Source organism: Aureibaculum luteum (genome assembly GCF_003449015.1).
Taxonomy (GTDB): domain Bacteria; phylum Bacteroidota; class Bacteroidia; order Flavobacteriales; family Flavobacteriaceae; genus Aureibaculum; species Aureibaculum luteum.
Map to the genome: position 1 here is coordinate 57672 of NZ_QRGD01000001.1, position 57671 is coordinate 115342.

General features: G+C 31.9%; 54 protein-coding genes (2 of these 54 cut by a window edge). 24 read left to right on the plus strand and 30 right to left on the minus strand.

The annotated features are described in order from the left end of the window. A protein-coding gene (locus D3P13_RS00300; RefSeq protein WP_117879302.1) for a YceI family protein crosses the window boundary here: on the minus strand, positions 1 to 104 show its start. 601 nt of this gene lie to the left of the window's left edge; 104 of the gene's 705 nt are visible here — the first part of the coding sequence; the start codon lies at positions 102 to 104; the stop codon falls past the left edge of the window. A 124-nt stretch (positions 105 to 228) separates the two neighbouring features. Between D3P13_RS00300 and D3P13_RS00305 the strand changes: the two genes are divergently transcribed. The 3 genes from D3P13_RS00305 to D3P13_RS00315 are packed head-to-tail and all read left to right on the plus strand — an operon-like array spanning position 229 to position 2826. Next, positions 229 to 864 carry a DUF4159 domain-containing protein gene (locus tag D3P13_RS00305; RefSeq protein ID WP_117879303.1) on the plus strand — a complete coding sequence of 212 codons (636 nt, stop codon included), beginning with the start codon at positions 229 to 231 and terminating at the stop codon, positions 862 to 864. Further along, positions 848 to 1783 (plus strand): bile acid:sodium symporter family protein, encoded by a 936-nt coding sequence (locus tag D3P13_RS00310; RefSeq protein WP_117879304.1) that lies wholly within the window; start codon positions 848 to 850, stop codon positions 1781 to 1783. The genes D3P13_RS00305 and D3P13_RS00310 overlap by 17 nt, the downstream gene beginning before the upstream one ends. A 2-nt stretch (positions 1784 to 1785) precedes the next feature. Beyond that, positions 1786 to 2826 (plus strand): lysophospholipid acyltransferase family protein, encoded by a 1041-nt coding sequence (locus D3P13_RS00315; protein WP_157972787.1) that lies wholly within the window; start codon positions 1786 to 1788, stop codon positions 2824 to 2826. A gap of 37 nt (positions 2827 to 2863) precedes the next feature. Here the strand turns inward: D3P13_RS00315 and D3P13_RS00320 are convergent, their stop codons facing one another. From D3P13_RS00320 to D3P13_RS00340, 5 genes are all read right to left on the minus strand, one after another. Then, positions 2864 to 5788 (minus strand): glycoside hydrolase family 3 N-terminal domain-containing protein, encoded by a 2925-nt coding sequence (locus tag D3P13_RS00320; protein ID WP_117879306.1) that lies wholly within the window; start codon positions 5786 to 5788, stop codon positions 2864 to 2866. Between the two features lie 31 nt (positions 5789 to 5819). Next, complete coding sequence (locus D3P13_RS00325; protein ID WP_117879307.1) at positions 5820 to 6308, minus strand: ABC transporter ATPase; 489 nt, start codon at positions 6306 to 6308, stop codon at positions 5820 to 5822. 11 nt (positions 6309 to 6319) lie between these two features. Continuing rightward, positions 6320 to 7093: a 3'-5' exonuclease gene (locus tag D3P13_RS00330; protein WP_117879308.1), complete on the minus strand. Its 774-nt coding sequence runs from the start codon at positions 7091 to 7093 to the stop codon at positions 6320 to 6322. Between the two features lie 413 nt (positions 7094 to 7506). Continuing rightward, positions 7507 to 8847, minus strand: coding sequence for a dihydrolipoamide acetyltransferase family protein (locus D3P13_RS00335; protein WP_117879309.1), 1341 nt, complete (start codon positions 8845 to 8847; stop codon positions 7507 to 7509). 145 nt (positions 8848 to 8992) lie between these two features. Further along, positions 8993 to 9409 carry a hypothetical protein gene (locus tag D3P13_RS00340; RefSeq protein WP_117879310.1) on the minus strand — a complete coding sequence of 139 codons (417 nt, stop codon included), beginning with the start codon at positions 9407 to 9409 and terminating at the stop codon, positions 8993 to 8995. Positions 9410 to 9605: 196 nt separating this feature from the next. Between D3P13_RS00340 and D3P13_RS00345 the strand changes: the two genes are divergently transcribed. Then, positions 9606 to 12242, plus strand: a complete 2637-nt coding sequence (locus D3P13_RS00345) for a DEAD/DEAH box helicase family protein (RefSeq protein ID WP_117880216.1) — start codon at positions 9606 to 9608, stop codon at positions 12240 to 12242. On the opposite strand, the gene hemF is transcribed toward D3P13_RS00345, so the two are convergent. The 10 genes from hemF to hemA form a co-directional block, all read right to left on the minus strand. Further along, positions 12243 to 13145 carry an oxygen-dependent coproporphyrinogen oxidase gene (gene hemF, locus D3P13_RS00350; RefSeq protein WP_117879311.1) on the minus strand — a complete coding sequence of 301 codons (903 nt, stop codon included), beginning with the start codon at positions 13143 to 13145 and terminating at the stop codon, positions 12243 to 12245. Between the two features lie 55 nt (positions 13146 to 13200). Then, positions 13201 to 13755, minus strand: coding sequence for a GNAT family N-acetyltransferase (locus D3P13_RS00355; protein WP_117879312.1), 555 nt, complete (start codon positions 13753 to 13755; stop codon positions 13201 to 13203). Next, positions 13755 to 14531: an EI24 domain-containing protein gene (locus tag D3P13_RS00360; protein ID WP_117879313.1), complete on the minus strand. Its 777-nt coding sequence runs from the start codon at positions 14529 to 14531 to the stop codon at positions 13755 to 13757. Before D3P13_RS00360 ends, D3P13_RS00355 begins: the two co-directional genes overlap by 1 nt. A 24-nt stretch (positions 14532 to 14555) precedes the next feature. Beyond that, positions 14556 to 15053 (minus strand): DUF6973 domain-containing protein, encoded by a 498-nt coding sequence (locus D3P13_RS00365; protein ID WP_117879314.1) that lies wholly within the window; start codon positions 15051 to 15053, stop codon positions 14556 to 14558. After that, positions 15046 to 16077, minus strand: a complete 1032-nt coding sequence (hemE, locus tag D3P13_RS00370) for a uroporphyrinogen decarboxylase (RefSeq protein WP_117879315.1) — start codon at positions 16075 to 16077, stop codon at positions 15046 to 15048. The genes D3P13_RS00365 and hemE overlap by 8 nt, the downstream gene beginning before the upstream one ends. Before the next feature lie 24 nt (positions 16078 to 16101). After that, on the minus strand, positions 16102 to 17397 hold the full coding sequence (gene hemL, locus D3P13_RS00375) for a glutamate-1-semialdehyde 2,1-aminomutase (protein WP_117879316.1): 1296 nt from the start codon (positions 17395 to 17397) through the stop codon (positions 16102 to 16104). 99 nt (positions 17398 to 17496) lie between these two features. Further along, positions 17497 to 18168: a toxin-antitoxin system YwqK family antitoxin gene (locus D3P13_RS00380; RefSeq protein ID WP_117879317.1), complete on the minus strand. Its 672-nt coding sequence runs from the start codon at positions 18166 to 18168 to the stop codon at positions 17497 to 17499. Between the two features lie 3 nt (positions 18169 to 18171). Beyond that, positions 18172 to 19134 carry a porphobilinogen synthase gene (gene hemB / locus D3P13_RS00385; protein WP_117879318.1) on the minus strand — a complete coding sequence of 321 codons (963 nt, stop codon included), beginning with the start codon at positions 19132 to 19134 and terminating at the stop codon, positions 18172 to 18174. 77 nt (positions 19135 to 19211) lie between these two features. Further along, on the minus strand, positions 19212 to 20795 hold the full coding sequence (gene hemC, locus D3P13_RS00390; protein ID WP_117879319.1) for a hydroxymethylbilane synthase: 1584 nt from the start codon (positions 20793 to 20795) through the stop codon (positions 19212 to 19214). Between the two features lie 2 nt (positions 20796 to 20797). Further along, positions 20798 to 22045, minus strand: a complete 1248-nt coding sequence (gene hemA / locus D3P13_RS00395; protein ID WP_117879320.1) for a glutamyl-tRNA reductase — start codon at positions 22043 to 22045, stop codon at positions 20798 to 20800. Positions 22046 to 22235: 190 nt separating this feature from the next. Between hemA and D3P13_RS00400 the strand changes: the two genes are divergently transcribed. Both D3P13_RS00400 and D3P13_RS00405 read left to right on the plus strand, forming a co-directional pair. Continuing rightward, positions 22236 to 23132, plus strand: a complete 897-nt coding sequence (locus tag D3P13_RS00400; RefSeq protein ID WP_117879321.1) for a helix-turn-helix transcriptional regulator — start codon at positions 22236 to 22238, stop codon at positions 23130 to 23132. After that, complete coding sequence (locus tag D3P13_RS00405; RefSeq protein WP_117879322.1) at positions 23133 to 23633, plus strand: TrmH family RNA methyltransferase; 501 nt, start codon at positions 23133 to 23135, stop codon at positions 23631 to 23633. A 90-nt stretch (positions 23634 to 23723) separates the two neighbouring features. Here D3P13_RS00405 and D3P13_RS00410 read toward each other — a convergent pair whose 3' ends face one another. After that, positions 23724 to 27224 (minus strand): TraB/GumN family protein, encoded by a 3501-nt coding sequence (locus tag D3P13_RS00410; protein ID WP_232829106.1) that lies wholly within the window; start codon positions 27222 to 27224, stop codon positions 23724 to 23726. A gap of 224 nt (positions 27225 to 27448) precedes the next feature. Here D3P13_RS00410 and hemH point away from each other — a divergent pair, with 224 nt between their 5' ends. Then, positions 27449 to 28480: a ferrochelatase gene (gene hemH, locus D3P13_RS00415; protein WP_117879324.1), complete on the plus strand. Its 1032-nt coding sequence runs from the start codon at positions 27449 to 27451 to the stop codon at positions 28478 to 28480. Positions 28481 to 28642: 162 nt separating this feature from the next. Beyond that, positions 28643 to 29194 carry a CopD family protein gene (locus D3P13_RS00420; protein WP_117879325.1) on the plus strand — a complete coding sequence of 184 codons (552 nt, stop codon included), beginning with the start codon at positions 28643 to 28645 and terminating at the stop codon, positions 29192 to 29194. Positions 29195 to 29196: 2 nt separating this feature from the next. Here the strand turns inward: D3P13_RS00420 and D3P13_RS21840 are convergent, their stop codons facing one another. Then, the gene (locus D3P13_RS21840) at positions 29197 to 29352 is read right to left on the minus strand and encodes a hypothetical protein (RefSeq protein ID WP_157972789.1); all 156 of its coding nucleotides are present in this window, start codon (positions 29350 to 29352) and stop codon (positions 29197 to 29199) included. Between the two features lie 115 nt (positions 29353 to 29467). Then, positions 29468 to 30085 (minus strand): recombination mediator RecR, encoded by a 618-nt coding sequence (recR, locus tag D3P13_RS00425; RefSeq protein ID WP_117879326.1) that lies wholly within the window; start codon positions 30083 to 30085, stop codon positions 29468 to 29470. 103 nt (positions 30086 to 30188) lie between these two features. Between recR and D3P13_RS00430 the strand changes: the two genes are divergently transcribed. From D3P13_RS00430 to D3P13_RS00445, 4 genes are all read left to right on the plus strand, one after another. Beyond that, positions 30189 to 31724, plus strand: a complete 1536-nt coding sequence (locus tag D3P13_RS00430) for a sodium:solute symporter (protein WP_117879327.1) — start codon at positions 30189 to 30191, stop codon at positions 31722 to 31724. 9 nt (positions 31725 to 31733) lie between these two features. Then, complete coding sequence (pdxH, locus tag D3P13_RS00435; protein WP_117879328.1) at positions 31734 to 32381, plus strand: pyridoxamine 5'-phosphate oxidase; 648 nt, start codon at positions 31734 to 31736, stop codon at positions 32379 to 32381. A 98-nt stretch (positions 32382 to 32479) separates the two neighbouring features. Next, positions 32480 to 32968 (plus strand): SixA phosphatase family protein, encoded by a 489-nt coding sequence (locus tag D3P13_RS00440; protein ID WP_117879329.1) that lies wholly within the window; start codon positions 32480 to 32482, stop codon positions 32966 to 32968. An 8-nt stretch (positions 32969 to 32976) separates the two neighbouring features. After that, entirely contained in the window at positions 32977 to 33870 is an 894-nt protein-coding gene (locus D3P13_RS00445) for a Ppx/GppA phosphatase family protein (protein ID WP_117879330.1), read from the plus strand. Positions 33871 to 33876: 6 nt separating this feature from the next. Here D3P13_RS00445 and D3P13_RS00450 read toward each other — a convergent pair whose 3' ends face one another. Further along, positions 33877 to 34665 (minus strand): sulfite exporter TauE/SafE family protein, encoded by a 789-nt coding sequence (locus D3P13_RS00450; protein WP_117879331.1) that lies wholly within the window; start codon positions 34663 to 34665, stop codon positions 33877 to 33879. Positions 34666 to 34733: 68 nt separating this feature from the next. On the opposite strand from D3P13_RS00450, the gene D3P13_RS00455 reads away from it, so the two are divergent. The 5 genes from D3P13_RS00455 (at position 34734) to D3P13_RS00475 (ending at position 39665) form a co-directional block, all read left to right on the plus strand. After that, positions 34734 to 34982, plus strand: coding sequence for a DUF4212 domain-containing protein (locus D3P13_RS00455; RefSeq protein WP_117879332.1), 249 nt, complete (start codon positions 34734 to 34736; stop codon positions 34980 to 34982). A 72-nt stretch (positions 34983 to 35054) separates the two neighbouring features. After that, the gene (locus D3P13_RS00460) at positions 35055 to 36743 is read left to right on the plus strand and encodes a sodium:solute symporter family protein (protein WP_117879333.1); all 1689 of its coding nucleotides are present in this window, start codon (positions 35055 to 35057) and stop codon (positions 36741 to 36743) included. Between the two features lie 9 nt (positions 36744 to 36752). Beyond that, positions 36753 to 37265, plus strand: coding sequence for an energy transducer TonB (locus tag D3P13_RS00465; RefSeq protein WP_117879334.1), 513 nt, complete (start codon positions 36753 to 36755; stop codon positions 37263 to 37265). Between the two features lie 15 nt (positions 37266 to 37280). Beyond that, positions 37281 to 39188, plus strand: coding sequence for an acetate--CoA ligase (acs, locus tag D3P13_RS00470; RefSeq protein WP_117879335.1), 1908 nt, complete (start codon positions 37281 to 37283; stop codon positions 39186 to 39188). Between the two features lie 105 nt (positions 39189 to 39293). After that, a complete protein-coding gene (locus D3P13_RS00475; RefSeq protein ID WP_117879336.1) occupies positions 39294 to 39665 on the plus strand; it encodes a hypothetical protein in 372 nt (123 codons plus the stop codon). 80 nt (positions 39666 to 39745) lie between these two features. Here the strand turns inward: D3P13_RS00475 and mscL are convergent, their stop codons facing one another. Next, positions 39746 to 40186 (minus strand): large conductance mechanosensitive channel protein MscL, encoded by a 441-nt coding sequence (gene mscL, locus D3P13_RS00480; protein WP_117879337.1) that lies wholly within the window; start codon positions 40184 to 40186, stop codon positions 39746 to 39748. A 288-nt stretch (positions 40187 to 40474) separates the two neighbouring features. Here mscL and D3P13_RS00485 point away from each other — a divergent pair, with 288 nt between their 5' ends. The 6 genes from D3P13_RS00485 (at position 40475) to D3P13_RS00510 (ending at position 44857) form a co-directional block, all read left to right on the plus strand. Continuing rightward, on the plus strand, positions 40475 to 41029 hold the full coding sequence (locus D3P13_RS00485) for an RNA polymerase sigma factor (RefSeq protein ID WP_117879338.1): 555 nt from the start codon (positions 40475 to 40477) through the stop codon (positions 41027 to 41029). 26 nt (positions 41030 to 41055) lie between these two features. Then, entirely contained in the window at positions 41056 to 41559 is a 504-nt protein-coding gene (locus D3P13_RS00490; protein WP_117879339.1) for a hypothetical protein, read from the plus strand. A gap of 89 nt (positions 41560 to 41648) precedes the next feature. Continuing rightward, the gene (locus tag D3P13_RS00495) at positions 41649 to 42185 is read left to right on the plus strand and encodes a hypothetical protein (RefSeq protein ID WP_117879340.1); all 537 of its coding nucleotides are present in this window, start codon (positions 41649 to 41651) and stop codon (positions 42183 to 42185) included. Between the two features lie 9 nt (positions 42186 to 42194). Next, positions 42195 to 43097 (plus strand): hypothetical protein, encoded by a 903-nt coding sequence (locus D3P13_RS00500; RefSeq protein WP_117879341.1) that lies wholly within the window; start codon positions 42195 to 42197, stop codon positions 43095 to 43097. A 107-nt stretch (positions 43098 to 43204) separates the two neighbouring features. Then, positions 43205 to 43714, plus strand: coding sequence for a DUF3124 domain-containing protein (locus tag D3P13_RS00505; protein ID WP_117879342.1), 510 nt, complete (start codon positions 43205 to 43207; stop codon positions 43712 to 43714). Positions 43715 to 43771: 57 nt separating this feature from the next. Further along, positions 43772 to 44857: an amidohydrolase family protein gene (locus tag D3P13_RS00510; RefSeq protein ID WP_117879343.1), complete on the plus strand. Its 1086-nt coding sequence runs from the start codon at positions 43772 to 43774 to the stop codon at positions 44855 to 44857. Between the two features lie 15 nt (positions 44858 to 44872). Here the strand turns inward: D3P13_RS00510 and D3P13_RS00515 are convergent, their stop codons facing one another. From D3P13_RS00515 to D3P13_RS00530, 4 genes are all read right to left on the minus strand, one after another. After that, the gene (locus D3P13_RS00515; RefSeq protein WP_117879344.1) at positions 44873 to 45361 is read right to left on the minus strand and encodes an AAA family ATPase; all 489 of its coding nucleotides are present in this window, start codon (positions 45359 to 45361) and stop codon (positions 44873 to 44875) included. Positions 45362 to 45407: 46 nt separating this feature from the next. Beyond that, positions 45408 to 46067 (minus strand): hypothetical protein, encoded by a 660-nt coding sequence (locus D3P13_RS00520; RefSeq protein ID WP_117879345.1) that lies wholly within the window; start codon positions 46065 to 46067, stop codon positions 45408 to 45410. Between the two features lie 140 nt (positions 46068 to 46207). Next, positions 46208 to 46885 carry an NAD(P)H-binding protein gene (locus D3P13_RS00525; RefSeq protein WP_117879346.1) on the minus strand — a complete coding sequence of 226 codons (678 nt, stop codon included), beginning with the start codon at positions 46883 to 46885 and terminating at the stop codon, positions 46208 to 46210. Positions 46886 to 47042: 157 nt separating this feature from the next. Then, positions 47043 to 49757: a phosphoenolpyruvate carboxylase gene (locus D3P13_RS00530; protein WP_117879347.1), complete on the minus strand. Its 2715-nt coding sequence runs from the start codon at positions 49755 to 49757 to the stop codon at positions 47043 to 47045. Between the two features lie 442 nt (positions 49758 to 50199). Between D3P13_RS00530 and ppdK the strand changes: the two genes are divergently transcribed. Next, entirely contained in the window at positions 50200 to 52929 is a 2730-nt protein-coding gene (gene ppdK / locus D3P13_RS00535) for a pyruvate, phosphate dikinase (protein ID WP_117879348.1), read from the plus strand. 316 nt (positions 52930 to 53245) lie between these two features. Here ppdK and D3P13_RS00540 read toward each other — a convergent pair whose 3' ends face one another. From D3P13_RS00540 to D3P13_RS00560, 5 genes are all read right to left on the minus strand, one after another. After that, complete coding sequence (locus D3P13_RS00540) at positions 53246 to 55042, minus strand: AMP-dependent synthetase/ligase (protein ID WP_117879349.1); 1797 nt, start codon at positions 55040 to 55042, stop codon at positions 53246 to 53248. A 410-nt stretch (positions 55043 to 55452) separates the two neighbouring features. Next, the gene (locus D3P13_RS00545; RefSeq protein WP_117879350.1) at positions 55453 to 55881 is read right to left on the minus strand and encodes a hypothetical protein; all 429 of its coding nucleotides are present in this window, start codon (positions 55879 to 55881) and stop codon (positions 55453 to 55455) included. Between the two features lie 117 nt (positions 55882 to 55998). Next, on the minus strand, positions 55999 to 56478 hold the full coding sequence (locus tag D3P13_RS00550; protein WP_117879351.1) for a DinB family protein: 480 nt from the start codon (positions 56476 to 56478) through the stop codon (positions 55999 to 56001). A 184-nt stretch (positions 56479 to 56662) separates the two neighbouring features. Next, entirely contained in the window at positions 56663 to 57196 is a 534-nt protein-coding gene (locus D3P13_RS00555) for an alpha/beta hydrolase (RefSeq protein ID WP_117879352.1), read from the minus strand. A 248-nt stretch (positions 57197 to 57444) separates the two neighbouring features. Continuing rightward, on the minus strand, positions 57445 to 57671 hold the final stretch of the coding sequence (locus D3P13_RS00560; protein ID WP_117879353.1) for a DUF4136 domain-containing protein. 325 nt of this gene lie beyond the right edge of the window; 227 of the gene's 552 nt are visible here — the last part of the coding sequence; its start codon lies off the right edge, out of view; the stop codon is at positions 57445 to 57447.

The window sequence follows — 57671 nt, forward strand, 5'->3', positions numbered from 1 at the left end:
GCCAATCCTATAAATAGAACTGTAGCAACTTTAAAAATTTGATTTTTACTCATAAATTTTCTATTTCTTTTGTGGAAATCGTGATTTTTCTTTGAAAAGTTCATTTTATTTTAGTTTAAAAATTTTGAAGTGCAAAAATACAAAAGTTACCACAATAAACAATATTCCCTTATTAACACTGAGTTAAGTAAAAAATTAATAGATTTGTAACTACACGTTTCGTAATTTATGCTTAGATTTTTATTTATACTCCTATTTTTAAATGCTTCTGTCTATGCACAAGAAGTTGGAATTCTAAAATATAAAGGAGGAGGAGATTGGTATGCAAACCCTACGGCGGTGCCTAATTTAATAAAGTTCAGCAACGAAAATATAAAAACAATTATTACTGAAAAGCCTGAATCAGTAGAAACCAATAGTATTGATATTTTTAACTACCCCATTCTATTTATGACGGGTCATGGCAATGTCTTTTTTGACGATAGTGATATTGAAAATTTAAGAAAATACTTGACTTCTGGCGGCTTTTTACACATTTCTGATAATTATGGATTGGATAAATACATCAGGACCGAACTAGAAAAATTATTTCCCAAATCTAAATTACAAGAAATCCCATATACCCATCCCATTTATAATCAAACGTATAAGTTTAAAAGTTTACCTAAAATCCATGAACATGACGGTAAACCTGCACAAGGTTTTGGTTTATTTATAGAGGGAAGGTTAGTTCTTTTTTACGATTACGAAAGTGATTTAAGTGATGGCTGGGAAGATGAAGCCGTACACAACAACCCAGCACCAGTACGAAAAAAAGCTCTGCAAATGGGTGCAAATATTATTGAATATGTTTTTAAACATTAACATCAATGAACATGTTGACAAAGTTCAAATAAACTTTGATAGTGGTGGACTTTGGGTACTGAATATTACCTTAGCCATTATTATGTATGGTGTTGCTTTAGGAATTACAATTGATGATTTTAAACGGTTATTTAAAAATCCGAAAATTGTATTAGTTGGTATTTTTAGCCAATTTGTGTTGTTCCCTTTAATAACATTTATTTTAGTTTATTTTATAAACCCTACACCTAGTATTGCATTAGGAATGATTATGGTTGCTGCCTGTCCTGGTGGTAATATCTCTAATTTCATGACGCAATTAGCGGGTGGTAATGCAGCATTATCCGTTAGTTTAACAGCATTTGCTACTTTAGTAGCCGTATTAATGACACCCATTAACTTATCCTTTTGGGGCAATCTATACGAACCTACTTCTCAAATATTAAGAACTGTTCAATTAGATCCGTTTACACTTGCAAAATTAGTTACCTTAATTTTAGGAGTACCCCTAATTTTAGGGATGTTAACTCGCAAATACTACAAGAATTTAGCTTTTAAACTGGCAAAAATATTAAGACCAGTTTCTATTATTATATTCTTAATTTTTATAATAATTGCATTCTCACAAAATCTTGATGTATTTTCTGAATTCATACATTACGTGTTTTTTATTGTCATTTTTCATAACATTATGGGGTATCTTGGTGGATTCTATTTCGCTAAAGCGATGCGTCTCAATTATTTTGATCAAAAAACATTGGCCATAGAAACAGGTATTCAAAATTCAGGTTTAGGTTTGTTATTATATTTTAATTTCTTTAACGATCTTGGCTTAGGCGGAATGGCTCTTTGCATTGCCTTTTGGGGTATTTGGGATATAGCTTCTGGACTGGGACTTGCCTATTATTGGTCATTAAAAACAACTAAAATAACCACGTGATTTTGAAACGAATTTGGTATCAATTAGTTAAGGTTTCTATAAGTACAGGGCTTTTCTTTTACTACAAAAAAATAGTAGTAAAAGGCAAAAGTAATATCCCCAGAAAAGGAGCTGTCTTAATGGTTTCCAATCACAAAAACGCATTGATAGACCCCCTACTCATAGCAACCACTTCACCAAGAGATATTCATTTTTTAACTAGAGCCAGTGCATTTAAAATTGGTCTTGTTAAGTGGATTTTATCTACTGTAAATATGCTACCTATTTATCGGTTAAGAGATGGTAAACAAGCATTAGCCAAAAACGAAGCTATTTTTAACTATTGCTTTGATCTTTTTAATAAACGAAGATCATTATTAATATTTCCAGAAGGTACACATGACATTAGACGGTGGGTTAGACCATTAAGTAAAGGATTTACAAGAATTGCCTTTGGTGTTTTTGAAAAGCACCCTGACGTTCAATTATTTATTATTCCTGTAGGACTTAATTATACCAATGCTGACAAATTCGGAGAAAGTGTTTCTATATATTATGGAAAACCCGTGCTAGCTAATGATTTTTATGACCAAAATGATTTTAACGGTTCTGCTCAAAAATTAAAAGATGTTGTTAGTGAAAAAATGAAGGAATTGACAACACATATTGAAATTGAAAATTATGTTGAAACATTAGAAAAATTAGGTGACCTCGATTTTTTACAGCCCGAACTTGTTAATAATCAAATATTTTATTCCGATTTTAAAAACCAAAGGAGTAAAGAAAATTTAGATGATAAAAATCCCTCTGTTTTTTGGAAAGGATTAAAAGGTCTGGTTACTTTAAACAGTTTTTTCCCAATGTTAATTTACAAAGCCATCGAACCTAAAATATTAGAACCTGAATTTGTAAGTAGTACAAAGTTCGCTATAGGTATCACAGCGTTTCCAATATTTTATAGTTTACAAACTTTATTGATTAATCATTTTTTTGGTAACGAAGTTGCCTTACTATATCTAGGAATAAGTATTTTATTAGTTTTACTATTGGCTAAAACAAAATAAAGATTGCAAAAAAGGTACTTTTCAAATAGTATTAAAACTAATCTCCATCCACAATAGCATCTTGTATAATTTGTTGAGCTATGGTTCTAATATTATGCTTTACCAAACCTGAATTACTTGCAGTTGGATACACTCTATTTGATAAAAACACAAATACAAGCTCGCTTTCAGGATCTGCCCAAGTATAGGTACCTGTATAACCACTATGCCCAAAACTTTTTGAAGAAACACAACCACAAGAAGCTTTCTCTTTTGGGTTTATTTGAGGTTTATCAAAACCTAAACCTCTACGTACGTTATTTTTTGAATAGTATCTTTTGTTAAACATTCTCAGTGTTTCTGCCTTAAAATATCGCTTACCTCCATAGTAGCCTTCTTGCATATACATTTGCATCATTTTGGCAACATCATTAGAGTTAGAAAACAAACCTGCATTACCATTAACACCACCAAACATTGCTGCACCTTGATCATGCACATAACCACGTAATAACTGATTTCTAAAATACAAGTCACGTTCAGTAGGTACTATTATTTTTTCAGAAAATTTATTTAATGGATTATAAGTTAATGTAGTTGCACCTAAAGGTTTATAAAAAAAGTTATCATCCAATATATCCATCGTTTGATTGTATTCTTTTGTGAAATAATCATTAAATAGATAAAAAACGAGCCCACTATATTTATAACGTTTTCTTGTCAATAAAGGAGCATCCGCAATTGCCTGATACATACTATCTTTATAATCTGATCTTAGATACAGTTTATTGGCAACTTTAATAGAAAAATCATTTGACCGTGAATGTCTATAAAACTTATCAGACGGTTTTTTAGTAGCACTATCCATCGTTTTTAGATAATAAGGTATCCAAGATTTTAAACGACCATAATGTGACAAGGCTTCCTTTATACTAATATCCTTTTTATCTGTATTATTTAAAATTGGAAATAATTTAGCAAGTGGTGTTTCTAAATTAAACCTACCCTCCTCTTCCGCTTTCATAATTAGTGGCAAACCTCCTAAAATTTTAGTGATTGATGCCAAATCATATAAATGGGTATTCTGAACTCTGGTTTCTTGCTTATCTGTGTGGTACCCAAAACTTTTTCTGTAGACTACCTTCCCTTTTCTTGCAACCAACACCTGCATACCCGGAGCCATCTTGTCTTTAACAACTTCTTGGGCTAAAGAATCTATACGTTCCAATTTTTTAGTATCCATACCTACACTTTCAGGCACACCATATGATAATCTATATAAGTTACTTGAGTTTATACCAGAGCCCACTGCAAAATCATTATGAATAGAAACAGGTAAACGCCCTTTTGCACTTAACGCACCAAAAATTTGCTGTGCAGATATATCTTGAGAAATAATACTATTTTGATAAGAAACAAAAACACTCTCAATATTGGTAAACGTCTTTATATCTAGTAAACTATATGCACTTGCAAAAACATCTAAAATAACACGGTTATTTCTTGCAATTTCTTGTAACCAAACCAATTCTTTATTACTGAATTTAAAACCTTTCCAAGGACTTTCGTTAGACTTATGATAACCAATAATTACCAAGTTATACTCTTTTAATTTTTTGATAACATCATTTAGATTTTTACCAGAAACTACATCTACTTGTGTATAATCATTTAATCTGTTAATAAATGTAGTATTATCAGCATCGCCTAACTTAACGTATGCTATTTTGGCTTCTGCCAAATCTTTTACAGGAAACAAGTCCAGTTCATTCTTTAATAATGTAGTTGCATTTTCTACCAATTTATAATGTAAAACTTCAGCATCTTGTCCATTTAAATCTTCATTTAAATTTTTCAACTCAATCGGTTTATAATTATTTAAACCTGCCCAATATTTGGCTTTTAAAATCTTTTTAACAGATTCGTCCAAGCGTTTAGTTGTTATCACACTATCAGTAACCGCTTTTTTTAATTTTGCAATTGATTCAGGTATATCTAAAGGCATCAATAAAATATCGTTACCTGCTTTTATAACCTCTAGGTTAATTTCAGCCGGACTAGAGAAATTTGCAGCACCTTTCATATTTAAGGCATCCGTAAAAATTAAGCCTTTAAATCCCATTTTTTCTTTCAACAAATCAGTTACAATATTTTTGGATAAAGAGGAAGGTAATGCCGTATTTGGTTCATATTCTGGTACACTTAAATGTGCAACCATAATACTGGCCAAACCGTTTTTAAACAATTCTCTGTAAGGATATAATTCTACAGAATCTAATCTTTGTCTTGAAAATGGTATTGTAGGTAATGTCAAATGTGAATCTGCATCTGTATCTCCATGACCAGGAAAATGCTTTGCATTAGCCAATACATTCTGGCTTTGCATTCCTTTCGTAAAGGCAACAGCTTTTGAAGCTACATTTCTAGGATCTTCACCAAAAGAACGGTTACCGATTATCGGATTAGCAGGATTTATATTTACATCAACTACTGGTGCAAAATTAACATGAATACCCAATCGGCTATGATGTTTACCTAACATTTCACCAAATTCTTCTATTAAACTTTCATCTTGAATAGCCCCTAAAGTCATATTCCAAGGAAAACGATAGGTATTATCGAGTCGCATATCTAATCCCCATTCTCCATCAAAACCTAGCATTAAAGGAATTTTCGATATTTTCTGAAAATTATTGGTCATTTTCGCCTCTTTTTCAGGAGTACCCTGAAAAAATACCAATCCACCAATATGGTATTTATTTATCAATTCAGTAACATCAGCTTCATGTTGAGCATCTCGGTTAGAATATGCTGGTATCATAAAAAGTTGACCAATCTTTTCGTCAATGGTCATTGATTTCATAATACTATCTACCCAAATATTTTGCCCATAGGTATCCTTTTTATCTAAAGGACTTTCTTCTTGAGCATTCATAAAAGTAATAAAAAAAACAAAAATTAAAGGGAGAATTCTGGTATTCATAAAAGCGTAATATATTTTATATTCAAATTATTTAAGAGACTAAAAATTTGGCATGCCAGCTTTTGCTTGCTTCAACTTCCCAAGCAGATGCCAAATCTGCTTTAGAATTAATCATATTATTAAAAACAATAGTATTGGCATTTATTTTATTTTCGGTAACATATTTCTTAAAATCATTTAAGCCAACAGTATTAATATTAGTGCCATCTTTAAAAGAAACTTTCATTTTATTTAACAAATCAACATCGAAAGCCTTTTCAATTTCTTTAATGATATGTACTGAACTGTCTATTGAACAGCCTGATACTTCATTTACGTTTTCATCAACAGCCAAAATGATAAATTGATTGTATTCAATTTTAAAAGAGGCTGATAAATCATCACCATGGCGTTTCCAATTATTGACAAAATTTCTCAAGTACTCTGAAATTTGATCAACTTCTGATTGATTTAGTGTTCTATCTGCTTGATAAACCCAAACTCTGGAAGAGTCTGCCAACATATCAAATTCTATAAACATGGTTTTATTTATTATAATTTATTATTCAAACTGCGTAATTTAATACCCGTCAATACTTTTTTTGTGTAGAGCGGAAAATCAGCATTTTGAATCCAAGAATAATACCCCTTATCTTTTGCTAACACCTCTGCTACTTTTTTACCTTTATATTTACCAAAGGTGAAAATTTCTTCATCTTTATCATTAAACATAATAAAACCTGCGAAGTCAGCTCTTTTATTATGTGTAGAAAATTCATGTAAAAATTTTACATCATTTTCTAAATCGTCATACTTGTCTAATTGTGCCTTTAAAATCTCATATGTTGCATTAGTATCTGCCTCCGCCGAATGAGCATTTTCCAAGTCTTTATCACAATAATAGCTATAGGCAGCACTTAAGGTACGTTGTTCTTTTTTATGATAAATAACTTGTACATCAATCCCTACTCTATTATTCATATCAAAATCTATACCGACACGCAAAAATTCTTCAGCTAATAACGGAATATCGAATCGGTTTGAGTTAAAACCAGCCAAATCACACCCATCAATCAATTGATTAATTTCTTTAGATAATTCTGCAAAAGTAGGCTCTGTCACTACTTTTTCATTGGTAATACCATGAATAGCAACCACCTCAGCAGGAATTTCCATTTCAGGGTTTACCAACCATGTTTTACTTTCTTTATTACCATTTGGATACACTTTTAATATTGAAATTTCAACAATACGGTCTTTAGCTATATTGATTCCTGTTGTTTCAAGATCAAAAAATACAATAGGTTTTTTAAGTTTTAATTCCATAATTGTTATTAAAAATATTTTGGCGTTGGGTTTGTAAATTTTATGAATTACCAAAGATACAATTTGTAACAAGAAATCATATTATTTAACATTTTGATTTGAGGAATAATTTTATCAAAAATGTTAATTAGAGTATCCTGACTAGAGACTACGGAATTATTACGATTTGTATCGACATTAGTTTTTTCATAAGAACAAGTCATTCCTGATGCATCACAAGAATAAGTGAAACACTCGCCTATGGCACTAGAAAATAAAACTTTATTTAGTTCTCACTCAATACTAGAGACAAAAAAGGAGAATTGAATGTAATAAGCTACTCCTTTTAATTATTTGATGAAATGAAAGTATTATTTAACCAAAAAAAATGCTGAGCATAAAACTCAGCATTTATATATTTTATATATCCTTTTTTAGAACTCCCTATTCGTATCAAAACCTTCTAAATACTCAGCAACTCGTTGTATAAACATTCCACCTAACGCTCCATTCACAACCCTATGGTCATAAGAATGTGAAAGGAACATTTTATGGCGAATACCAATAAAATCACCTTCTGGAGTTTCAATAACGGCAGGTACCTTACGTATAGCACCCAAAGCTAATATTGCCACTTGCGGCTGATTGATAATAGGCGTACCCATAACACTACCAAAACTACCTACGTTAGTAACCGTATAGGTACCTCCTTGTGTATCGTCTGGCTTTAACTTACCCGTTCTAGCCCGTAAAGCTAAATCATTTACCGCTTTGGTCATGCCCATTAAATTCAACTGGTCGGCATTTTTAATTACAGGCACAATCAAGTTGCCATCTGCCAAGGCAGCAGCCATACCTAAATTAATATTTTTCTTTTTAATTACGCGATCACCATCAACCGAAATATTAATCATCGGAAAATCCTTTATGGTTTTGGCAATGGCTTCCATAAAAATAGGTGTAAAGGTTATTTTTTCACCTTCTCTTTTTTGAAAACTATCTTTTACCTTGTTACGCCAGTTTACAATTTTAGTAACATCAACTTCAATGAATGACTGTACATGTGCTGAAGTCTGCACAGAATTTACCATGTGCTGAGCAACCAATTTACCCATTCTGGACATTTCTATAATTTCATCTTGTCCGTTAACAGAAACTGGAGCGGCAGGTGTTGCTGGTTTTTGAGATTGAACTGGTGTAGTAAATGTACCCGTTTTTGTTTCACCACCATTTATAGGAGTATTTCCTCTATTTTCTATATAGGCAAGAATATCATCTTTAGTAACTCGATTATCTTTACCGGTTCCAACAATGGATTCTAATTCCGTCATTGAAATATTTTCTTTTTTAGCTATTGTTTTCACCAAAGGTGAATAGAATTTACCGCTTGGAGAATCTCCAATCACAACAACAGCTTCTTTTACTGCTGTTACTTCGGCAATAGAATTTTCAATAGCTTTAACTTCCTGAGGTTCTTTAGTCCTCACTTCAGGTGCTGTTGTTGTCACAGCAACATCTTCTGTTGCTCCATTTCCTGAAATTTCAATAATTGCAAGTGTTTCTCCTACTTTTACAACAGCATCAACATCATATAACCTTTCAATTAAAACACCTTCAACTTCACTTGGCACTTCAGAATCTACTTTATCTGTTGCAATCTCAACAATTGCTTCATCTAGCTCAATAGTATCACCTACTTCCTTTAACCATGATGTAATTGTTGCTTCAGCAACACTTTCGCCCATTTTAGGCAATTTAAGTTCAAATTTAGCCATCTAGTAAACAAATTTTAGAGTCCTGCAAAGGTATAAAAAATAAGAGGCAAAGTTACTAATTCGAAACTTAATACTAAATCATCACATAAAAAAAAGACCGTCTCAGCAATTGCCAAGACGGTCCATAAATATGTTTAAATGCTAATTATTGCATCATCTTTTTTGTAAGTTCTTGAAGTTCTGTTCCTTTCTTAGTCATATAAGCAGTAAGCTTCTCAGCATCAGCACCAGTAATTTTACCAGATACCTCTTGAGCTTTAGTAGCTAAATCTTGACCTTTTTTACCTAAGTCAGCAAAAGCAGTCATGTCTTTACTCTCTACAGCTTTTTTATAGTCTGCTATATAAGACTCATAACTGTCAACATAAGCTTGTACATCTGAATCGCTAAAACTAGGTACTCCATCAGTTGATTCAACAGTAGCAGTTTCTTCTACTTTTTCATCAGTTGTTGCAGTTTCTTCTGTTTTAGTTTCTTCTGTAGCATCAGATTTTGGTGTCTCTTTACAAGATGTTAATACTAATGCTGCAATCATTGTTAAGCTTAAAAATACTCTTTTCATAATTTAATGGTTTTTGTTTATTAGTTGAGACAAATCTAAATACAATTCTAATTTTAGAAACACCTGAATTAAGGGGTATTTACTTTTTTCAAGATTTATAATACAAAAATTGCTTTATTACTGCCAAATTAAGTCAATAAAACGCATTCGCTTTTCAATTATTGTGATAGATTTGAAAACTTTTAAAACTAACCCCTTGCAAACCAATCTTTTTAAAGATTTACGTTTCATATTTCCATGGAGAAATTATCAAGAAAATTTTTTAACTAATTTTTCTACTCATATTTCCGATGACCATTTTCATGTTATTGCTCCACCCGGATCTGGCAAAACAGTACTGGGATTAGAAATCGTAAAAAGAATTGGCAAAAAGACCTTAGTACTTACACCTACATTAACGATAAGAAATCAATGGGAAGATAGATTGCAACACTTTTTTACAAAAGATAAAAAATTCAAAGCGGTCTCATTCAATATTAAATCACTCTCTGAAATCACATTCTCCACCTATCAATCATTACATAGTTTTTATAAAACCTTTGAAAATAAAGAAGATTATTTTACCTATTTTAAAACCAATGGTATTGAAACTATTGTATTAGACGAGGCTCATCATTTAAAAAACGCATGGTGGAAATGTCTTTATGATTTAAAGCAGAGCTCATTATATACTATTGTGGCACTTACAGCAACTCCACCTTACGATAGTGATCGATCAGAAATTACTAAATACTTCCAACTGTGCGGTGAAATAGATGACGAAATTGCAACTCCTGATTTAGTGAAAGAGCAAAATTTATGCCCCCATCAAGACTATGTCTATCTATCTAAGCCTAGTGATATAGAGATTAATTACATAGTTAATTTCCGAAAGGAAATTGCTGCATTTATCGATGAATTAAAGAAAGACGACACTTTTAAAGTGTTTTTACAAAACCATCGCTTTTATAAAGAGCCATCTAGCTGTATTGATGAATTGTATAGCAACCCCGAATTCTTTTCAGCAATTATTATTTTCCTAAAATCTACTAGAGAAATTATCCCCTTCGAAAAAATTCAAATATTAGGTTTTGAAAAAGAAACAGATGTTGAAATTCCTCCTCTTACAAATGATTGGGTTGAATTATTATTACAAAACATTTTAGATGATCGATTAAACCTACTTGATTACGAAGCTTATCTTTTAACTATTGAAAAAAAACTTAAAAAATTAAATATCCTTGACAATAATAAAGTAAATTTTATAGGTAACAACCGCATTTACAAATCTCTATTTAGCAGCCCAAGTAAATTAAAAAGTATTGTAAAGATTATTGATCACGAATACCAACATCTTGGTGATAATTTACAAAGTGTAATACTTACAGATTACATACGAAATGAGTTCTTAAATACATCTGAAGATGTTATTAAAAATATAAATAAACTCGGTGTTGTTCCTATTTTTCAAAACTTAAGAATCGCTATTGACAACAAAAATATACTTGCTGTTTTATCAGGAAGTTTAGTGGTTATTCATGCGAATTTATTAGCAGAATTTTATTTGTATGAAAACGAAGATGATTATACAATAAAGCCGCTGGAGTGCGATGCAGAATATGTAATCATTTCTGGAAAAACAAGTTCAAAGAATCATTTGGTAGCAGCTATTACCAATTTATTTGAAAAGGGAAAAATAAAAATACTTGTAGGCACAAAGTCATTACTTGGAGAAGGTTGGGATGCTCCAGCAATTAACACCTTAGTATTGGCTTCTTTTGTAGGTTCGTTCGTAACCTCAAATCAAATGCGGGGGCGAGCAATTCGATCGCAAATTGGAAACCCTTCAAAAACAGGTAATATTTGGCATTTAGCGTGTATAGATCCAACCATTAAAGATGGAGGTAGAGATTTAGAAATACTAAAACGAAGGTTTGATGCTTTTTTAGGGATCTCAAATACAGAAGAAAACTATATTTCAAATGGTTTTGAGCGTTTGGCTCTACCTAAAGACATTACGCTAGAAAATGTTGATTCCATAAACAACAATACCTTAGAAATTGCAAGTAAACGTGAAGATATTTCTAAAAAATGGAAAGCTGCCATTTTTAAAGGGAATAAATTAGGCAGAGAAATTAAGCGATATTTTCGAGGTAAAAAGCCTTTTCCAAAACAAAAGAAAATCTATTTTAACGATGCCGTAAAATACACCTTTGTAGAACTTACTATTACACTCTCCTTTTTCTTGCCTGAGTTTTTATTAAAAAATTTACATTTACTTATGAGTAAAGGCATACTCTATTTTATGTATACTATTCTCGCCTTTTTAGGACTCAATTTTGGACAAAAAACTTATAAGGCTATAAAGTTGTACTTACAATATGGCTTGATACATAAGGACATAGAAAAAATGGCAAATGCTATTATTGACACCTTATATGAATTACAACATTTTACCACAGACAAATCAAATATTAAAATAATTACAGATTTATTACAACAAGGAGATGTTACTTGCTCAATACAAGGTGCAAACCAGATAGAAAGCTCTTTGTTTATCAATGCCTTGAACGAAATGTTACAACCTATTGAAAACCCACGTTATGTAATTGTTAAAGATGTATGGTATCGTAAGAAATTAGATATTCAAAATTACTTTCCAGTACCAAAGCTTTTTGGCGACAAAAAGGAACGTTGTGAAATTTTCTTAAAACATTGGAGTGATCAAATGGGTAAGTCTAACGTCTTTTACACAAGACATTTAGAAGGTCGAAAAATGCTTGTTAAAGCAAGATTATTTCATATCAGTGGTGCTATAAAAGAGGTGACTAAAAAATCAGTAATCTGGAAGTAATTAAACCCACTCTTTAGGATGTTGCAATACGCTGAGTACTTTGGCTTCATCACTATCTTTTTCAGGAATATGATTATACACCCATTGCACATGAGGTGGCAAACTCATTAAAATACTCTCTATACGTCCATTCGTTTTTAGTCCGAACAGCGTACCTTTATCATGCACTAAATTGAACTCAACATAACGACCACGTCGAATTTCTTGCCAATTTCGTTGTGCCTTTGTAAACGGTAATTCTTTTCGTCTTTCTACTATAGGCACGTAAGCTTCTAAAAAACTATCTCCAACCTCAGTTACAAAATTATACCAGTTTTGCATGGACATTTCCTCCGTTTTTTTACAATAATCGAAAAATAAACCTCCAATACCCCTAGCCTCATTACGATGTGTATTGTAAAAATACTCATCACAACGTTTTTTATATTTCGGATAGAAATCAGCGTTATGGGTATCACATGCTGTTTTACATACTTGATGAAAATGTGTGGCATCTTCTTCAAATAAATAGTATGGAGTTAAATCTTGCCCACCACCAAACCAAGAATCGACAATTTCACCGTCTTTATTATACATTTCAAAATAACGCCAGTTAGCATGTACCGTTGGCACAAAAGGGTTATTAGGATGCAATACTAGACTTAATCCACATGCAAAAAAATTAGCTTCTTCTACCCCAAAATGCTGTTGCATTGTTTTGGGTAATTCGCCATGGACAGCTGAAATATTAACCCCTCCTTTTTCAAAAACGTTACCACTTTCTATGACTCTTGTTCTACCACCACCACCTTCTGGTCTACTCCATAGGTCTTCTTTGAACATAGCCTTTCCATCTACTTCTTCAAGCTTAGAAGTTATGGTATCTTGCAACTTCTGTATGTAATTGTAAAACTTATCTTTCATATCCTTTATTCTAAACAAACTTATATCAACTTATTGCTATTTCTATTCGTTGATATTATTTATTTTTTACAAAATGCCCAATATAGGCTTCATATAACTCCATATCTAAAGGCTGTTCACCCACAGGAGTAAATTCATTTTCAAGTGTTCTAACCCAGTTAAATTCACATTTTTCAGCCACTTTAACACTTGCTAAATTGTCTTTATGTGAAATAATCTGCATGGTTTCTAATCCTAAGGTTGTAAATGCATAATTTAATAATACTTTAACCGCTTTTGATGTTAATCCCTGACCTTCATTAGCATAACCTATACAATACGCAAACTCTCCTTGTTTCTTCTCCCAATCTAATTCTTTAATCCCTACTATACCAACTAGTTCACGACTTCCTGAATTCTTTAGGGTAAAAATAAATTCTTGTTTATGCTCAAATTCCTTCACCTTTTTTTCAACATACAATTGAGATAGTGTCGGATTCAAGTTCTGAGCTAATGTACTTGGAAAGTAACGTTTTAAACGTTCTGAATTGGATACTACTAAATCGCAAATTTTCCATGCATCTCCACTATGAATCTTGCTAACTTCAAAACCATCAAATTGTGCAATCATTAAAACGGAGTTTTATTATTTAAAATAAAATTATTTTCATTTATTCGAGCTACAGTTCCTATAGAAGCGGCTGTAACCGAAAAAGGTAACACCAAAACAACTCCTATAACAGGAATCATCAAAAACAACATAAATACAATACCATTACCTAGAGCCAAGCCTTTGTTTTGCTTCACAAAAATAAGACTTTCTTTATACTTAAAATGACGCTCTAATGTATAATCCATATTTCCAAAACCAGCATAATAAGCCTGAATTAAAAATAGCAATACTGCAGTAAAAATATTGATAACCGGAATAAAACTCAATAGTAAAATAGGAATAGTAAATACCAGTTCTTTACCTAGATTTCTAACATTTATTCTAACACCTCTCCATAACTGGTTACTAAAAGTTGTTTCTCTATGGTGATGAATTTCTGATAATGGCACCCCTAAAAGATGAGCTTCAATTTTCTCTGAAACGGGACTCATAAATGGTGCAGATAATGCCATGATAATGTGTTTATACAAAATCAATCCAAGAACGGCAATTGACAACCCTCCTATAAAACTACTTATCGTAGTAAAAGTTTGCTTGCCCCACTCCCATCTCCATATTTTGGCTATATAGTAACCAATGTTATCTGATAAACTATAGGCTAAAAACCCGATAATCAATGCTGTAAAAATGCTTATTATTATAGGGATGAAGAAATATTTCCAAAGTTTTAATTTAGAAATTAAACCGAAAGATTGGGTATACGCCTGAATGCTATTAAAAATATTCTTTATCATTTACAGCATAATTACTTGTCAAAATCAATCCTCTAGCTTTTCTATATACACCAAATCATTACTGTATTTTTTAATATCTTCTACAGAATAAATCATTTTTGCTTCAGCTACTTTTTCAATTAAAACATCAATAAATTGCTGTGTATTTCTCTCATCATTCTGAATAAATATTTTTCTACCTACGTGATTATTGTGAGAATCCATTTCTTTCTCTAAGGGTTCATTGGGTGAAAATTCTTCGTGCCAATCAGTCACCTGTTGAGCAAAACGAATAGCTCTTCTAGTATTACCTCTCCATCTAGAGCATTTTTTTGCAATTAAAATATTCCAAAGTGCATGTCTAAAAGCATTGGTCACATTATTTTTATGATGTAATTTACCATACAATTCATCAGAAATTTTTACGGTTTGATACGTTGCTAATAATGCGGGGCCAAAACTTAAGGGATGCCTAATAAATAAAAGAATAAATGACCATGCATTTCCTTTATTTACTAATTTGATAAACTCTAACTTATCCATTAAATTGATATTCTTTAACCGCATCAATAAATGCTTTTGCATTATCTAGCGGAATATTGGGTAAAATTCCGTGCCCTAAATTTACAATATATTTATCTTTACCAAAATCATTTATCATTTGATGTACCATTTTTTTTATGGTTGCAGGTGGTGACAATAATCTTGACGGATCAAAATTACCTTGAAGTGTAACTTTTCCTCCAGATAAGTAACGGGCATTTTGTGGAGTAATGGTCCAATCAACACCTATGGCACTTACATTTGATTTCGCCATTTCGCCTAAAGCAAACCAACAGCCTTTACCAAATGCTATAACTGGAGCATCATCTTTTAAGGCCTCAATGATTTGATTGATATATTGCCAAGAAAATTCTTGATAATCTACAGGAGATAACATTCCTCCCCACGAATCAAAAATCTGAACCACATCGACACCTGCCTTCACTTTTGCCTTTAGGTAAGCAATGGTTGTATCTGTAATTTTTTGTAATAATTGATGTGCGGCTAATGGTTGTGTAAAACAAAATGCTTTGGCTTTATCAAAGTTTTTACTTCCTTGACCTTGCACTACATAACACAAGATTGTCCATGGAGAACCTGCAAAACCAATTAATGGAATATCATTATTCAACAACTCTTTTGTTGCTTTTATGGCCTGCATTACGTAATCTAACTCCACATTTACATCAGGTACAATTACCTCATCTACGCCTTTTTGATCTCTTACCGGGTTCGGTAAATAAGGCCCAAAATTGGGTCTCATTTCTACCTCAATATTCATGGCTTGTGGAATTACCAAAATATCTGAAAATAAAATAGCAGCATCCATTCCATAACGTCTAATAGGCTGCACTGTAATTTCACTTGCTAATTCAGGTGTACGGCAACGTGTAAAGAAGTCGTATTTTTCACGAATGGCAATAAATTCTGGTAAATATCTCCCTGCTTGACGCATCATCCAAACGGGTGGACGGTCAACAGTTTCTCCTTTTAAGGCTCTTAAAAACAAGTCGTTTTTTATCATTATTTTAAATGTTGTCTATTAGGTCTAATTACTATTATTTACCAGTGCTTCCATGGCTAAATCAATTGCTTTTTCTGTTTTCTCTAGGTCTTTCTCGCTTAAAGCAGATGATAAAAACCACGCTTCAAATTGTGAGGGAGGTAAAAATATGCCATTTTTAACCAATGCCCAGAAAAATATAGCAAACTTTTTAGTATCCGACTGTTGTGCTTCTTCAAAGTTCGTAACAACGCCTTTCGTAAAAAAAGGATTAATCATCGAACCAAAACGATTTACGACAATGTCAACACCATGCTTGTTTGCTTTATCTTTTAACACCTGTTCTAACCTAGCTGCAACCTCATCAAATTTTTGATAGGGATTTTGTTTTTTTAACTCTGTTAGTGTTGCTATACCCGCTGCCATTGCAATTGGATTTCCACTTAACGTTCCTGCTTGATACATTTCTCCTAAAGGGGAGACCATTTCCATAATTTCATTTCTTGCTCCATAAGCACCTACAGGAAAACCACCACCAATAACTTTACCTAAACAGGTAATATCAGCTTCTACACCAAGTAATTCTTGTGCTCCACCAAATTTTGAGCGAAAACCAGTCATCACTTCATCTACAATTAATAAGGCATTTTTGGTTTCTAAATAAGTTTTTAATTCCTTTAAGAAATTAGCTTGAGGAAGTACCACTCCCATATTACCAGCAATAGGTTCTATTATGACACCAGCAATATCATCATGTTTTTCAAAATGTGCTTTTACACTTTCTAAATCATTATAATTTGCAATTAGTGTGTTCTTAACTGCTCCTTCAGGTACACCTTTACTCCCTGGTAAACTTAATGTTGCCAAACCGGAGCCTGCAGCAACCAATAAAGCATCTGAATGCCCATGATAGCAACCAGAAAATTTGATAATTTTATCATTGCCCGTGTATGCTCTTGCCAAACGCAATGCACTTAGTACCGCTTCCGTACCTGAATTTACAAAACGAACTTTATCCATACCAGGAAAAGCATCACAAACTATTTTAGCAAGCTTAATTTCGTTTTTTGTGGAGGCTCCAAAAGTATATCCGTTTTTTAATGCTTTTTTAATTGCCTTTTCTACTTTTTTATGTCTATGACCTAAAATCATTGGGCCATAAGACAATACATAGTCTACATAATTATTACCATCAACATCAGTAATTTGTGTGCCTTTTGCTTTTTTTATAAATAATGGATTTCCCCCCACAGAAGCAAAAGCTCTAACAGGTGAGTTTACGGCACCTACCAAATGTTTTAATCCTTTTTTATATAATTTTTCTGAATTCTTAAAGTTCATTCGTTTTTAAATTATATTCAATTTAAATTGAATAATTTATTTTATTATTTATCCCTAAATCATTTAAGGTATTTCATTCCTTTTGAGAAAATGAAACTATTACTCTTCATCACTTACATTATAACCATCCTTAATAACCATTGTTTCAAGAAACATTCCTGATTCTAAGTCATATATTTTTATAGTGCCATTACCATCTTTTAAAGTACCAAAATTTATTGTTTTACCATTTTTATCATAAAACTCGGTTACATTGAATGCCATTCCATCTTTATAATTAATAACCCTATGTAGTTGTCCATTTTCAAAAAATTTCATTGCTTTTCCTACAAGCTTGTCTTCATTAAACTCACCTTTGCCAGCTACATTACCATTTGAATGATAATATATGTATTTTCCATGGCGTTTATCATTTTTGTAATTTGTAACTTCTGTTAATTTCCCATCATCAGTATAAAACAACCACTCTCCCGTTTTATAGGTCATACGTCTACCAAAAAAATCCCTATTTATCAAATTAACATAAGTCCCTTTTGCTTTAATTTTCCCATTTTCATAATAATGAATCCACTCTCCTATTTCAAAATTACCTTTAGTATACGTTGTATCTCTGGTATAAATTAATTTATTAAGAAGCTTTGCATTATCATTATATATTTTTTTTACAAAAGCTTTACCATATACTGGATGTGAAACTTCTGTTTCATCGGACTCTTGAGCATATAAACCAGAAAAAACAAAAAGTAAAATGATTACAACTCTAATATTCATTAATTATTTGTTTAAAACTTTGGCTACATCTTTGGCAAAATAGGTAATAATAATATCTGCTCCTGCCCTTTTCATGGACAACAAGCTTTCCATCATTACGCGTTCTTCATCAATCCACCCTTTTTGTCCTGCTGCTTTAATCATAGCATATTCGCCACTGACATTATAACAAGCAATGGGTCTATCAAAATTATTCTTTAAATCTCGTATAATATCTAAATAAGATAGTGCTGGTTTTACCATCAGAATATCTGCTCCTTCTTCATCATCAAACGTAGCTTTACGCATAGCTTCATCTCTATTAGCTGCATCCATTTGATAGGTTTTACGATCTCCAAAACTTGGTGCAGAATCTGCAGCATCTCTAAAAGGACCATAAAAAGCCGAAGCATATTTTACTGAATAGGCCATAATGGGTAAGTTTGAAAACCCTGAATTATCAAGAGCTTCTCTCACCATTGCAATCGTACCATCCATCATTCCAGACGGTGCAATCATATCAGCACCAGCCTTAGCATGAGAAATAGATTGCTTGGCAATATTGACCAAAGTAGCATCATTATCAACATCATTATCATGTAAAATTCCACAATGTCCGTGCGAGGTATATTCGCAAAAACAAACATCCGTAATTACATATAATTTTGGATAATTCATTTTTATAAAACGTACAGCTTTTTGAATAATACCCTGATCACTCCAAGTTTCCGTACCTTCATCATCCTTTTCTGATGGAATTCCAAATAACAAAACTGCTGGAATATTTAAAGAAACAACCTCATCCAATTCTTTTGAAATTCTATCGAGTGAAAAACGTTTTATGCCTGGCATTGAAACAATTTCTTTTTCAATATTCTCACCTTCTTCAATAAAAAGCGGATAGATTAAATCATCAACAGACAGTTTTGTTTCTCTAACCAATCTGCGAATATTTTCTGATTTTCTAAGTCTTCGGGTTCTAAACATTACTTGTGTATTAACATTAAACAAGGCTTGCAAACACTAAAAACCTTGGTGATCAAGAGACTACCTAATAGTGTATGCTAGTTTTTTGCGAAGTGTAAATTGGCTAGCTCTATTACACTTTCAACAGTGGGTACAGAAGCTACTTTTACTTCGTCAAAATATTTTTTTGCTTCTAAGGCAGTGGTTTCCCCGATGCAAAAAGCAATACCAATCGCTTTATTTCCTTTCATATAACTTTGCACAGTTGACGGGCTATAAAATAAAATCCCATCAGTATTCTCCTCTACTTTTAGAGGGCTTAACATTGTTTTATAAGCTTCAACTTCATTTACAACAACATCATTTTCTTCCAAAAAGCTTGGTAATTCGTCTAAACGCAAGCTACTGGTAAAATAAGTTACTTCTTTATTTTTTATATCTTTTAAAACAAGTGGAGCTAATTTCTTTGCATTTTTAGCGGTTAATTTAACAGGGCCAATTTTTTTCTCAACCAACGCTTTGGTTCTACGACCTACGCAATAAATGTTTTTAAACTGCAATTCGGGTAAAGAAAAATTAGTTTCAAGTGACTCCACTGTATTTTTACTGGTAATTATTACATTTTCCAATTCGTTCTTCAATACTGGTCGTGGTATTCTGCTAAATCTTACTTTTATAAAATCGCTATCCTCCACCTTAATATCTTCATGCACCAATTTCGACTGACTAACCGTTAACTTTTTAGTTGAACAGATGTTAAATTTCTTTTCGAATTTATCAAAATTGGACATCAACTTTTTACCACCTCTATCGATAATAAACTCTGCAGCATCTTGAGCCAAATAGATATGCTTTCTAAGTTTTACCGTTTTATTTATTTCTTTCTTACTCGTACCATCTTCACTTAAAATAATTCCTTTTAGCGTAATTTCTTCATCATTTATGTAACATAAGGCTCCTATCGGTGCTGAACACCCACCTTCTAACAGGTTTAAAAACTTACGTTCTACAGAAGTACATATTTCAGTTTCTTCATGATTTAACTTGCCACAAGCCTCTCTAACAAACTCATCTTTTTCAAGAGCAGATATCATAATTACTCCCTGGGCAGGGGCAGGAATCATCCAACTTAGTGTTACTAAATTTTCAGGTTTAATACCTATTCGTTGTAAACCCGCAGCAGCAAAAATACCTCCATTCCAATCTTCATTATCTTTTATTTTTTGTAACCGTGTATTTACATTACCTCTTAAACCAACGACCTTATGAGAAGGATATCGTTGTAACCATTGTGCTTTACGTCGCAAACTACCTGTTGCAATAATGGCATCTTTTTGAGCCATAAATTCCTCATTATCTTTAAAAATCAACACATCCTCAGATGGGCCTCTTTTTAACACAGCAGCTTGCACAATACCTTCTGGTAGTACAGTAGGCACATCTTTGAGAGAGTGTACTGCAATATCAATTTCATCATTGAGCATTGCAATATCTAGGTTTCGAGTAAATACGCCTGTAATCCCCATTTCGTAAATGGGTTTATTTAAAACTAAATCACCCGTAGCTTTTAAAGAAATCAATTTGGTCTTATAACCTAAATATTCTAATTGCTGTTGTACGGTTTTTGCTTGCCACATCGCTAATTCACTATCACGAGTGCCTATTCTAATTATTTTGTCCATTGTTAATTTTTCAGCTGAAAAACCTTTGAAATTAATGCGATACTTTCATCGGAATCAGAATCATTATCTTTTAAATGATTTGCAAATTGTTTCGTAATTTTCTGAACAATCCTATCTGATAATAATTGAGCTTGTTGCTCATTAAAATCAGTTATTTTTTTTCTTTGAAAATCAATTTCTTCCAATTTAATTTCTTCCAATCGCAATTTTAAAGCTTTTATAGTTGGAGCAAATTTACGTGTTTCTAACCAAGCCTTAAACTCTTTTTTAATTTCATCTATAATTCCTTCTGCAAGTGGAATTTGTGCTGTTCTATTTTTAAGTGTATCATCGGTGATTTTAGAGAGATCATCTAAATGTACTAAACTTACATTTTCTAGGTCTTGTATGTCATTTGATACGTTTTTGGGTATAGATAAATCTAGAACCAATAATGGTTTATCATTAGACAATATGGCTTTTGACACTGTAGGTGTTGGTGCACCAGTAGCCACAATTAAAACATCCGCTTTTTTAATTTCTGACTCTAAATTGGCAAAATCAGCCACAGTAACGTCAAATTTACCGGCTACTTCTAATGCTTTATCTTTGGTTCTATTAACCAAAGTAATATGTTTGTTATGGGTATGCTTTACTAAATTATCGCAAGTATTTCTACCTATTTTACCTGTACCAAATAACAGAATATTTTTATCTGAAATTTGCTGAACATTATTAAGTATATATTGAACGGATGCAAATGAAACCGATGTGGCACCAGAACAAATTTCTGTCTCGGTTTTTACACGTTTACTTGCTGTGATTACATTATTTATTAAACGATCTAAAAAAGTCTTTAATAAATTTAATTTTTTAGATTGCGAAGCACTTTTCTTTAATTGACCAATGATTTCAAAATCACCTAATATCTGACTATCTAGACCAGTTCCAACTCTGAAAATATGATCAATAGCATCATTGTTTTTATAAATAGAGGCTACTTTTTCAAACTCTTCAATGGTTCCATTAGAGTGTTTACAAAGTAATTTAATGAGCTGAAAAGGGTGTGCAGCAAAACCGTATATCTCAGTTCTGTTACATGTAGAGATTACTATTAATTCTTCTATACCTTCAGCCGCTGCTTCGTTTAACAAATCTACCCTAGCAGATTCCGTTAAGCTAAAACGACCACGAACTTCAGCATTCGCCTTTTCATAGCTTAAGCCAATACAGTAAAAAGTATGATGTTTAGAAATGTTATAACGTTGCATATTTATTCAATCGGAGCAAAAATATAATTAGTATATGAATAAAAACAACGCTGAAAGGATTATTTATATCGCTTCACGTTTTTTGGACCACTAAAAGCTTAAAATTGATTATAAACCCTATATTTGTTGCTACTAATGCTATTTTAATGCATCCAATTTAGAATAATTCTAAATAATAAAATTTTAATAAATGCCTAAATTTGATTTAAAAAATAACGCAGAAAGTCCCTTTTTAAAAAATGAAGTTGAAGCCGGTATTCAGCTGCTTAAATCATTAAATGAAAGTGATGATATTCAAACTATTACACATGATATTGACAGTAGTTACATTCAATTTCATTTCTGTTTAAAAGGATCTTCAAAGTTCTTATTTAACAATGGAAATTATAGTTTTGATATCGCTGATGATAATTCATTGTTACTATACAATCCTCAAACAGATTTGCCTTTAAATTTAGATTTACCCTCTAAGTCCTGGGTAATCTCACTCTTTATTTCAATTAAAAAATTCCATTCACTATTTTCGCAAGAAGCCAATTTTATTCACTTTTTAACAAATGACAATAGAGATAAAAAGTATTATGACACTAAGGTAACTTCCCCTGCTTTATCTGTTGTTCTAAATCAAATGATTAATTTCAATATCAATAGCTCTTTAGAAAAACTCTATTTGAAAGGAAAGATTTATGAATTATTAAGTTTGTATTTTAATCACGGGGGGGAAGCTGACATTGAGCAATGCCCATTCTTAGTTGATGAGCAAAATGTACTTAAAATTAGAAAAGCTAAAGACATTATAATTGCAAACATGACAGAGCCGCCAAGCTTACAAGATTTAGCCAATGATGTGGAGTTAAATTTAAAAAAATTAAAAACAGGATTCAAACAAATTTATGGTGATACTGTGTATAGCTTTTTATTTGATTACAAAATGGAAGTGGCACGTAAACTTTTAGAGACCAATAAATTCAACGTAAATGAGGTCGGCTTAAAAGTTGGCTACAGCACTTCTAGCCATTTTATTGCAGCATTTAAAAAGAAATATGGAACTACACCTAAAAAATATGTTTTAGCATTACAAAGTTAAATGAAGCAGCTTTCACATAACGAGACAGTAAACAACCAACGAAAATTCCCCATAACAATAGTTTGTGATGCCATACGAACGCCTGAAAATATTGGAATGTGTTTTAGAATTGCAGAATCTTTTGGTATTGAGAAGATATACCTTCATGAAAACTCTGCCAATTTACAAAATAGAAAAATTCAAAAAACATCGAGAAGCACAATAGATCAAATAGAACATGCTAGATATTCCGACTTTAACGATTTAATATTAGGTCTTAAAAAAGATGGTAATTTAATAGTTGGTTTAGAAATTACAGACAGCAGTACTAAAATACAAGATTTCAACTTTAAAGAACACTCTAAAATTGCTCTAGTTGTTGGTAGTGAACGAAAGGGTATAACCAATATTAACTTACTCGATAAAAGTATCGCAATACCTATGTTTGGTAAAAACTCATCAATGAATGTAATTCACAGTTTGTCCATAGCATTATATGAAATTACAAATCAGTTAAATTAACGCTATTTTGAGTTAAATTTTTCAACTAAGATTTTGGGTTCAACATTTTCAGAACTGTATACGATTTAACAAAATACGGTCTCCTAAACATTAATAATGCCCCCCAAGTGAAACATCAGTATTTTGATTTGAATTTAAACGTTTTCTATTTTTATACTTCATTAAGTTTAAGGCTTCGTCAACTAATTCATTATCTGTTTTAGTATCATTTAACATTAAGCCCCTATTAGCAGTTAAATAATAAGGTTCAATATTTATTTGATTTCCATCCTTTTCAAAAGCAATGTAATACAACCAATCTACATTTCCATAGTCATTTACATTTTTCATTTTAAAGAAATAGACCTCAAAATTTTTCTTCCCTACTGTTAATTTTTCTTTTTTAAAGAATGATATTTCATCTTTTTCCTTATCGTAATAAGCATTAGCAAATAATCTAGATTGAGCATATTCTTGTTGAAATTTATCCGTTTTTAAGACTTCAGGAAGCAACTTATGATTTTCTAATTTATCAATTAATGTATATATATTTTCCGTTTTTCCAATAGTCTTATCTTTCAATTTTTGAGGTATTGTTAACCCTTTTGATTTTAATAACACATAATAATTACACAAAGCATCAATATCACTACTTTCTAAAAGTTTCGTATAAAACTGTGCTACATTCTTTTCCTCTCTAAAAGGATCTAATAAATTAACATAATACCCCAACAACGATTCCACTGAAGAAGAATTACCATAAGATTGCACATCTGTAAGACTTCGCTTTAACTCAATTTTAGCATCATTAAGCAACTGTTCTTTATATTTCTTATAAACTTTTGGCTTAATAAAACTACTATCTTTTAACCTTGACAATAAACTGTAAATGGGTTTTTTATACTCTTGAATAGAAGAGTATTTTAATAATTCAGGAAACAACTTCTTCTTTAATTTCAAAGAATCATTACGCATTGGGTTATCAAAAATTGTATTCATAGAATAATTTTCCACAGGAAAATCAATCTCTAATAAATTTAATATCGTTTTATAAGATTCACTATTCTTTTTAGCAACTAATGCTTTTATAATATCAATTTGGGTTTCAGGCTCACTATAGGACTTTATATATAATTGATTTAAAAAAGGTGCTATTTTATTGCTCTTTAACTTTGACAATTCTCTAATAATATATCCTTTAGCATATTTTTTATCTTTAGAAAACTCATGTGTATTTAAAATAGAAATCATAGTATCAACATCCTTTTCTCTAAAATTGAGCATATAATGAGCATTATCTGCGAGGCTGTCATTACTTTTTAAGGCCGTAAAATAATCAACAACCTTATCTTCAAACACATCTCTCCCTAAGAGCGTATCTAATGGCGTAAATGTTTTATAAAATGTATCAACAAATTTGGAAGAAGCACTTAAACTATCTTCCATTGTTTTTAACTCATACAGTACTCCTAATTTTAGAATTTTTTTGACCCGTATTCGTTTCGCACTTAAACTATCTTTCGCTAAAAAAGTATAGGTATAAAGCCCATTTTCCTTTTGCTTCTTTTTATTTATTAACTTAAACTTATATGAATACGCCATCTCTGCTTGACTCCAAAGACTATCTATGTTTTCAAACATCTGCAAATCGTGATATTTAGTTCTGGTAACTACAATATTTTCATTGGTCTTAGAACTGTATTGTGTGGTATTAATATGTGCAGCATAAGGCTTTTGCTTTACACCTCCACCATAGCGGTTCATTGGAAATGGTGGTTTAGTATTTGTTTTTACCGTAAAATATAATGCGGTATCTTGTACTTGTTTAAAGTCATCTTTATAAATAATATCTTTCAATTTAAACGAATTGAAATACGTATTTGCAACAAGAGAATCTTTACCAACATAACCTAATAAATAGTAAGACTCATCTTTTACAATACTTTTTAATGCGATTTGTTGATGCGTGGCTGAATCTAAAATAGCATTAGACTGATAAGCTGCATATTTACCTGAAACCTCTTTTCCAAATTGCTTAGTCAATTTTAAATTTTTATAAAAAGCATTGTGAATGTATGCTGCTTCAAACTTATCTTCTTCAATATAGTTCACATCGTGCACCGGTACTTCTTGTAAAAAATAATATCCTGAATCGTCATATGATTGAATCAAATTTTTACCCGCAACATTAAAACTTTCTGAATTGTAATTTTGCGGCATTTGAACAGAATATTTACCAAAACTTGGTGAAAACTCTGTCCATTTACTAGCTAAAGGTCTAAAGGAAATAGAGTTGAAAATTTTATCTGCATGTTTTAATGCATAGTCACCTTTACCTCCTAATTTAATAATTACTATTTCTAATGGTGTTTTATATATATGATATTTTTGATAGTCTTCTTTCTTTGTTTTGTTTAAGATACTAATACCAGGATAAGGTGTCGTTAGTATTTCTTTTTTAATTATTTTTCCAGGAATATCTTCATATAGTAAATGATCAATATCGTCTAAGCTAATTTTTGTACTTCCATTAGCATTTAAATAATCAAATGTATTCATTCTCGTTATTGCCAAATAACCTCCATTTGCCATATCTGTAGCGACATAATATTTTTGATTTAAAAAATTGAGCTCTAATAATTTTTCAAAACTTTGAATACTCAAAAACTCGTCAGGGGTAGCTTCTAATTTTAATGTTGGCTCAACAATAGTTGATTCCAATTTATTTTTCATTGTAGTGGCAAGTGACGTTCTTTTAGATGTTAAAGCCGTTACCGAATAACCTCTTCTTCTCAACATTTCGATAACCCCGTTTTCCCCAGGTAAGTGAGCAGCACCAACTCCTGAAAAAACTGATTTATGCTGCATTAAAGAGTCTAATACATTAACCATATTTTCATTACGCTGGTATAACATATATTTTCTAAAATGCTCCGTATTTGTAGCCTCTCCAATAGAATCTAATAAATCTAAATTTCTATCTCTGTAAGCATCCTCAGTTAACATATACATCGGTTTTTCTTTGTACAACTTTTTCAACCAAGTATCTTGCTGCTTTTTCATAGAATTATAACTTGCCTTGGTAACTAAATACCTAGACTCATTAAAATCTTCAAGTCCAACAACAGGTTTGTGATTTTTCTTCCCAGCTTGATATATAAACATATCTAAATAGGTTTCTTCCTCAAAATTATCAGAACCCGATTGCTTTCTATACAGGTAGCTATTCACTAATGTATTATCTAAACGTATCGCATTTCTAATGGCCAACTTTTGTGGAAAAGGCAATTCAAATAAAGCTCCATAAAAATCTTTATTATAAAAGTTGCCTGCTCCATAATAACTCATACCAGCATTAATCATATCATAGCTATTCTCAAGCCATTCTGTTGGGTCTGACTCTAAAGCAACAACTTCACTTTTCTCTAAAGACTTATAGAATATATCGTCTAAGCGAAAAGCCACTTTACTACTGACATGCATAGTACCGTATAGGTAGGAATCCTTTTCAAGGTTATTTCCTGATATTTTCCAAAGTAAACTCTGATATTTTTGTTGTGCAGAAAGCATTGAGCATACAAACAGTAAAATTATAGGAATATATTTCTTCATGTGTGTAAAAGTAAAAAGTAATTTAATATAAATGTGGTAGCAATAGTATTGCTTCAAGAATAAAACAACTTAAGTAGACTTTATCCTAATAAAGTCGTAAATATATTTATTAATTTAACAACGAGAAATACAAATTGAGTAAAACAGTCGTCAGAATGAGGAAACGATATTTTTTCAACAAAACTTCACGAATAATTGTATTTTTGTAGCCCAATTTGTAATTAATGAAGAAAGGAATTTTATTAGTCAATCTAGGCTCTCCTGACAGCACCAAAGTAAAGGATGTTAGAAAGTATTTAGATGAATTTTTGATGGATGAGCGTGTTATCGACATTCCACGATGGAAAAGGTATTTGCTTATAAAAGGTATTATTCTAAACACACGTCCTAAAAAATCAGCCAAAGCCTATAAAAAAATATGGTGGAAAGAAGGATCTCCTTTAGTGGTTATATCTGAGCGATTCTCAAAAAAAGTTGCTGACAAATTAGAAATTCCTGTAGCTTTAGGAATGCGTTATGGTTCCATGAGTATTGAAAGTGGTATTGCACAACTTGTAAAAAGAGGTGTTGAAGAGATATTACTTGTACCATTATATCCACATTACGCCATGTCTTCTTTTGAAACCGTAGTTGAAAAAGCTAAGGAAATTAACAGAAAACACTATCCAACGATTAAGATGGATGTAATGCCCGTATTTTATAACAATACCGATTACATAAAGGTAATGAGTGCCAATTTAAAACGTCACTTATCAGGATTTGATTATGATCATATTTTGTTTTCATATCACGGAATACCAGAACGACATATTTTAAAATCAGATACCACAAATTCACATTGTAAAATTGACGGTTCGTGTTGTGACACACATTCAAAAGCTCATAGAACTTGTTATAGACATCAGTGTTTTGAAACCACAAAAGCCATAGTAAAAACATTACAATTAAAAGAAGGAACGTATAGTAATTCGTTTCAATCTAGATTGTTAAAAGACCCATGGTTAAAACCATATACCGATTTTGAATTGGAAAAATTTGGGAAAGAAGGTGTTAAAAATTTAGCCGTAATTACTCCTGCTTTTGTAGCTGATTGTTTAGAAACCTTAGAGGAGATTGCCATGGAAGGTGAACATCAGTTTAAAAGTGCTGGTGGTCAAGGATACAAACACATACCATGTCTAAATGACAATGATGATTGGGTTGATGTTATGGTAAATTGGGTAAATGAATGGGTCGGTGAACCCGTTACGCTATAAAAGACATTAAATTATAATTATAAGGTTCAAATTAAAAAGTAATAAAGTAATAAAGTAATAAAGTAATTTTAAGTTTTATTACCAAGAGAAAAAATAACAGAATAAAGTCAAAATCTTCGCCATTGGCGAGGCAGGTCGTTAATCATTATTCTTTAATCAAAAATGAATTACCTCTACCTTAAATCATTACACATTATTTTTGTAACCACATGGTTTGCAGGACTTTTTTATATTATTAGGCTTTTTATCTATTATAAAGAAGCAGAAAAAAAACCTGAATTAGAAAAGGGCATCTTACAAAAGCAATACAAATTAATGATTAAAAGACTTTGGTATATTATAACTTGGCCTTCTGCGATTTTAACATTAATTTTTGCAACATGGTTGTTGATTGTTCAACCCATTTGGTTATCAACCTCTTGGATGTGGATTAAATTAGTATTTGTTTTACTGTTGTATCTATATCATTTTTCGTGTCAACACATGGTCAATCAAATTGAAAAAGGTTTTCTTAACTATTCTTCTTTTGGATTACGAATTTGGAATGAAGTTGCCACCATACTCCTATTTGCCATTGTATTTTTGGTTGTATTAAAGAATTCTATAGGCTGGATTTTTGGAACCTTAGGTATACTTGGGGTTTCCATTTTATTGATGCTGGGTATAAAATTATATAAGAGAATTCGGAGTAAGAGAAGTTGGGATAAGGAGTAAGTTTACACTTTTTTATTCTTTCTGTACGCTTTTAGACCAATATCAGCCAAAACATAAATAATAGCACCATACATTACATATTTCCTTACTGGAAAATCTATGTGCATAATACTAAGAATTGCTACTGCAATTATTAGTATATAAATTATTATATCCATAATTTTTTTCAATTTCTTTAAAAATTATTACAAATGGACTCTTTATTTTCTTCTAAAAACCAGCAACTTACAAAAAAAAATAATGAATCTAAAAGTTTTGCGTAGTATTAAACGATCATTGCTTTAAACTCCCTTCAAAAGGAATTCTATTTAAAATACTTCTGCCTAGTGTAATTTCATCAGCATATTCTAACTCATTACCTACAGCAATTCCTCTAGCAATTGTAGAAACACTAATATCTAAATCTTCCAACTGTTTGTAGATATAAAAGTTGGTAGTATCGCCTTCCATGGTAGGGCTCAATGCAAAAATAATTTCTTTTATATTTCCTCCTCTGACTTTATCAACCAAACTATCTATGGTTAAATTTTGTGGACCAACCCCTTCAATAGGTGAAATTTTACCTCCCAAAACATGATACATTCCTCTAAATTGAGCTGTACTTTCAATGGCCATTACATCTCTAATATCTTCAACTACACAAATTAACTCATCGTTTCTGTTTTTATTAGCACAAATTTCACACAGATCAACATCAGAAATATTATGGCAATTTTTACACAACTTAACCTTCTCTTTTAAATTTAGTAAGGCCTCAGTTAAATACGTTGTACGCTCTTTCGGTTGCTTCAATAAATGCAACACCAAACGTAAGGCTGTACGCTTTCCTATTCCGGGTAATTGAGACACCTCATTTACCGCATTTTCTAAGAGTTTTGAAGAAAAATTCATGGTGGCTAATTTATAAAAATTAAACTAGAAATTCTCAAGTCAAAATCCTAAATCTGAAACTAAAAAAAACCTTATATTCGTACCTCAAAATTAAAACTAACCTATGCAACCTCTTCATATCCTCCTTTTAATTGCCGCCTACTTTGGCGTGCTAATACTCATATCATTTCTTACCGGAAAGTCAGCAACTAATGAGACTTTTTTCAAAGCAAACAACAAATCACCTTGGTATATCGTTGCGTTTGGAATGATTGGAGCATCGTTATCAGGTGTAACCTTCATTTCTGTACCAGGAATGATTGGCGGATCACAATTTGCGTACATGCAAGGTGTGTTCGGATTTTTAGTTGGCTATCTATTAATTGCATTTATCTTATTACCTATTTATTATAAATTAAACGTTACTTCTATTTATCAATATTTAGAACAACGCTTTGGAAAAGTGAGTTACAAAACAGGAGCCTTTTTCTTCTTACTCTCAAGAGTTACTGGAGCATCATTTAGACTATTTTTAGTTGCACTTGCCATGCAGTATATTGTTTTTGAACAAATGGGTGTACCCTTTTGGCTTACAGTCGTTATTTCAATACTTCTGATTTGGCTTTATACCTTTAAAGGCGGAATAAAAACCATTGTTTGGACAGATACGTTACAAACATTGACCATGTTAACAGCTGTTGGTCTTGCTATTTATCTAATTAATGAAAAATTAGATTGGTCTTACATTGAGTTTTTAAAAACAGACGCCTTTGCAGAAAGAGGTCAAATATTCTTTTTTGACAACCCAAATAGTGCTACTTACTTTTGGAAATACTTTATTGGAGGTATTTTTATAACTATAGCCATGACTGGATTAGATCAAGATATGATGCAGAAAAACCTAACTTGTAAAAACAAAGGTGATGCTCAAAAAAACATGATTTCGATGTCTGTATTATTAGTTATCGTTAATTTCTTCTTCTTATCGTTAGGTGCATTACTTTTTATATATGCAGATAAATTAGGGATTGAAATTCCTGTAGTCGATGGTAGAACAAGAACCGATTTGTTATTCCCAGAAATTGCAATGAATCAAGATTTAGGTACACCACTAGCTGTCGTATTTATAATCGGCTTGATTGCCGCAGCCTATTCAAGTGCTGATAGTGCATTAACCTCATTAACAACATCCATTTCAGTAGATTTTTTAGGTATTGAAAAAAGACCAAAAGAGAAACAAATACCATTGCGTAAAAAAGTACACATTGGTGTATCTCTTTTATTGATGGTAGTGGTTATTATTTTTAACTCACTTGATGGAAATGTAGTTGGAAACTTATTCAAGTTTGCTACGTTCACCTATGGCCCACTGTTGGGATTATTTATGTTCGGTATTTTTACAAAATATCAAATAAAGGATAAATACGCGTGGATTGTTGCTCTTATTTCTATTGGATTGACATATTTAATTAGTATTTCTCCTGTTCTCTATGCTTATTATTTCGATTATGAAAATATTATTTCATGCGGAAAGCCTGCTTGGGAATGTGCAGAAAAATATGCAGCAGAAAATAACTACTATCAATTTCATTGGGAGATATTACCTATAAATGGATTGATTACCATAATAGGGTTATGGTTTATCAGAAAGAAAAAGTAACTTTACAATATGGAAAAAGACCTAAGTAATTATAGAAAAACCTATGATAAGGATGATTTACTGGAAGAAAACACTCCAGAAAATCCTATAGAATTATTTAGAGATTGGTTTTTTGTTGCTGATAATGATGACAGTGTTCATGAAGCAAATGCGATGAATATTTCCACTATTGGCTTAGACGGGTTCCCTAAAAACAGAGTGGTTTTACTGAAAAAATTTACTTGGGAAGGTTTTATTTTCTATACCAATTATAATTCAGAAAAAGGAAAAGCCATTTTTAAAAATCCCAATATCTGCTTGTCTTTTTTTTGGCCAGCATTAGAACGTCAAATCATCATAAAAGGTAAGGCCGAAAAATTAGCTGAAAATTTATCAGATGGTTACTATGAATCTCGACCTGATGGAAGTAAATTGGGAGCTTGGGCTTCCAATCAAAGTGAAGTAGTATCTTCAAGAAAAGAGCTAGATGAGCGGTTGAAAGAATATGAAAATGAATTTGAAGGTAAAGAAATACCTCGTCCACATAATTGGGGTGGTTTTTTAATAAAACCGATAAGTATTGAGTTTTGGCAAGGCAGACCCAATAGAATGCACGATAGAATCAGATATACATTAGATCTTGAATTTAATTGGAAAAAAGAACGATTGGCACCATAATTTACTTTTATAATTTACGTTTTAATACTAATTTAGCTTTATGACAATTTAGTCTGTCTTTTAACTAAAAAATATTTCCCGCGACAGCGGAGCTTAACATGAAAACACTATATATCGTTAGACACGCAAAGTCATCATGGGAATATTCTTCGATTGAAGATATTGACAGACCTTTAAAAGAAAGAGGCATAAACGATGCTTATTTAATTTCGAAAGAACTTCTTAAAAAAGTAAAGCCACCCAATGTGTTTTTGTCAAGTTGTGCAGCAAGGGCTTTACATACGGCAATGATATTTGGCTACACATTTAATTATCCATTGGCAAATCTAAAAATCAGTAAATCATTATATAGTTTTAGTGATGGTTACCTCATTAAAACAGTTAAAGCCTTGGATGATGGATTCAAATCTGCCATTATTTTTAGTCATGATCATGGTATCAATACTTTTGTTAATACATTTGGTAGTGACCCTATAAGCCATGTTCCTACTTGTGGTGTAATCGGTATTAAGTTTGACATAAAACATTGGAAAAACATAAAAAAAGGGAAAACATTTTTACAAGAGTTCCCTAAACATTATAAATAAAGCATAGTTTGGAAATAAAAAAATACGCCGCTATCGATATTGGTTCTAATGCCGTTAGGTTATTGGTTTCCAATGTAATTGTTCAAGAAAACTCACCTACACACTATAGAAAATCATCATTGGTTCGCGTTCCTGTAAGATTAGGTGCAGATGCATTTACAACGGGTGTTATATCAGAAAATAATCAAAACCGAATGATTAACACCATGAAAGCTTTTAAGTTATTAATGGATGTTCATGGGGTTGAAAAATACAAAGCTTGTGCTACTTCTGCAATGCGAGAAGCAAAAAATGGTCAAGAGGTTATTGAGAAAATTTATAAAGAATCAGGAGTAAATATCGATATCATAAACGGAAAAACGGAAGCAGCAATCATTTCAGCTACCGATTTAAATGAGTTAATTTTAGGTGATAAATCATATTTATACGTAGATGTTGGTGGTGGTAGTACCGAATTAACCTTTTTTAGTAACGGTAAAATTATAGCTTCAAAATCCTTTAAAATGGGTACGGTGAGAACTATTGATAAAGAAACTCATAAAGAAATTAACAAAAAAATTAAAAGTTGGATTGAAAATAAAAGTGAAGGCTTAACAAAAATTGCCCTAATCGGTTCAGGAGGAAACATCAACAAAATTTTTAAAATGTCTACCAGAGCAGAAGGAAAACCACTTTCTTATATCTATATGCGAGCACATTATAAGTTCTTAAAACAAATGACTTATGAGCAACTAATAAGTGAATTAGGTTTAAATCCAGACCGTGCTGATGTAATTATACCTGCAAGTAAAATTTATATTAATGCTATGAAATGGAGTGGAGCAAAGAATATTTATGTTCCAAAAATCGGATTAGCCGACGGTATTATAAAAGCTTTACATTCGGGTAAACTAGACGAATAACCGCTGTTAATTAATTAGATATTTCCACAAAATTCGCAATCCTACAATTGCAATTAAAACCGCTGTAACTCTTTTTATTAGAAAAGGAGATAGCTTTCTAGCACCTAGTCGCGATCCAATTTGCCCTCCGAAAAATACTGTTATCATAAGTGCTATAGCTAAATTTGAATCAAATGTAAAGCTCCCATTATTGTGATTGGTAAAGTATTGCCCCAACAACCCTGCAATAGAATTTACCAGAATAAAAAAACTAGACGTGGCTGCTATTTTTTTAGGAGTATCCCAATGTGTTAAATGTAATAATGGTGATAAAAAAACACCTCCACCAATACCTACCATTCCAGAAACAAAACCTATACCCCCTCCTATAAAGCTATTCTTTGCCACTGACTTTTGTTTTATCTTACCAGAGTAGTCTACCAAATATTTACTTGCCCACATTAATACCGCTGCAATTACAAGGGTACTACCCAATAAAACAAAAAAGAAAGTCTGACTTATTTTTAAATATCCCCCTAAAAAAGCAAGAGGAACACTAATTATGGTTAACGGAATAATCTTTCGCCACTCAAAATATCCGTTTTTTATATAAATAAAAGTACCACCACTTACTACAACAATGTTACACAATAAAGCAATAGCTCTAAATTGAATAAAACTTAATCCCGTTAAGGCTAAAATGGCTAAATAACTAGAGCCACCTCCAAAACCTACAGATGCGTAAAGTAAAGAAACTGCAAAAAAAAGTACTATAATTTCCCAATAGTGTAAGAAAACTTCTAAAATTTCTATCATAAATTTAAATAACACTACAAATTAAAGATTATATTTTTATCTTGCTACATATTTTACTCATTATAGCTATGGAAAAACACAAAAAATACTGGAGAGAAAACTTAAAATACCTCGCTATTCTACTGGCTATTTGGTTTTTAGTCTCCTATGTTTTCGGAATTATACTCGTTGAACAATTAAATACAATACGACTCGGTGGCTTTAAACTTGGATTTTGGTTTGCCCAACAAGGTTCTATTTATGTTTTTGTAATACTTATTTTTGTCTATGTACGCTTGATGAACAAATTAGATAAAAAATATGGATATGACACTTAAAAATAATATTCATAAATAAATTTACCAATAACCAATCTTCATTTCAAACCCACTACTAACTAATTAAATCACATGACTGTACAAATTTGGACATACATTATCGTTGTTGCAACTTTCACATTATATATAGGTATTGCTATTTGGGCAAGGGCAGGATCTACCAAAGAATTTTACGTAGCAGGCGGTGGTGTTTCCCCATTAGCTAACGGATTAGCAACAGCTGCAGATTGGATGTCAGCTGCTTCTTTTCTTGGTATGGCGGGCCTTATTTCTTTTAATGGTTATGATGGTTCTGTTTATTTAATGGGATGGACTGGCGGTTATGTGTTACTCGCCCTCCTTTTAGCCCCATATCTAAGAAAATTTGGAAAATTTACAGTGCCTGATTTTATAGGTGATCGGTATTATTCTAATATCGCAAGAACAGTCGCCGTAATATGTGCTTTGATTGTGTCCTTTACTTATGTTGCGGGACAAATGCGTGGTGTTGGTTTGGTTTTTTCTAGATTTTTAGAAGTCGATATTAATACAGGTGTTTTTATAGGTATGATAATTGTCTTATTTTATGCCGTACTTGGAGGTATGAAAGGGATTACTTACACACAAGTAGCTCAATATTGTGTTTTGATATTTGCCTTTATGGTTCCTGCTATTTTTATCTCCATTCAGATGACGGGTAATCCAATTCCACAACTAGGAATGGGAGGTAAAGTTACTGGAGAAAGTGTTTATTTACTAGATAAATTAGACGGACTTTCTACAGATTTGGGTTTTGCAGCTTATACTGACGGATCAAAATCAATGATTGATGTGTTTTTTATTACAGCTGCACTTATGGTAGGTACAGCAGGATTACCGCATGTAATTGTCCGGTTTTTTACTGTTCCTAAAGTAAAAGACGCTCGAAAATCTGCCGGATATGCTTTACTCTTTATAGCTATTTTATATACTACGGCACCGGCAATTTCAGTATTTGCTAGAACAAATTTAATTGATACTGTAAGTGAAAAAGAATACTCAGAAATGCCAGCATGGTTTTCAAAATGGGAAACCACAGGGCTTATTACATTCGATGACAAAAATAGTGATGGTAAAATTCAATATGTTGCTGATGAAACTGTGAATGAATTAACTGTTGATCCCGACATAATGGTTTTGGCAAATCCCGAAATTGCAAGATTACCTAACTGGGTAATTGCTTTGGTTGCCGCTGGAGGATTGGCTGCCGCTCTATCAACAGCAGCGGGATTACTGTTGGTAATTTCTACTTCTGTTTCACATGATTTAATAAAAAAACAACTAAAACCAGACATCTCCGACAAAAACGAGCTAATAGCCGCTCGACTTTCAGCTGTTGTAGCGGTAGTTATAGCAGGGTATTTTGGTATAAACCCACCCGATTTTGTCGCCGCAACCGTCGCCTTGGCATTCGGTTTGGCAGCAGCTTCTTTTTTCCCTGCTATCATACTCGGTATTTTTGATAAACGGATGAACAAAGAAGGAGCCATTGCCGGAATGGTCGTAGGTATATTATCCATGTTATTTTACATGCTTAAATTTAAATTTCAATGGTTTGGTGGTGGAACTGAAGCGGAATGGTGGTTTGGTATTTCACCTGAAGGATTTGGTACGGTAGCAATGTTAATAAATTTCATTTTTTCAATAATAATTTCTAAATTTACTCCTCCACCTCCTGAAGAAGTTCAAGAAATTGTAGAAAATATTAGAATACCATCTAATGCAGGAGATGCAACACATTAAAACCAAAAAATGAAATTAAAAACAATTCTAATCTTCTGTATTATTGTAATTTCAGCATTATCATATGCTCAAAATAATGATAAAGCTAACGATTCAATTGTACTTGAAAAGGGTAAACTCACTGATGGCATTACCATTAAAGAAATTAAATCAAAAAAAAATGATGTTAGTATAAATGACCCCATCATTACAAAACCACCAATTTTTGAAACATGTAAATCATTAAGCGATGTTGAAGAGCAAAAAGATTGCTTTACACAAACATTACAGAAATTCATTTCGAAAAAATTTAACACCTCAGCGTTAACTATCTTACCAACAGGAAGACATAAAATTCACTGTTTTTTCACAATTTCTAATGAAGGAAAGATTGCTAATATTGACATCTATTCCAACTATAAAATAGCGGAAGATGAGGCTGCGAAATTAATATCAAAAATACCAAATTTAGAACCAGGTGAAATCAATGGAAAACCAAAAGAGATTAGCTATTGGTTACCTATAACTTTTATGTTGCAATAATAAAAACAATAAAAAATGAGTAATTACAGTATCAAACATTTAGAAGAATATTATCAAGTCTATAGAAAATCAATCAGAGATCCAGAAAATTTCTGGTCAGAAATTGCTGAAGAGCATTTTATGTGGCGTAAAAAGTGGGATAATGTTTTGAGTTGGGATTTTTCTAAACCTGAAATAAAATGGTTTGAAGGTGCGAAACTTAATATTACTGAAAATTGTATTGATAGACATTTAGCTACAAAAGGCGATAAAACGGCGATCTTATTTGAACCTAATAGTCCAGACGAAGCCGCCCAACACATCACCTATAGAAGATTATACGAACGTGTAAACCAACTTGCTAACGTGCTTAAAGACCATGGTATTGAAAAAGGAGATCGTGTTTGTATTTATTTACCCATGATACCTGAATTGGCAATTTCATTATTGGCTTGTGCTAGAATTGGTGCCGTACACTCTGTTGTATTTGCTGGGTTCTCTTCAAACGCTTTATCTACGAGAATTAATGATAGTGATTGTAAAATGGTTATTACATCTGATGGATCATACAGAGGTGCAAAAACAATTGATTTAAAAGGTATTGTAGATGTAGCTTTAGATGAATGCCCTTCCGTCAAAGACGTTTTAGTGGTTAACAGAATTAACTCAGACATTACCATGAAAGAGGGACGTGACAAATGGTTGCAACCTCTTTTAGATAAAGCTTCAACGGAGTGTGCAGCCGAAATTATGGATGCGGAAGACCCTTTGTTTATTCTTTACACGTCAGGCTCAACAGGTATGCCAAAAGGAATGGTACATACCACTGCAGGATATATGGTATATACCGCTTATACTTTTAAAAATGTTTTTCAATACAAAGAAAATGATGTGTATTGGTGTACTGCTGACATTGGTTGGATTACAGGTCATAGTTATATCGTTTATGGTCCATTAGCCAATGGAGCAACTTCAGTTATGTTTGAGGGCGTACCTAGTTATCCAGATTTTGGACGCTTTTGGGAAGTGATTGCTAAACATAAAATTAATCAGTTTTATACGGCTCCTACAGCAATTAGAGCATTGGCAAAACAAAACATTGATTTTGCAGAAACCCATGATTTATCCTCTTTAAAAGTCTTAGGATCAGTTGGTGAGCCTATTAACGAAGAAGCTTGGCACTGGTATAATGATGTTATCGGGAAAAAGAAAAGCCCTATTGTAGATACGTGGTGGCAAACAGAAACAGGTGGTATTATGATTACGCCATTACCTTATGTTACCCCTACAAAACCGACCTACGCCACGTTACCATTTCCTGGTATTCAACCCGCTTTAATGGATGAAAATGGTGAAGAAATTAAGGGTAATCAAGTTGATGGTAGGCTGTGTATAAAATTTCCATGGCCATCAATGGCTAGAACTATTTGGGGTAATCATCAACGTTATAAAGAAACGTATTTCACCGCATTTAAAGATAAATATTTTACTGGCGACGGTGCATTACGCGACGAAGTTGGCTATTATCGAATTACAGGACGCGTGGATGATGTTATTATAGTTTCTGGTCACAATTTAGGTACTGCTCCAATTGAAGATGCAATAAATGAGCATCCCGCTGTTGCTGAATCTGCTGTTGTAGGCTTTCCTCATGACGTTAAAGGTAATGCTCTTTATGGTTATATTATTCTTAAAGAAACTGGAGAAAGTAGAATTCATGATAATGTTAGAAAAGAAATTAATCAGATTATAACCGAACATATTGGGCCAATTGCCAAATTAGATAAAATTCAATTTACAAGTGGATTGCCTAAAACACGCTCTGGTAAAATCATGCGAAGAATCTTAAGAAAAATTGCGAGTAGAGATATGAGTAATTTAGGCGACACCTCAACTCTATTAAACCCAGAAGTAGTTGATGAAATAAAAGAGAACGTATTGTAAAGACCAAAAAGACGATCTATTAATTATCTGATTTTCAAATGTTTTGAGAGCTATTTCCCTGTTTTTAATTTGGATTTCTCATTAAAATTTTGTATTTTGCTCTTTATGATAGCAATAGATAAAACAGAAAATCAAAAATTATTACAAGATTCGGTTACTTATGTTGAGAAGTTAGGTTATGAAAACATAAAGGCCGATATTGAAGGTTATGAGACTCCAAAATCTTACTCTCAAAAAGGGACAGATTTTTCAGTTACGCCAGATATTGTTGGTGAAAAAGCAGGTAGAAAACACTACTTTGAAGTAAGTTTAAAATCAGCAGAACCTAATCAATTAAAATCTAAATGGCGTTTTTTAGAAGTATTAACTCGCATGAAAGACAACCGTTTTAAAATAATAACATTCAGAGGTCACTATAAATTCACTGAAGATATGTTACAAGATATTAATCTTGAAAAAAACTTAATTAAGCTATAATTAATAGTTATTCTTCTCGATGTTTTGTTCTTAAAAATATCGAGAAGAATTATTTAACTCCCTCTTAGAATCAAAAGCATTTATTTACTTCTCAATAATTCATTCTGTTCTTTCATTAAATCAGTTAAATCTGAAAGCAACTGTATATCTTTAGGAGTTACCACCGTTTCATCTTTAGTATCATGAGCTTTATTACGTAACCTATTCATAAACTTTACCACAATAAAGACCGTAAAGCCAATAATTATAAAATCCAGAAAAGCCTCAAATAAAGCTCCATAACCTAAGGCAATTTTTTCTTTGATAATTTCTCCCGCACTATTCAATTCAGCATCTCTAAGAATTATTACTTTATCCTTAAAATCAATACCATTAGTTAAGTAAGACAACGGTGGCATTAATACTTTTTTAACCAGTACATCTATTACTTTATTAAATGATGCACCGATAATAACACCAATGGCCATATCCATCATATTACCTTTTACTGCAAATTCTTTAAATTCTTTTAGTAAGCCCATAATTAGTTATTATTTCATTATTATTAAACTCATTTCTCATATTAAGAAAACAAAAATAGCTTTAATTTTAGAAAGATTTATATGCCATTAAAATCACATATTTCTTGAAATAAGTAATGTATTCTACTTTAACTAATATTGATAAAATGCATTTACACCCCACAGCAACCACAATGAGCCGTGTTTTTCTAAACATTTTTAACTTTATTAGTACTACCTCCAAACTATTTAAAAAAACAAAGGTCTATTGATTAGTTTAATTGTAATTTAACTATTTAATCAAATGTTTTGAGCACTGAAGCCAACTTTATACAGCAACTTACAAATCCTAAAACTAAAGAAAAGGCTTTTCTTGAATTGTTAAATCGGTATCAAAAACGTTTGTATTGGTATATTAGAAAAATAGTAGTGACTCATGAGAATGCCGATGATGCCCTTCAAAACACTTTCATTAGAATTTTTAACAAGATAGAAACTTTTAAAGGTAATAGCTTACTCACTACATGGATGTTTAGAATTGCACATAATGAAGCTCTTAGACTTTTGGAAAAACAAAACAAAACACATTTAGCTTCCTTGGATGAAATTCAGCCGCAGTACCTAAAAGATTTAACACAAGACAATTATTTTAATGGTGATGAATTGAATCTGAAATTCCATCAGATTATTAATACCAAGTTAACTAATAAGCAACGCATAGTGTTTAATATGAAATACTTTGATGATTTAAGCTTTAGAGAAATTGCAGACATTTTAGAAATAAATGAAAATACACTAAAATCATCATATTACAGTGCCGTAAAAATAATAGAAGATGAAATAACAGCACAAACAAACTTTTAATAAAAATAAAGGTCTATAAAACGATTATGAAAAAATTTAATTTACATAAAATCAATAAAGAAGAGTTAACAAAACTTCATAAAAATGATCTAGGGATGGATATTCCTAAAGATTATTTTAAAACATCTAAATCAAAAATTATGGAAAAGGTGGCCATCACCCAAAAGGAAAAACCACGTGTTTTTTATTTAAGACCTAGTTTCGGCTATTTAATGGCCGCTTCAATTATCATCCTTATAGCACTGAGTATTGTTTTTAAATACAATATAAAAACCAAAAATAATCTAAATGATGCTGACGTTGAAAATTTAGCGAATGCAAATGATGAAGATATTTTAATAAATTCTCTTTTTGTCAGTGATGAAGAAATGAGTAATTTTTTAGACAACTACTTAGTTAATAACTTAGTTGAGAATGTAGAGGTTATGGAAAAAGAATTCGACAACATTTTTTTGAACTCAATTATTGAAAGCGACTCATTAATAGATAATTATATTGATGATAGTTTTGTAGAAAATATTATTCTTTAAAAACATTTCAAACTATTATTCAGAATAAAGGTCTATTAATCAGAATCGGTTCAATAAAAAAAAGAAGTATAAATTTAAAAATAAAAGTCATGAAAACAAATAAAATTAAATTAGTAATACTAGCACTAGTAATGATTTTTGGAGGGTTCTTATATGCACAAAAAGAAAATCAGAATGAGAATCAAAACCAAAATAGAAATCAAAACTATGAGGTTATTAAAGAAACCTTAAATACAGAACAACAAGAAATGCTCCAAAATGAACGTCGCATTATGAAGCAAAACCGTGAAATGCTTAGAGAATCATTAACTGAGGAACAATTAGCTCTTTTAAAAGACCCAGAACTTACAAGAGAACAAATAAGAGAAAGGTTAAGAGCTTCTTTTACAGATGAACAACAACAATTGGTACTGCAACAACAAACTCGCTTACGTACTATGCGAAAAGAATTTCAAGGTACCCTTACCGAAGAACAACGCATAATGATCCAGGAAAAGTTACAGCAACGTATAAAAAATTCTGGTGAGCAAGGTGAATTGAGAAATGGAAATCGTTCTAACAGCAACGGTCAGCGTAATAAAAACAATGGTAACGGTGGTAATGGCAGTGGTAATGGGAATAATTAACTTTAAGTTATGAAAAATACTGCCTATAGAATTTTAACATTTTTTAGAATAACAGGGTTGCTACTTTTTCTGGTGGCAACCTCTTTTTTTTCTTATGCTCAAGTAACACCTGCAGATGATGAGATAGACATGTTACTTGATGAACTTTTCTTTAACGAAGATCAAATGATCGATGATATTTTGGCTTCCTTAAATCGTTATGACTTTATTTACACGAGTATTACGTTTAACAGCAATTCTTATTTTTCTGGTAGAGATTCAGGAATTGACCAATTTAATTTTTACCCTCAAGCATCCTACTATCACTCTTCTGGTTTTAATTTTAGTATTTCAGGACTTTATTATGAAACATTTGACCCTAACTGGGATTTTACAAGTTTGTCTTTAGGTTACAATCAATACTTAGGTAAAAAAAAATTACTGTACCTCAGCACAGGCTATACTCGATATTTCTATAGCGATGGGTCGGACATTTTCACCAATGCTGTTGATTTAGGTTTAGGTATCCAGAATAAAAAAAGAACTATTGGCTCTACACTTTCTGCTACTTATTTATTCGGTACCGATAATGCCTTACAATTAATATCTAGCACCTATGGTAAAATTAATTTGGCAAAGAAAAAAACATTTTCAATAAAATTCAAGCCACGGATAAACTTTCTAATTGCTCAACAAACTATGGCCTTAGAAGAACTAAATAGCCAAACTCAAGAAGCAGAATATATTAATTATGATGTTTTTGATCTATTAAACGTACAACTTAATTTACCAATAACATTTGTAAGTAAATCGTTCAATTTAGATGTAGGATATACTATTAATTTCCCTAACGCTGTAGCTACAGAAACTGATCTCAAGTCCAATGGCTTCTTTACTATTAATATGGGCTATATGTTAAGCTTAAAAAAATGAAAATTATTACTAAAAGCTGAATAGACAAAAATGTAATTTCTTTAATCAATAATTTCTCTATCTTTGTTTGCCAACACTATAATGTCATTTTTAAATTAATAAAAAATATGAAAAAATTCACCTATCTCTTATTGATTATCGTGTTAGCTGCATCTTGTGACTTAAATCTAGGCAAAGATGAATTTGATGCTGTTGACTGGAAAAAAAGAACAATAAACATAAGTCAAAAAGACTCACTACAATTTGGCAGAACCTATCTTTCTGTATACTCCCAAATTTATAGTTATACAGAACATAAAACACATAACCTTACGGCGATGGTAAGCTTGAGAAATACTAGTTTTAATGATACTATTTATATTCTAAAAGCTGATTACTACCATACAAAAGGGCATTTAGTACGAACTTATATTAAACAACCTATTTACTTAGCTCCACTTGAAACTGTAGAGATAATTATTGACGAAGCCGATATAGAAGGTGGTACAGGTTCTAATTTTATTTTTGACTGGAATATTCCAAAAAAATCTCCAGATCCGCTTTTCGAGGGTATTATGAGCTCAACAATGAGCCAACAAGGCCTTTCTTTTACCACACAAGGAAAACGTATAGAATAATTTACTTTCAAAAAACATTTTTAAATACTTCTCTAGTATAACCCAAAGAAAACATCAATGATGAAATTTTTTAAATTAAGCCTAGTTCTTTTTCTTGTACACACAACTTTAATAGCACAAGACTTAACTTTTGAAGAATACAATCCCAAATCAACCTTAGTTATTCCTGGCAAGATTATAAAAAAAGCTAAGTTTCCATTTATTGACGTACACGGGCATCAGTACAATATGCCTAAACAAGACTTGAGTCCTGTAGTAGCTGCTATGGACACGCTTAACATGGGCATCATGGTAAATTTAAGTGGCCGATCAGGAAAAGACCTGCAACAATCTGTTGCCAATATTGCTAAAAATTTCCCCAACCGTTTTGTTGTTTTTGCCAATGTAGACTTTGATGAAGTTGGTAAAAAAGACTGGGCAAAAAATGCTGTAAATCAGTTAAGAGAAGATGTTAAAAATGGAGCTAGAGGACTAAAGGTTTATAAAAGTTTAGGGCTCAGAAATAAAGACACTGACGGTAATAGAATTGCTATTGACGATAAAAGATTGGATCCCATATGGGCACTTTGTGGAGAATTAGGTGTACCTGTTTTAATCCATGCTGCAGATCCTAAATCATTTTGGGATACATTTGATGGTGATAATGAGCGTTGGTTAGAACTCAAAACTCATCCGAGAAGAAAACGTGAAGCAAATGACCCCGCTCCATGGGAGCAAATTATTGCAGAACAACATAATATGTTTAAAAAACATCCTGAAACGACTTTTATAAACGCTCACATGGGTTGGTTTGCGAATGATTTGGGTAAATTAGGTGAGCTATTAGATGAAATGCCTAATATGAATGTTGGTATAGGAGCCATAATTGCAGAGTTGGGCAGACAACCTCGATTTGCGAAAGCCTTTTTTATCAAATATCAGGATCGGATTTTATTCGGAAAAGACAGTTGGAAACCAGAAGAATTTCCCACGTATTTTAGAGTATTAGAGTCTAATGACGAATACTTTCCATATCATAAAAAATACCATGCTTTTTGGCCAATGTACGGGTTAGATTTACCCGATGACGTATTGAAAAAAGTATATTATAAAAATGCCTTGCGTATTGTACCTGGCTTGGACAAAAGTTTGTTTGGGGAGTAAATTCTAATTAGTGTTTTACGCTGTAATACGTATTCCATTAAGCATTTCTTTATGGTCAGGTTTCTCAAACCAACCTTCCATAAAGTCAAAATTTTCTTTGGTCACTTCAAACTCAAATGTTGCTCCTTTTTCAGTATTCCGTTTTGTTATTCTGTTCAACCGGGTTTCTTTTGAAATATCTAAAAAGTGCAATGTTAGTTCATAGCCCTTCCTTTTAGCAAATTTTCTAAATTTCTCTCTATGCTCAAATTTTGAAAGTCCTAAATCAAGAATAGCATCTATCTTTGCGTTTTCTAACTGATCAACTAAATCCATAATCATTTTTTCAGCACGTTCAATTCTTTCAAGAAACCATTCCAATCCGTCCGTTGGTTTCTTATCCGCTAGAAAAAGTGTATTATTCCATTTATCAATGGAGAAAATAACTCCATTCGTTTCTTTTTTCAATTCGTTGGCGTACGTGGTTTTTCCAGCACCTGTATTCCCTACTATTAAGTGAATCATTTTGTATTAATTAAATCTATGACAATCGTTTCTTGTTAGAAACGCTCTATTGTTTAACAACCATTTTAGGTTTTAATTTTCTTTTCCAATAGAGTATATAAACTGTGCCTATAATTGTAGGTAAAGTCCAAGCAAACACATTCCAAATGCCTAAACCAGCGACTAAGAATGCCGTAACCGACGCAATAAACGCTCCAATCATTTTTCCGACATGATTTCTAAGCCATTCGTTTTTACCTTTTACAAAATTTTTATAAAAAATAAAATCTTTTAGGGTTACTAGAAGTCCAAAACCTCCAAAGAAAATAAATAATAAATAATTCAAGTCGTTTACTTTCATCATACCATAGGCACCAAATAATATCATCAGTATTGATAATGATAACATACTCCCTGATATAATTTTATCAATTGGTTTTGCTGCTTTCTTACTTTTCAACTTAAACGTTAATATTTGATTTCCTGAAATTACTAAATAGATGGTAAATAATCCAATTAGGAAAAGAAGTATGCTTTTATGATTAGGCATCCAAGAAATTGGTATTATAATCAATGAACTCGTTATCATACCGATTGAAAATAATTTCCCCATAACTTTATGAGGTTTACTTCCCTTTTTCACAATTATACTTCCCAGTCCTGTTATTAATCCTAATCCACCAAAAAAAGCATGTATGTATATAAAAATCTTAATCGTTTCTTCCATCTTAATATTGATTTTGTTTTTTCAAAATTCCGTATACCCTACTACTTAATAAAACTTAATTTGTTGAATTGTTGTTTTTATATGATGAACTGTAAATTATTTATAAAATCTTTTATAGGAACTAAGATTCAAGTTTTCCCTTATAAGTTGGAAAGCCTCTTAAGGTCTTCCCAAGTAATCATTTCTACACCCATTTTATTTTCGAACATGTTTGTAACAAAAGCTTTTCCTAAAAGCTCAACATTAATACCTCTATACTTTTTTAATGGACCAAATAATACGCGACTCAGTACAGGCCAAACTTTTAATGTTATCCCTTGAGCTAGCCCATATCTATTCGTTTTTGTTATAATCATTGAAGGCTGAAAAATACTGAGTCTATCAAAATTCATTGCTTCCAATTCATTGACTAGCTCTCCTTTAATCCGCAAATAAAAAGAGGCCGATTTAGCATTAATGCCAACCGAAGATAATAATTGAAAGTGTGCAACACCTGCTTCTTTACAAGCTTTAGCAAATGCAATTACTGCTGTTTTATCTATTTTTATAAATTCTTCTTTACTTACCTTAGAGGGTTCACCCACACCAAAAGTACAAATGGCCACTTGATGATTAGTTATTTTGTCTCTATATGTGTTGGGATCAAAAACATCTACGTTATGTTGCACTACTAATGTTTCAGATATATCTGGCAATGACCTACGACCTAAAGTTGAAATTCGAAGAACCTCCGGCCTCTTTATTAAGTTATTAAGAACTTGGTTTCCAACGGCACCTGTGGCTCCTAATAGTATTACAGAATCTGATTTATTGATCATGTTTTATTTCAATGATATTGTACTAAAACTTCAATTTATTTACACTAATAATTTATGCTCTTTATTAAAAATAAGCTTTAGAAATAAACTAATTACTTCTGATTTAAAAACAAAATTTACAGAAGTACTTTTTTGAGTTTACAATACTTTTCACTGTTTAACCTGTATTTTTTAAACCTCCAGATAACGAATTAGTAATAGACAACAGTTTTGTAAGTATCTGATCACCCTCAATAGGGTTGGTAACCATAACACTTCTCCATTCTTTTAAATATTGAATATGAAGTTTGTGCAATACTTCTAATTCTTTCTCTCTTCTTTTCAAATTTTCTATTTGGCCTATTCTTCTAACGGAAGCTGGCTCACCGAGTAAATCTTCAATGTGAATAATTCCTTCCTTATAATCGGTTAAAATCATATTTAAAAAATTGGATTTGATGTCTTTATCAGAAACGAGTTCTGAATACACTTTCATCAGTTCCGAATTCGCAAGGATTAAATTCGTTTCTATTTGAATTAACATGTACCTTAAAAACGGCCATGAATCAACATGTTGTTTTAGCTCCTCAAATTTTGATACTTTATTTTCTTTAAGTTCTTTTAAGGCATGTCCAACACCAAACCAACCTGTTAAGGTAAAACGTGATAAATTCCAACTAAACACCCAAGGAATAGCCCTTAAATCACTTAAAGTACGTTGTCCAGATCGCCGTGCAGGTCTTGATCCTATTTTACTTTTCTCTAATAAATCAATTGAAGTTGCTTCACTAAAAAACTGAATAAAATCATCATGTTGAACCATGTTTTTATAAAAGTCGACCGATTTATCCGTTAGCCAATCTAAGGTTTCATAAGGATAAAGTTCTTCTTTTTGAGAGGTGTAAATTTTCATCGTTTGGCGAGCCACACCAGACGCCAACATTTCTAAATTGTAAGTTGCTGTTAATTGATTTCCAAATTGTTGTGCAATAGATTCTCCTTGAGTTGTCAATTTTATTTGACCATTAACAGAATTTATAGGCATACTTTCCATAAAACGATGATATTTACCACCACCTCTACTTATGGTTCCTCCTCTACCATGGAAAAATATAATTTTTATATCATGCTTTTCACCAATGCTGCAAAGGCTCTCTTCCGCCTTATGTAAATGCCATTTACTCGCCAATACTCCGCCATCTTTATTACTATCACTATACCCAACCATTACTTCTTGTGTATTTGACATTAATTTTAGGCGATTTTTAGTGATTGGAAAATTTAAAAAATCTTCCAATATCTTATCTCCTCCTTCTAAATCTTCTATGGTTTCCAAAAGTGGTACCACACGTAAATTAGTGTTTAATAGTTGTGTTTCTCTCATCAATAAATACATCACTAATAAATCACTAAGACTTCTAGTCATACTTACTATTAAAGACCCTATTCCTTCTGAACCATATAAACTAATATGTTGTCTTAAAACCCTAAAATAATCTAGTACATTATCTGCTTCTAAACCATATGATATTGTATTATTGGTTAATGGAGTATGTTTTTCTAATTCTTCAGTCAAAAAAGAAACACGTGTTTTTTCATCCCAATTATGAAAATCAAACTTTTCGAATCCCGACTTTTCTAATATCTGCGTAATTACTTTTTCATGGTAACCGCTGTTTTGTCTAATATCTAATTTGGCAAGATGAAACCCGAAACATTGTACCGTTCTTTCAACAGGAAACAAAATATCTTCCGCTATTCCTTGTGCTCCACCTTCTATTAAAATATTTCTAATAAATTTTAAATCTTCCTGTAAAACAGTACTCGACCTATAATAAGAATCAGATTCACCAAATTTTTCAGCAATGGTGTTCTCCATTTTAATCACCAAAAGACTAACATATTGTCTCCATGGTTCATGTGGATTACGTTTTAAGGCTTTTTCTCCAGACGCTCCCAATATTTTTGCTTGCTTACTCACGGCTTCAAGTAGTGCAGTGGGTACAGGGTTTTTAATACCAGACAACGTTAAGCGAGTGGCTAAATTCACCAGTTGCTTATAAATAATATCTAATGCCTTTTCACGATGTATCAAGAGCGTATCTCTTGTAAAACTTGGTGTTACAAAAGGATGACCGTCACGGTCTCCTCCAACCCAACTACCAAAATTAAAATCCGGATAATGTTCTGGTTGCGTTAATTTATCAGGGTTAAACCCCATCGCAATCCAAGATTCCTTCAGTCTTTCATCACTCTTTTCTAATACCAATGGGAATACCTTACTTAGGTAATACACAATATTGTCACGTTCTGAGGCGAGGTCAGGTTTTTCAAGATAAGTATCTCCGGTTCTCCACCAACGTTCTAATAAATTAATGATTTTTTCACGTATCGTATTATTCTCCGTTTTAGAAAGAATGGAATTTTCCTTTTGCACCAATAATAAGTAAAGCTCTCTTTGTAATTCAATAATTGCAATTCTTTTTGACTCCGTTGGATGGGCAGTTAAGACTGGCATCACATTTAACGAAGACAATAATTCAATAATCTTATCTTCACCCAAACCTTGTTCAATCCATATCTTGAAAGTTTCTCCCCAAGACCCTCTATTTGCAGCAATGCCATTTTGATTTTCGAGTTGCCTGTGATATTGTATGGCAGCGTTCTCTTCAACTAAAGTTATTAATTGAAAATAAATACCTAATGCTTGTACAATTTTTTCATCAGAAACGGAATACCCTATAGTCTCATTTTGAGATGTTTTATTTAACTGAAGTAATTTAATAGTTTCGTGCTCATTTATACGCGATAACATCTCTTCATAACAAAGAAGAATATATTCTCTATCATCACTTATTTTTTGATATTCATTGGTTTCAATTTCAGTATTCATCGTAAATTCTAATATTAAAATTATTTAAAAAGATATGCTTTCTAGCCCCTAAAATTGGGCTAAGGAATGAAACTAAATTTAGAATGGTAACAGACACACCATATTTAGCGTTTAAAGTCTAAATATAAGTATAATCTAATTTCAATTTATTATTTAAATCCATTTTTTATTGCTCTTTTGCATATGTGAGATTTGTACAGCTCCATTACAATTAAAATTGTTCTTTAATTTTCAAGAGTACTTCGTTAAAAACAGCATAACTGTTTCAATAAAATATCCTTTATATCCTCAATTCTATAATTACGTTTTCAATAATTTAATGATTGTATCATGCGAGTTAATGTAACATTTATCACATTTAAAATTGATAAATATCATTAATTAGAATCTCTAATATCTTTAAATTAGTAAGGATATTTAATGTAACTAAAAGCCTCTTATAATGGAAACACTAGAAAATATTAAAACTCGAGTTTACAAATTTGGAAATAAATCTGCCGATGGAGACAGTACAATGAAAAACTTATTGGGTGGAAAAGGTGCTAATTTGGCTGAAATGAGCAAAATAGGAATTCCTGTTCCTCCTGGTTTCACCATAACTACAGATGTGTGTACAGAATATAATCTATTAGGAGAAGAAGCCGTTGTTAATCTACTTACAAACGAAGTTGAAGCTTCTATAGATACTATCGAAAAGAGTATGGGTGCTAAATTTGGAGATAAAGAAAATCCCTTATTAGTTTCTGTTCGTTCTGGAGCACGCGTTTCTATGCCAGGCATGATGGATACCGTTTTGAACATAGGACTGAATGATGAAGTGGTTATTGGACTTGCCAATAAAACTAAAAATGAGCGTTTTGCATGGGATTCTTACCGTCGTTTTATTCAAATGTACGGCGGTGTCGTTTTGGGCATGAAACCCGAATATAAAGAAGATATTGATCCTTTTGAAGAAATAATAGAGGCTCTTAAACACAAACGCACTATTGAATTAGACACTGATTTTACCATACAAGATTTAAAAGATTTGGTGTATGATTTTAAAGAAGCCGTAAAAAAACGTACCAGTCATGATTTCCCTACCAATCCATGGGAACAACTTTGGGGTGCAATAATTGCCGTTTTTAATAGTTGGAACGGAGATCGTGCTGTGTATTATAGAAATATGCATGGTTATCCAGCAGATTGGGGTACTGCTGTAAATGTACAAGCCATGGTCTATGGTAATATGGGTAATAACTCAGGTACTGGCGTTTGCTTTACGCGTGATGCGGGTACTGGAGAGAATGTATTTAACGGAGAATATTTAATCAATGCTCAAGGTGAAGATGTAGTTGCAGGTGTGAGAACACCTCAGCAAATTACAAAATTGGGTTCTGAACGTTGGGCAGTATTGGCTAAAGTTGAAGAAGACGAACGAGCTGAGAAGTATCCTTCGTTAGAGGAATTAATGCCAACTATTTATAATGAGTTAAATGGTTATCAAGAAAAACTAGAAAAACATTATCGTGATATGCAAGATATGGAATTTACCATGCAAGATGGTAAACTTTGGATTCTTCAAACTCGAAATGGAAAACGTACAGGCTTTGCAATGGTAAAAATTGCAATGGACTTGCTTAAAGAAGGAACTATTAATGAAAAAGAAGCTTTACTGCGTATTGAACCTAATAAATTAGACGAATTATTACATCCTATATTTGACCCCAAAGCATTGAAAAGTGCAAATGTCATCGCACAAGGACTGCCCGCTTCTCCTGGAGCAGCAACAGGTAAAATTGTATTCTTTGCAGATGAAGCTAATAAATATAAAAATAGCATTTTAGTACGTATTGAAACTTCACCAGAAGATTTAGAAGGTATGAACATTGCCAAAGGGATTCTTACCGCTCGTGGCGGGATGACCTCACATGCGGCAGTTGTTGCTCGTGGTATGGGTAAATGTTGTGTTTCTGGTGCTGGAGCCTTAAAAATTAACTATAAAAACAGAACATTAACCGTAGACGGTCATGAATACCATGACGGAGATTGGATTTCACTAAACGGTTCTACAGGTAATATTATTGAAGGTAAAGTAGCCACTACTGAACCTGAATTGAGTGGTGAATTTGCTGAAATCATGGAATTGACAGATAAATACGCTACCATGCAAGTGCGTACCAACGCCGATTCTCCCAATGATGCAAAAATAGCCCGTAATTTTGGAGCTCAAGGTATAGGGTTAACAAGAACCGAGCATATGTTCTTTGAAGTTGATCGTATTAAAGCCATGCGTGAAATGATTTTGTCAGATACTGTTAAGGGCCGAAAAGAAGCTCTTAAAGATTTGCTACCTATGCAACGCGACGATTTTGAGGGTATATTTGAAGCAATGGCAGGCTTGCCTGTAACAGTTCGGTTGCTAGACCCACCTTTGCACGAATTTGTTCCTCACCAATTGGCAACACAAAAAGACTTAGCCGATGATATGCACATTTCATTAGAGGCGGTTAAAAGTAAAGTAGCCGAACTAGAGGAATTTAACCCAATGCTGGGACATAGAGGATGTCGTTTAGGAATTACCTATCCAGAAATTACTGAAATGCAGGCTAGGGCTATTATTGAAGCCGCCTTAAATTTAAAAGAAAAAGGCATTGAAGCTAAGCCAGAAATTATGGTGCCGCTCATTGGTACATTGGCAGAATTTGAGAACCAAGAAAAAATTATTAGAGAAACTGCAAAACAAATCTTTGAAGAAAGAAATGATAGCATTGAATTTTTAGTGGGAACTATGATTGAGATTCCTCGTGCCGCTTTATTGGCTGATAAGATTGCTCAAAGTGCCGATTTCTTTTCATTTGGAACAAATGATTTAACACAAATGACATTTGGTTATTCTCGTGACGATGCTGGCAAATTTTTACCAATTTATATAGAAAAAGGTATTTTAAAAGTAGATCCTTTTGAGGTGCTAGATCAAGAAGGTGTAGGACAATTGGTAAAAATGGGTACAGAAAGAGGACGAAGTATTAAACCAGATTTAAAAGTTGGTATCTGTGGTGAACATGGTGGTGAACCTAGTTCTGTGGAATTCTGCTATCAAACAGGAATGAACTATGTAAGTTGTTCTCCTTACCGTGTACCAATTGCACGCTTAGCATCTGCCCAAGCTGCTATAAAAGATAGTTTATAGTTTTAAATAAGGTATTTATTGAAATCCCAAATCGAGAATTTCTTGGTTTGGGATTTTCACCATTAAGATGTATTGAATAGTCTGTCTTAGCAAATTAAGTCACAAAAGTGTATTGTAAATATGCTATTCGTATTATGGTCTCGTCCTGAAATATAATTCACTATTAAAACTGAATTTATGCTATATTTATATTTACCATAATAAGGTTTTTAAAGTCTGATAATAAAATTACATAGATACTCACTGACCCACAAAACTATAGAAATAGTTTAGCTGTAAAAGTAAAGACACTTATCCGCTCCTAAGACTGTTCTACTTAATCTGAATACATCTTATCAATAAGTTCTTTGTATTTTTTCTGTATTACTTTTCGCTTTAATTTTAAGGTTGCCGTAATCTCACCTGCTTCTATACTAAAGCTTTTAGGGAGTAAGGTGAATTTTTTAATTTTTTCAAATTTAGAAAATTCCTTTTGAAGCTCTTCAAATCGTTTTTCAAAAAGGGCAATGATCTGATTATTGGTGATTAATTCTTCAACATCTTTAAAGGTAATTTTGTGTTCTAAAGCGTATTTCTTTAAATTCTCAAAACTTGGTACGGCAAGTGCTGTAACATATTTTTGCTGATCTCCTATTACTGCAATTTGCTCAATAAACGAATCGGTAATTAGAGCGGTTTCTAATTTTTGTGGTGCAATATATTTTCCACCAGACGTTTTCATTAAATCTTTAATTCTATCGGTAATTATTAAATTCCCTTTTTCATCTATTTTACCTGCATCACCAGTTTTAAACCAACCATTATCAAAAACTTCTGCAGTAGCCTCTGGTTTTTTGTAATAGCCTTTCATTACTCCTGGACCTTTTACTAAAACCTCATTATTATGACCAATTTTAATTTGAGATCCTTCTATGGGTTTTCCTGCAGAATTAAATTCATAATTAGTATCCCCAAAAAGCGTAACCGTTGCTGTAGTTTCGGTTAATCCGTATCCACATTTAATATTCAGACCAAACGAATGAAAAAAGGAAACCATATCTGCCGCCAAAGGAGCACCTCCACAAGGCATAAACCTTATACGACTACCAAATACTTCACGCAATTTACTTAGCACTAATTTATTTGCTATTTTATATTTCAACTTTAAAAGTAGTGGTACTTTTTTAGCAATTCGTTTATGCTTGTTATAATAATTATTACCAACACCCAATGCCCAGCTTGCCAATTTCATTTTAGTAGGCGAAGCTTCCTTTCTTTTATCTTGAATTGCAGCAAATATTTTCTCAAATATTCGAGGTACTGTACACATTAAGGTTGGTTCTACTTCTTTTAAAACCTCTACAATTTTTTTAGGATCTTGATTAAAATAAACTTCAATTCCTCTATGTAAACAAAAGAATACCCAGCTGCGTTCATAAATATGACTTAAGGGTAGAAAACTTAATGAGATATCTCTTTCTGAAACGTTCAATTCATAATCATGTGCATATAACGAAGCTCCAAAATTAGTATAATCTAACATTACTCCTTTGGGCTCTCCTGTTGTTCCAGAAGTATAAATGATACTTGCCAAATCTTTTAAATCGCACTCGTAATACCTTTTTTGAAGTTCCGTTTCAATTTGTTCTGAAGGCTCAAATGCTATAAAATCTTCTAAATAAATAGAATTATTTGATTGATGAAGTTTAATTGTTTTTGTTAACGCTACAATTAGTTTTAAATACTTGGAAGTTTCTAGAAGTTCATAAGCTTTATCATATTCATTTTGATCGCCAACAAAAAGTAGACTCACCTCTGCATCATTGACAACATATTCTACCTCTTTTTTAGAATTTGTAGCATAAATGGGTATCGTTACTGCTCTAACTCGCATAATTGCAACATCTGCAATTATCCAATTTGGCATATTTTCGGCAAAAATAGCAATATTCTGTTGTATCGATATTCCATAATTTAAGAGGGCTTTTGACAGCTCTTCTATTCGATATTCAAAATCTAACCAAGAAACACCCTTCCATTTTCCAAGCTCATTATCCTTATAATAAATGGCGTTTTTACTATTAAAACGCTGACTATTTTCTTTTATCTCTTCTACTAAGTGTTTATATTTCATAAACTGTTATTGGTTCCAAATTAAAATAGGACGTTGCCTAAAATAAAGCATACAAAGTTACGAATAATTGTACGCTGTTTACCTAAATTGAACGTTTCATATTTTTAAAACTATCAATTTTATTACGCTTAAAAATCATTGTTTTTTCCGCTATTGAATGAAAGATTTGATTTTATATACATCCCATTTTCAAGAAGATAGCTTGAGCATAAATTAGTCTCGATAACTTATATCGCTTATCTCATTTTTTGTAAGCTTAAAAATGATAGAGTTAATAATTAATAAAATAAAGACGTTCTTAAAAACACACCAAAGAACAGATCTGAATTCTTATAAATTGATGTAGGTAATTCATTTTTTTTGAGAGAGTTATAGATAGTGTATTTACATTAAAAGAAATCAAGATTTCTTTACAACAGTTCTTTATTATGTGTGATTTTTTCTCTTTTTATGTATTTAGCTATTTTCCCAATTACTAAAACAAAAAAAGCAATAATTCCAGAAAAAATCAGACCAGTTATTAATGAAAAATTTCTTCCAGTATCACTTGTTAAATTTCTCATTGCTTCGTTCTGTTCAAGCGTTATTTCAATTCCGCTAAAAAAACCGTCTTTATTTAAGTCAAACTTATTCAAATTCCATTGAGCATAAATATTAGAATAAGTTGCTCCTCCAACGATTAATAAGTAAAACAGAAAGAAAACTGTCAAACTTATCCAAAACAATTTCAGTTTTCCGTTTCCAAATATTCGCTTTCTTTTCACGAATATAATTCCTAAAATCAAAATTGAAATTATTGATGGAAAGATTAAATGATATGGTAAAGTTATTTCGTTCATTAAATTTCTTTTAGTTTGGTCAAATATCTAGTCCTAAAATATAGCTATAGGTTAAAATTAATGTTTTTCGATTAAACACTAATCGCCCAATTATATATATATAGTGTTGTAGCTTCGTTATTTTATATGTCCAATCCCAAATCCCATATCTTCAATTTTATACAGATGATTGTGGTCGTGCATTAACAAATGTCTTAGCATGATATAAGGTGTATAAGTTTTGTATTCTGGATGAATGGCTAACTTATTCCAGTCGTTCGAGTTAAATGCTTTCGTTAATTCAATTGTTCTTTGTCGAATTTCGAAAAAGTCATTTATAGTCTTTTTCAAATCTAATTTTAAAAAGAAATTTTTATCAAAACTATCTCCAGATAGTGGTTCAAAAATCGGTTTTTCTTCTTGTCTAAAAACTTTGAGTCTTTTTTGAAATCCATAAATATCGCCAACTGCTATATGAGTTGCATGTTCATGAATTGACCACTTACCTTTGATCATTTTCTCTTTATAAAGTTCAGAGTCAATTTCAGAAATCAATTCCTTTAATAGTCTAGGCGTTTCACTTAAAGCATTTAATATTGTTTTAATTTCTCTATTCATTTTTCTAATAAGCTACATTAGTTAGTATAAGAAGAGTAAGGGATTAAAATGGACTTACTTTCAATTTAGCACTTAGCCAAATTTACCATTTTATCGTTATATTTCTTTTAGCCGTCAAATTGAAAATCTGGAGGACTTTGTTAATATAAACTAACTCTGGGTCTAACTCGTAACCCTTATATTTTCATACATTGTTGTAAGGCGTTTTTATATCATCACATATTTCACTTATACAACCAATTTCAGTATATAATTTATGTTCTTTGTTCTTGAATATCTTCGGGTTAAGTTCTATTCTATCGAACCATTCAGATGTTGGTTTATAATTGTCTTTATCTCCAAAATACAGGCTTAAATTACATTTGGGTTTTTCTTTTTCATATCTAAGTCTGGTTGAAGATATAGAGTAAAGAGTGTTGATTTTTAATCCATTCAATTGTGCTTTCCAAGCAATTATTCCTCCAATACTAAAAGCCAAAACATCAATTCTTTTTTTCTCTAATTCTAAAAGTCTTTTCGTGGCAACTTCAATTCCTCCGTTTATAAATTGGTTGTGCAAATTATTTTCTTGATATTCTAATTTATCAACTTGTCCTAAGTCGCAACAATCATAATACTGAATTTCAAAAATAGAATCTAAAATCTCGGTATAATCATTTATCCATACTGATTTTTCAATTCCCCATAAATCGGATAATATTATTAATCTAGGTTTCATTTATCAGTTTTTCTGTAATGACTTACAACATTTGTATTACCACAATTGCAGGGCTGTTTTTTAGTACTATAAATGTAATTATATATTTTTACAATATGAATACAAGCTCCGTTATTATTGGCATTCTCTTATAATCTTAATGAAGGTAAACGTTTTTTAAACGTTTACCAACGGAAAAATTAAACACCAAAGAGAAACCCGAACCGAGCTAAACTCAATTCGGGTTTCTCAAAAAAACAGAAAAATTGCTATTCTGCCACTGGCGGATATTTCGCCATAATTTCTGTTACAAATTCTTTGATACGTGCTTCTTTTTTAGAAATGTTATTTGCAGATGCTAATGCACCTGTACCCATTCCTTGCCAAGCCAATTCCTTTTTATTGGCATCTATAAGGTCTATAAACAAGGTACCTTCTGTAGATCGGGTTACATTATTATAAGCCCCCATTCCGAATCCGTAAGGACCAAAACCAC

Coding starts and splice junctions, on each gene's coding strand:
- D3P13_RS00305 (WP_117879303.1), top strand. CDS start 229: ATGCTTAGATTTTTATTTATACTCCTATTTTTAAATGCTTCTGTCTAT.
- D3P13_RS00310 (WP_117879304.1), top strand. CDS start 848: ATGTTTTTAAACATTAACATCAATGAACATGTTGACAAAGTTCAAATA.
- D3P13_RS00320 (WP_117879306.1), bottom strand. CDS start 5,788: ATGAATACCAGAATTCTCCCTTTAATTTTTGTTTTTTTTATTACTTTT.
- D3P13_RS00325 (WP_117879307.1), bottom strand. CDS start 6,308: ATGTTTATAGAATTTGATATGTTGGCAGACTCTTCCAGAGTTTGGGTT.
- D3P13_RS00330 (WP_117879308.1), bottom strand. CDS start 7,093: ATGGAATTAAAACTTAAAAAACCTATTGTATTTTTTGATCTTGAAACA.
- D3P13_RS00335 (WP_117879309.1), bottom strand. CDS start 8,847: ATGGCTAAATTTGAACTTAAATTGCCTAAAATGGGCGAAAGTGTTGCT.
- D3P13_RS00340 (WP_117879310.1), bottom strand. CDS start 9,409: ATGAAAAGAGTATTTTTAAGCTTAACAATGATTGCAGCATTAGTATTA.
- hemF (WP_117879311.1), bottom strand. CDS start 13,145: ATGAAAGATAAGTTTTACAATTACATACAGAAGTTGCAAGATACCATA.
- D3P13_RS00355 (WP_117879312.1), bottom strand. CDS start 13,755: ATGATTGCACAATTTGATGGTTTTGAAGTTAGCAAGATTCATAGTGGA.
- D3P13_RS00360 (WP_117879313.1), bottom strand. CDS start 14,531: ATGATAAAGAATATTTTTAATAGCATTCAGGCGTATACCCAATCTTTC.
- D3P13_RS00365 (WP_117879314.1), bottom strand. CDS start 15,053: ATGGATAAGTTAGAGTTTATCAAATTAGTAAATAAAGGAAATGCATGG.
- hemE (WP_117879315.1), bottom strand. CDS start 16,077: ATGATAAAAAACGACTTGTTTTTAAGAGCCTTAAAAGGAGAAACTGTT.
- hemL (WP_117879316.1), bottom strand. CDS start 17,397: ATGAACTTTAAGAATTCAGAAAAATTATATAAAAAAGGATTAAAACAT.
- D3P13_RS00380 (WP_117879317.1), bottom strand. CDS start 18,168: ATGAATATTAGAGTTGTAATCATTTTACTTTTTGTTTTTTCTGGTTTA.
- hemB (WP_117879318.1), bottom strand. CDS start 19,134: ATGTTTAGAACCCGAAGACTTAGAAAATCAGAAAATATTCGCAGATTG.
- hemC (WP_117879319.1), bottom strand. CDS start 20,795: ATGGACAAAATAATTAGAATAGGCACTCGTGATAGTGAATTAGCGATG.
- hemA (WP_117879320.1), bottom strand. CDS start 22,045: ATGCAACGTTATAACATTTCTAAACATCATACTTTTTACTGTATTGGC.
- D3P13_RS00400 (WP_117879321.1), top strand. CDS start 22,236: ATGCCTAAATTTGATTTAAAAAATAACGCAGAAAGTCCCTTTTTAAAA.
- D3P13_RS00405 (WP_117879322.1), top strand. CDS start 23,133: ATGAAGCAGCTTTCACATAACGAGACAGTAAACAACCAACGAAAATTC.
- D3P13_RS00410 (WP_232829106.1), bottom strand. CDS start 27,224: ATGAAGAAATATATTCCTATAATTTTACTGTTTGTATGCTCAATGCTT.
- hemH (WP_117879324.1), top strand. CDS start 27,449: ATGAAGAAAGGAATTTTATTAGTCAATCTAGGCTCTCCTGACAGCACC.
- D3P13_RS00420 (WP_117879325.1), top strand. CDS start 28,643: ATGAATTACCTCTACCTTAAATCATTACACATTATTTTTGTAACCACA.
- D3P13_RS21840 (WP_157972789.1), bottom strand. CDS start 29,352: ATGGATATAATAATTTATATACTAATAATTGCAGTAGCAATTCTTAGT.
- recR (WP_117879326.1), bottom strand. CDS start 30,085: ATGAATTTTTCTTCAAAACTCTTAGAAAATGCGGTAAATGAGGTGTCT.
- D3P13_RS00430 (WP_117879327.1), top strand. CDS start 30,189: ATGCAACCTCTTCATATCCTCCTTTTAATTGCCGCCTACTTTGGCGTG.
- pdxH (WP_117879328.1), top strand. CDS start 31,734: ATGGAAAAAGACCTAAGTAATTATAGAAAAACCTATGATAAGGATGAT.
- D3P13_RS00440 (WP_117879329.1), top strand. CDS start 32,480: ATGAAAACACTATATATCGTTAGACACGCAAAGTCATCATGGGAATAT.
- D3P13_RS00450 (WP_117879331.1), bottom strand. CDS start 34,665: ATGATAGAAATTTTAGAAGTTTTCTTACACTATTGGGAAATTATAGTA.
- D3P13_RS00455 (WP_117879332.1), top strand. CDS start 34,734: ATGGAAAAACACAAAAAATACTGGAGAGAAAACTTAAAATACCTCGCT.
- D3P13_RS00460 (WP_117879333.1), top strand. CDS start 35,055: ATGACTGTACAAATTTGGACATACATTATCGTTGTTGCAACTTTCACA.
- D3P13_RS00465 (WP_117879334.1), top strand. CDS start 36,753: ATGAAATTAAAAACAATTCTAATCTTCTGTATTATTGTAATTTCAGCA.
- acs (WP_117879335.1), top strand. CDS start 37,281: ATGAGTAATTACAGTATCAAACATTTAGAAGAATATTATCAAGTCTAT.
- D3P13_RS00475 (WP_117879336.1), top strand. CDS start 39,294: ATGATAGCAATAGATAAAACAGAAAATCAAAAATTATTACAAGATTCG.
- mscL (WP_117879337.1), bottom strand. CDS start 40,186: ATGGGCTTACTAAAAGAATTTAAAGAATTTGCAGTAAAAGGTAATATG.
- D3P13_RS00490 (WP_117879339.1), top strand. CDS start 41,056: ATGAAAAAATTTAATTTACATAAAATCAATAAAGAAGAGTTAACAAAA.
- D3P13_RS00495 (WP_117879340.1), top strand. CDS start 41,649: ATGAAAACAAATAAAATTAAATTAGTAATACTAGCACTAGTAATGATT.
- D3P13_RS00500 (WP_117879341.1), top strand. CDS start 42,195: ATGAAAAATACTGCCTATAGAATTTTAACATTTTTTAGAATAACAGGG.
- D3P13_RS00505 (WP_117879342.1), top strand. CDS start 43,205: ATGAAAAAATTCACCTATCTCTTATTGATTATCGTGTTAGCTGCATCT.
- D3P13_RS00510 (WP_117879343.1), top strand. CDS start 43,772: ATGATGAAATTTTTTAAATTAAGCCTAGTTCTTTTTCTTGTACACACA.
- D3P13_RS00515 (WP_117879344.1), bottom strand. CDS start 45,361: ATGATTCACTTAATAGTAGGGAATACAGGTGCTGGAAAAACCACGTAC.
- D3P13_RS00520 (WP_117879345.1), bottom strand. CDS start 46,067: ATGGAAGAAACGATTAAGATTTTTATATACATACATGCTTTTTTTGGT.
- D3P13_RS00525 (WP_117879346.1), bottom strand. CDS start 46,885: ATGATCAATAAATCAGATTCTGTAATACTATTAGGAGCCACAGGTGCC.
- D3P13_RS00530 (WP_117879347.1), bottom strand. CDS start 49,757: ATGAATACTGAAATTGAAACCAATGAATATCAAAAAATAAGTGATGAT.
- ppdK (WP_117879348.1), top strand. CDS start 50,200: ATGGAAACACTAGAAAATATTAAAACTCGAGTTTACAAATTTGGAAAT.
- D3P13_RS00540 (WP_117879349.1), bottom strand. CDS start 55,042: ATGAAATATAAACACTTAGTAGAAGAGATAAAAGAAAATAGTCAGCGT.
- D3P13_RS00545 (WP_117879350.1), bottom strand. CDS start 55,881: ATGAACGAAATAACTTTACCATATCATTTAATCTTTCCATCAATAATT.
- D3P13_RS00550 (WP_117879351.1), bottom strand. CDS start 56,478: ATGAATAGAGAAATTAAAACAATATTAAATGCTTTAAGTGAAACGCCT.
- D3P13_RS00555 (WP_117879352.1), bottom strand. CDS start 57,196: ATGAAACCTAGATTAATAATATTATCCGATTTATGGGGAATTGAAAAA.